We start from the raw sequence: 57,671 nt of genomic DNA, 5'->3' as shown, positions 1-57,671 counted from the left end.
TCCACCGCATTGACCGAGACCTGCCGCCAGGCTTTATCGGTGACTCCCACCGGGAGGTCATCACGGTCGCCGCTGCTGGTGGTCTCAGCCCATTCGCGCAGCATCACCACCTCTTTGCCGAGCTTGGAGGTGGGCTCAAAGGTGGTCACTCCGCCGGTGGGCTCCACGGCGGCGGCGAAGAGGGCCTCTTGATCCTCGTCGTCCTCCGGGAAGCCTCCGGCCAGCTTCTGCTTGCACAGATAGTTCGCCCGGCCTTTGACCAGGGCGACCTCTGCCGGGCGCGGCAGCTTGCTCTGGACGCTCTGCAGCAGTCGGGGAAGGTCCCGGCCCATGATCTGGGCCTGCAGGGCGAGAGTCGCCGTGGAGATCACCACCGGCTTATTGGCCGTCACCGCATAGTGCAGGGCGGGGATGAGATAGGCCAGGGACTTGCCGGTGCCGGTGCCGGCCTGGACCAGCAGGTGCTTTTCACCGCTCAGGGAGTCCGCCACCCGCCGGACCATCTCCACCTGGCCACTGCGCCGGCTGCCTCCGAGGGAGGCCACCGCGGTGTCCAGGAGCTGCTCAGCAGCCTGCCGGTGCGTGGTGGTACTCCCTTGGGTCACAAATCACGACTCTACCTGGAACTCAGCAAGGACCGGGGCAAGTGCGGGCCGGACTTTGACCGAGAGCCTGGTGCCCTCCTCCTGGTAGCTGGTGGTCAATATCTCCGCATCTTCGGCGTGCAGCCGTGAGACCACCTCGCCGTGCTCATAGGGCACCAGCAGCTCCAATCGCATAGTGGGACGCGGGATCGAGGCGCTGATCTGTTCCTTCAGCTCCGCGATCCCCTCCCCTGTGCGCGCGGAGACCACCGCCACATGGGGTTCGCGGCGCTTGATCCGGTCGATCACGTGAGCGGACGCGGCGTCGGCCTTGTTGAGCACAATGATCTCGTCGACCTGATGGGCCTCCACCTCGGCGAGGACTGCGCGCACCGCGGCGATCTGGCTCTCCGGCTCCGGGTGGGAGCCGTCCACCACATGCAGGATCAGATCAGCGTCGGCCACCTCCTCCAGTGTGGAGCGGAAGGCCTCCACCAGCTGGGTGGGCAGCTGCCGGACGAACCCGACGGTGTCTGAGAGCGTGTATCCGATGCCGTCCGGTGTCACGGCCTTCCGCGTGGTGGGGTCCAACGTGGCGAACAGGGCGTTCTCCACCAGCACGCCGGCATCAGTGAGCCGGTTGAGCAGGCTCGATTTGCCGGCATTGGTGTAGCCGGCGATGGCCACCGAAGGCACCGCATGGCGTTTGCGGTTGGCGCGCTTGGCCTCCCGGGCCGGCTTCATCGCGGCGATTTCTCTGCGCAGCTTGGCCATCCGCCGGTTGATGCGGCGGCGGTCCAGTTCGATTTTGGTCTCACCGGGTCCGCGGGACCCGATGCCCGCCCCGTCGGCGCCGACACGTCCGCCGGCCTGGCGGGAGAGCGACTCGCCCCAGCCGCGCAGGCGCGGCAGCATGTATTCCATCTGGGCCAGCTCCACCTGCGCCTTGCCCTCTCTGGACTTGGCGTGCTGAGCGAAGATGTCCAGGATCAGGCCGGTGCGGTCGATCACCTTGACCTTGACGATGTCCTCCAACCCACGCCGCTGGGAGGGCGCGAGCTCAGAGTCCACGATCACGGTGTCGGCCCCGAGTTCGGCCACCGCATCTTTGATCTCGACAGCCTTGCCGGAACCGAAGAAGGTGCCGGGGTCCGGGGTGGCGCGGCGCTGGATGAATCCGTCCAGCACCGTGGAGCCTGCGGTCTCGGCCAGGGCGGCAAGCTCGCGCAGCGAGTACTCGGCCTCGGCCACCGAGCCTCCGCTCCACAGTCCAGCCAGTACCACCCGCTCCAGGCGCAGCTGGCGGTATTCGACCTCGGTGACGTCCTCCAGCTCCGTGGAGAGGCCCTCCACCCGGCGCAGACTGCGGCGCTCGAACAGGTCGTACTGGTCGCCGTCGTGCTCGGTGTGGGACTCGGTGACAGCCAGTTCGCGGGCACGGCCGCCGAGGATGCTGGTGTGCTCTTGCGCGCTGGCCTCAGCCTCATCGGCTGCGAGGATGCGCGCGATCGTCTCATCGATGGTGGAGGAGGATTCGTGGGTTCTCTTCTGTTCAGTCATATGTTCCTTGCCCGCGCCGGCATGGTGGTCACTGCGACGTCGCACCGTGTCCGACGATGCCTGGATGCGGGACTTGTGTAGATGCTGGATTCATACATGCTCGACCGCCGACGCCGCTGAGGCGTGGGGGAGCTCATATATACGGCTCAGACCGCTGGAGATGGCGGTGCGTACTGTGTCAGGCGAATCCACATGGGTACTAGTCTAGCAACTGATGAACTCTTCGCACTATTTTGATGCTGCTGAGGGCCCGTTCGAGCGCCGCCGGGTCACTGTCCAACTGGCCGGGCGCGAGGTCCAGGTCAGCACTGCCGGCGGGATCTTCTCCCCCGACGCGGTGGACAAGGGCACCGAGGTGCTGCTGCGGGAGGTCCCGGAGCCGGCTGCCTCGGGGCACCTGCTGGACATCGGCTGCGGCTGGGGGCCGATGGCGCTGACCATGGCGATGCTCTCCCCGCAGGCCAAGGTCTGGGCAGTGGATGTCAGTGAGCGCGCCCGCATCCTCTGTGCGGAGAACGCAGAAGAGTTGGGCCTGGAGAATGTGCGGGTCTGCGCCCCGGAGGAGGTGCCCTCCGGCCATCTGTTTGCGACGATCTGGTCCAATCCGCCGATCCGCATCGGCAAACCCGCCCTGCACCAGCTGCTCCAGCTGTGGCTGCCTCGGCTCGATGCCGGGGGTGAGGCGCACCTGGTGGTCCAGAAGAACCTGGGGGCTGATTCGCTGCTGACCTGGCTGAAGTCGATGCTGGCGGCGGTCGGCGACGACTTCGCCGCTGAACGCACCGCCAGTTCCAAGGGCTTCCGCATCCTCCGGATCAGCCGCGGTCAGAGCGGATGAGCCTCGAGGCGCTGGAGGAAGCGGTCATCTTCTCCGAGTGGAGGGCCCTGCGGCATACCTCCTCCCGGTCGTTGCACCGGACTGCCCAGTTGATGCGGCAGCTGGGCTACCACCCGGATCAGCAGGAGCATGTGACCCTCGGGATCGTGGGATCCAAGGGCAAGGGTACGGCCAGCGCCTATGCCTCGGCGGCCCTGGCCGGACTCGGCCACCGGGTGGGAACGGTGATGAGCCCCGGTGTGCTCTCGAACGCTGACCGGATCCGGATCGACGGCGCGGTGGTCGATGAGCAGGTGCGGCGCCGCGTGCTGCTGCAGATCCAAGAGGCGAAGGACCAGCTGCCCACACCGACGGCTGAGACCGGCTACCTGGCGCCCACCGGCCTGTTTCTGCTGACGGGGTTTCTCCTGTTCGCCGAGGCGGGGGTGGGCGCCGTCGTGGCCGAGGCCGGGATCGGCGGAGCCTCAGATGACCTGTCCCATTGGCCGCTGGAGGTGGTGGCGGTTACCCGGATCTTCGGTGAGCACCTGGACATCCTGGGGCCGAGCGTCACCGATGTGGCCCGCGATAAGTCCGCGGTGATCACCAGTGGAACCCAGCTGGTGGTCTCCTACCCGCAGCGCCCTGAGGTGGCGGAGATCATTGAGCGGCGGTGCGCGCAGATGTCCAGCCGGCTGATCCTGGCAGGGCACGACGGCGCCCACCCCGGCGACCTCTGTGCACGCCTCACCGCGCATCTGCCGAAGGGTTTCCCGCGGCTCAACGCCGCCCTGGGCGTCACTGCGGCATTGGGGATCCCCGCTCCGATTGCACCTGGTGACTCCAACGCTCAAGCTCCGGTGGCCTCGCCTATTCGCCGTCTGCCATGCAACTCCGGTCAAAAGTGGCGAATCCGTGGGGTGGAAGGCGGAGAAAGTACCCTTTCATCACACGTATTCGCCAGGTTAGCCGGTGTAGTGCAGTCGGTGCAGTATCCGGGCCGGATGTCAGTGCATGAGGTGGCTGACAGCAGCAGACCTCGTTGTGTGGTGGACTCAGCAGTGTCGCGGGATGGCCTGCGGGCGGCGCTGGAGTTCGCCGGGACTGCAGTGGATTCCCTGGAGCAGGTGCTGGTGTGCCTGTCCCCGGGCAAAGATCTGGCCGGGTTCATCGCCGGACTTGAGCAGTTCGCCGGCCAGAAGGTGTTTGTGGAGATGCCGGGGGCCTATATCGGAACGCCAGAACGATCCGCCTGGCCCGTCGGCCCCGGTTGGGAGTGGATCACCCTGGCGGATCTCGGCGAACAGGGTGTGCATCAGGCGCCGGGATCGGCTCAGCTGCTGGAGCTGCTCGCCCGAGGCGAGTCGCTGGCCGTAGGGACCGTCCTGTTCACCTCCCTGGTGCTGCGGACCCTGGGGACCAGCGCCAAGAGGCTGTTCACCCCTCCAGGATGAGCTCGCCCGAATAGGTCAGCACCGCAGGGCCGGAGAGCTCCACATCCTCGGCGTTGTCGGTCCGGGCGGTGAAGCGGACGGTGACCTCCCCGCCGGGAACGCTGACCTGCCAGGTGTCGACCGCATCAGCTCCGGCCCAGACCCGTACAGCAGCCGCGGCTGCGCAGGTTCCAGTGCCGCAGGAAAGGGTCTCGCCGACTCCGCGTTCATGGACCCGCATGCTCACCCGGCCCACGCCTTCTGCGACCAGCGGGTCGGCTGGCACCACGAATTCCACATTGGTCCCGTTCGGCGGCACCGGCTCCACCTTGGGCGCATTATTCAGGTCCAGACCCTCCAGCGCGGAATGGTCCGGCAGGGCTACCACCGTATGAGGGTTTCCCATGGAGATGCTCAGCGCGGGGCGGGGGTCGGTCAGCCCTGTGGCCTGGACCAGCGAGTCGGAGGCAGACTCGGCGGCCATCTCTGGGTCGATGAAGGACCAGACACCCATCCCGACGGCGTAGCCCTCCCGGACCTTCCGCACTGTGCGCAGCCCGGCCCGGGTCAGCACCGGGAGGCTGTCCCCTTCATGCAGCTCAACAAGTCTTTCAGCGATGAGGAAATGGGCGAAGGCCCGGACGCCGTTGCCGCACATCTCTGCCTTTGTGCCATCGCCGTTGCGGTAATCCATGAACCACAGCGGGGCCTCCTGAGTGCTGGTCAGTCCGGTCTCAGAGAGCACCGCGGCGCCGTCGTCGCTCTGATGCGCAGCAACAGCCAGAATCAGGCCATCGGCGCCGATGCCGAAATGCCGGTCGCACAGCCGGGCTACTTCCGCTGAGCTGAGCTCCAGGGCTGCTCCGGGGTCGGAGATCATCACGAAGTCGTTGCCAGTGGCCTGGGCTTTGGTGAAGCGCATGTGGATATTCAATCAGACAGAGCTGGTCCCGCCGCTGTCTTTGTCCTCACCGGGTCGCTGAGCACGCCGTCGCGCATGGTCACCACCACGTCGGTCAACGGGACAAAGTCTGTGTCATGGGTCACCATCAGTGTGGCCAGCCCCATCTCATCGGTGAGTCTGCGCAGCAGGCGCACTATCGATTCGGACCGGTCATGGTCGAGCGCTGCGGTGGGCTCATCCACCAGCAGAACTGAGGGAGACCCCATCAGTGCCCGGGCGATATTGACCCGCTGCCGCTGTCCGCCGGAAAGCTGATGGGGTCGGCGCTGCCCAGCGTTTGACAGTCCTACCACCTCCAAGGCTTCGCGGGCACGCGAGACGGCATCCCTGCGTGAGACGCCCCGAAAGTCCTCAACCATCACCAGCTGCTCCTCCGCAGTCAATGAAGCCAGCAGATTCGGCTGCTGGAAGATCATGCCGATCTTCTCCCTGCGGATGTGGTCACGGCGGCGCCGGCGAAGGTCAGTGACCTCTTCACCGTCAATACGCACCGACCCGCGGGTAGGGGAAATCAAGGTGGCAGCGACCGCCAGCAGGCTGGACTTGCCAGACCCGGAGGGGCCGACCAGAGAGTGCATCTCGCCGGGGCCGATGGACAGGCTGACCGAGTCCAAGGCGGTCAGCACACCGTCTGAGCCGTCGGGATATTCCAGCGTGACCCCCTTCACCGACAGGACAGGTTCATTCAACGAACGGGGGCTGGCCGATGGCTTCGAGGTGATGGTCATGAAAAGGCTCCTTGTGATCGTAAAGGTGTCGATAACGGGCTTGCTTGACGGTGCGCAGAGGTTCAGCTGCCGCCAAGAGCGAGCAGAGAGTCGACTGTGCTCACCCGACGGACCGCGACTGCAGCCCCGGCGAGCCCGATGATGACGACCCCCACCGCGGGAAGCGCAGTGGTCGAGGCAGAGGTGACGAAAGGAACAGCCTGGGAGGCGAGCACTCCACCGGCCCAGCCGGCCAACCCTCCGGCGCCTGAGCCGGCCAGCAACACCACGAGCGCCTGACCCAGCGCGTCACCGACCACGTACCTGTTCGAAGCGCCCAGTGCCTTCAACACGGCGATGTCGCGGGTCCGCTGCACCGTCCATACCGTGAAGAAGGCAACGATCACCAATGCTGAGACCGCGTAGAGCAATGCTTGGATCATGGTCAGCGCCCCGTTTTCGGATGAGTAGGAGGACAGTGCGCTGAAGCTGCTCCCCGGGCTCATGCTCACGGTGCCGGCCTCGGCGTCGGCGCGGCTCCGTAGCTCCTCCGCATCGGCTGACTGCTCGTGAGAGGCACTGATGACGGTTCCGACCACATCGGTGTCCACCACGTGAGCCAAGCGCTGCCAGTCCTTCAGGCTGGTCCACAGCACTGGTGTGTGGCTGTACCAGTGATTCTCGATAAGTCCTGCGATGGTCAGCTCCACGCCTCCGATGAGCAGGGTGTCCCCGGCACCGGCTGCCAGCTCATCAGAAATCTCCTCACTGACCAGGGTTTCACCGCTCTTCAGCTCTGCGGCGGGCACTAGATCTCCGCCCAGCTCCACACCGAAGACGGCGGCGGAGGTCGCCGACGAAGAACCCGCCTGGGGCTCTACACGTGTTTGGGTAATGCCCAGCGGTTCTGCTGAAGCGACGCCGTGGGTCTGCTGCCAGGATTCCAGCTGCTGATGGGTCACTTGTGATTCCGTGAAGGATGCCTCTTGCTGATCGTCAGCGCTGAAGGCCAATGTGTCTGTCTCCAGGGATGCGATGGCTGAAGTGCTCTGGTTGGCCAAACCGGCAGTCAGCCCGGAGAGCATCACCAGCAGAAGGCTGATCAGCGCCACCACACTGCCCATCAGGGTGAAGCGTCCAGTGGCGAATCGAATATCTCGTAGGGCCAAAAACATGGGCTATCACGTCACTTCCTCACAGTGGTCAGCGGTACATCTCCACTGTCGGCCAGACCGTTCCCGAAGACATCGCCCCTCTGGTGGCATCTGGGCCGCTCAGCGGATGACCCCGGAATCAACTGATCGGTTGATCCCACGCCGCGGGTGAATCAGTAAGCTGGCTGGATGCCCTCTGAACCCGCGATGCCACCAGTTCTTACTGGTGAGCAGGTGCTCCGTGGCCTGCGCTGGGCTCTGCCGACCAGCGTGGTCGCGTTGCTGCTTATCGGCATCGCTCGGACTGTGGCATCGCAGCCGTCCGCATCACATCTGGCGGTGGTGATGACCGTCGCGCTGCTATTCATCGGGGTCTATGCTCTGGGCCTCCGCCTGGAAAGGCGCCGACCGGCTGTGTGGCTAGCGGCTGTGACCGCGTTGTGGGCAGTCTTGCTGGTCCTTGAGCTCACCTTCACCTGGTTGGCGTTTCCGCTGTTCTTTCTCCATATGCACCTACTGCGCATCCGCCATGCTCTGCTGAGCGTGGCGGTGCTGACCGGGGCAGTCGTACTGGCCCAATGGTTCTCGCTCGGAAGAGCCGAGCTGCCGGCGCTGCTGGGCCCGGTGCTGGGGGCAGGCTTCGCAGTGGTGGTCGCCCTGGCCTATCAAGGGCTTTATGCGGAGAACCGCGCCCAGCAGGCGGCGCTGGAGGAGCTGAGGAAGACACGCGAGCAGTTGTCTGTCTCCCAGCGGCGGGCCGGAGCGTTGGCCGAGCGGGAGCACATGGCCCGGGACATCCATGACACCTTGGCTCAGGGGTTCTCCAGTGTTGTGCTGCTTGCCCGGTCGGCGACAGCGAGTCTGACCAGCGCGGATTACAGGACTTCGGCGAAGCAGATCGACGTCATACGGTCCACCGCATCGGAGAATCTGGAGGAGGCCCGTCGCTTTGTCCGTGCGCTGCAGTCGGGACGCGAGGACGGTCAGCCGCTTGCCGACAGCCTGCGGCGGGCTTGCCATATGGTGGAGACTGACGCGGCGGCGCGCGGAGAAGCTCTGCGTTGCCGGCTGGTGATCAGCGGGAGCCCGGTATCCCTGGCTGTGCCTCATGGTGTGGCGCTGCTGCGGACGGCCCAGGCCAGCCTGTCCAACGTGGTCCAGCATGCTGAGGCCACCACCGCAGTCATTACCGTGAGCTATACAGAAGATCAGGTCATGCTGGATATTGTCGATGACGGCATAGGATTCGACAGGACAGCCGAGTCCGTCGCGTCCCCTCGCGCAGACGGCACCGGGTTCGGGCTTCGCTCCGCACGAGAGCGCCTTGAGGCCCTGGGAGGAGAGTTCCATGTCGAATCCGCCCACGGAGAAGGGACGGCCGTGTCCATCCGACTGCCGCTGAACGGGAATGCTGGTGAGTGACCACACAGAGCCTTCACCACTGGGCGTGCTTCTCGTGGATGATCACCCGGTAGTCCGTGCAGGTCTTGGTGCCATGCTCACTGAGTCAGGAGAGATTGCCGTCCTTGCAGAAGCACCCGACGGCGAAAGTGCCATAGAGACAGTCGAGAGGATCTTCCGGGCAGGAGGGCGGATTGACCTGGTGCTCATGGATCTCCAGCTGGGTGAGGGAATCGACGGCGTGAGGGCTATTCGTCGGATTAAGGAGATCCTCCCGGGGCTCCCGGTGCTGGTGCTGACCACTTATGACACCGAGGCCGACATTCTGGCTGCGGTAGAGGCAGGAGCCAGCGGGTATATGCTCAAGGACGCCCCTCCCGAACAGATCTATCAGGCTGTCCATGAGGCAGCAGCCGGTCAGACGGCGCTGGCGCCGAAAGTGGCCGCACGGCTGATGGGCAGAGTCCGGGAGCCCGTCCTCTCCTTGAGCGCCCGGGAGATTCAGCTGCTGGAGGTGTTGTCCACCGGACAGTCGAATCGGGAGATGGCCCGCTCGCTGTTCATCAGCGAAGCGACGGTTAAAACCCATCTGGTGCATATCTATCAGAAGCTTGGCGTCGACAATCGGGTGGCGGCAGTGTCCGAAGCCCGCCGGCGGCATCTCATTCGGCACTGATCCTCTATCCCCGTACTGCCTCCAGAGCCTGGTCGATAAGCTGCTCACATGCTGTGTCCAGCCAGGTGATTCGCGCATCGGCGCGGAACCAGGTTTCCTGACGGCGGGCGAATTTCCGGGTGGCGATGATGGTCTCCTCCACGGCCTGCTCTTCGGTGAGCACCCCGTCGATGACGCGTAGGAACTGCTGGTAGCCGATGGCGGCTGAGGCGGTGCGGCCCTTCCTCAGCCCCGCAGCGTCGAGTCTGCGGACCTCCTCGAGCAGTCCTGTGCTGTGCATCTGGTGGACACGGTCGGCGATCCGCTCGTGAAGCAGGCTGCGCTCGATTTTCATGCCCAGTTGGAGGACCGGCTCCAGGCTGGGCAGGTGATTGCGCTGGGGCAAGAAGGAGGTGAAGGTCCGCCCGGTCAGCCGGACCACTTCCAGCGCCCGGACCAGGCGGCGCGCGTCCTTGATGACCGCGGCGGACTCCGGGTCGGCCTCGCGCAGCTGCTCGCGCAGTACTGCGGTGCCCTCTGACTCGAGTTCTGCTTCGATCTGGGCGCGCAGGCCGGGATCGGTGGGCGGGAATTCGATGACGTCGGTGGCCGCCCGGAGGTAGAGCCCGGAGCCGCCCACCAGAATGGGAGTCTTGCCGCGTTCGCGGATGGCCGCGATGGTCTGCCGCGCCAGAGCCTGGTACTGAACCACTGAGGCCTCCTCGGTGACCTCAAGGATGTCGAAGAGGTGGTGGGGAACACCCTGGGTTTCATCAGCGGTGATCTTGGCGGTGCCGATGTCCATGCCGCGGTAGAGCTGCATGGAGTCGCCGTTGATCACCTCGCCGTCCAGGCGCTGGGCGAGCTCCACGCTGAGCCCGGTTTTTCCTGAGGCTGTGGCTCCTACCAGGACGACGAGCGGCTTCACGTGGCCGCGCGCAGGGTGGGCATGCCCAGGGAGACTGCCGCAGGCTTGCCGACGGTGACCTGGGTGGTGCCGACCCCGCAGGAGTCGGCCTGCCAGCGGTCCCAGGCATCACCGGCCCGGGAGCGGCGGAGGCGGAAGTCCTCTGCGGCGGGGTCGGAGAGCAGGTGAAAGCTGCCGGAGGCGGTGATGGGCACTGTCACGAAGTCTCCGGGGCGCGGGGTTTCCGCTCCAGCCGGGACGCTGAAGTGGACCAGGCGGTTGTCGGGGGCGCGTCCGGAGAGGCGGCCGGTCTGCTGGTTCTTGGCCCCGGTGTCTGCGGTGACCAGCAGTTCCTGGGTGGTGCCGATCAATGCGGCGTTCTCCTCGGCGGTGATGCGGTCCTGCAGCTGGATCAGCCGCTCGAACCGGGCCTGTACGACGTCTTTGGGCACCTGGTGGTCCATCTCCGCGGCGGGAGTGCCGGGCCGCTTCGAGTACTGGAAGGTGAATGCGCTGGCAAACCGGGAGGCCTCGACCACTTCCATGGTGTCCTCGAAGTCTTCCTCGGTCTCTCCGGGGAAGCCGACGATGATGTCGGTGGTCACCGCCGCATGCGGCATCCGCTCACGGACCTTGTGCAGGATGCCGAGGAACTTTTTGCCGCGGTAGGACCGGCGCATGGATTTCAGGATCCGGTCGGAGCCGGACTGCAGCGGCATGTGCAGCTGCGGCATCACGTTGGGGGTCTCCGCCATGGCGTCGATGACATCATCGGTGAAGCTGGCCGGATGCGGGGAGGTGAAGCGCACCCGTTCCAGGCCAGCAATCTCGCCGCAGGCACGCAGCAGTTTGGCGAAGGCCTGGCGGTCACCGAATTCCACCCCATAGGTGTTGACGTTCTGACCCAGGAGGGTGACCTCGACGGCACCGTCGTCCACCAGGGCCTGCACCTCAGCGAGGATCTCCCCTGGACGGCGGTCCCGTTCCTTACCGCGCAGCGAGGGCACAATGCAGAAGGTGCAGGTGTTGTTGCAGCCCACGGAGATCGAGACCCAGCCGGAGTGCACTGATTCGCGTTTGGTGGGCAGGGTGGAGGGGAAGGTCTCCAGGGCCTCGAGGATCTCGATGCTGGCCTCTTGGTTGTGCCGGGATCGCTCCAGCAGGGTCGGCAGCGAGCCGATGTTGTGGGTGCCGAAGACCACGTCGACCCAGGGCGCGCGTTCCAGGACGGTGTGCTGGTCCTTCTGCGCCAGGCAACCGCCCACTGCGATCTGCATCCCGTGCGCTTCCTTGACCGGCTTGAGCTGGCCGAGATTGCCGTAGAGCCTGTTGTCAGCGTTCTCTCGGACCGCGCAGGTGTTGAAGACCACCAGGTCCGGTGTGCCGTCCTCTGGTGCCCTGGCGTACCCGGCATCCTCCAGCAGCCCTGAGATGCGTTCGGAGTCGTGTACGTTCATCTGGCAGCCGAAGGTGCGCACTTCATAGGTGCGCTCGGCGGCATGTGTCTCAGTGCGGTCCAGGAGTGCTTCAATCATGTCAGCTCAGCGAAGGGTCGGGTGTAGAAAGGCGTACCGGGCCATTCTACCGGGGTTAATACGCGGCCCGGCTCTCCAGGGCCTCACGGACCAGTTGGAGGGCAGCTCCTGGGGCATGGCCGCGGCGGCCCAGCATTCCGACCAGTCGCCGGGTGATCTTCTCGCGTTCCTTGCGGTCTTCCACCCCGTTGCCCACTGGAATGGTCACTCCCCGCAGCCTGGCCTCGATGAGCGCCCGGGCCGCGGCGTTCTCATCCTCAACGCTCAGCTGCTCCAGAGCTGATTCGATGTGGGCGGCGGAGACGCCTTTGTCCTGGAGCTCGCGCCGCAGAGCCGCGGCCCCGAGTCCTTTGAGCTCATGGCGGGTGCGTACCCAGGTGCGGGCGAACTCGGCGTCGTCGATGAGCTGGACCTCCTCCATCCGGTCCAGAACGGAAGTGATCACCTGCTCATTGAACTCCCGCTCACGCAGCGCCTGGGCCAGTTGGTGCCGGGACTTGGCAGACCCGGTCAGCTTGCGCAGCACCGCCGCCCGGGCTTTGGCGTAGTCGTCCTCACCGCCGGAGTCACTGCCGGCCGATGGGGCCGAGGAGCCGTCAAAGAGATCCGAGTTCAGCTCCCCGGCTTCGTACTTCTGCAGTGTCTGCCGGAGTGCTTCAACCTTGGGGTCCGTCATGGTCATCACACCGCGTGAAGAGCAGGTTCCCCGCCGTCGTCCTCAGACTTGATGATGCCGAGCTTCTGTTTGATCCGCAGCTCGATCTCATCAGCCAGGTCCGGGTTGTCCTTGAGGAACTGGCGGGCCTTTTCCTTGCCCTGGCCCAGCTGATCACCGTCATAGGTGAACCAGGCCCCGGACTTCTTGACCAACCCGTTCTCCACGCCGACATCGATCAGGCCGCCTTCACGGGAGATGCCTTCGCCGTAGAGGATGTCGAACTCGGCCTGCTTGAAGGGCGGGGCCATTTTGTTCTTCACGATCTTGGCGCGAGTGCGGTTGCCCACGGCGTTGACCCCCTCCTTGAGGGTCTCGATGCGGCGCACGTCCACGCGGACCGAGGCGTAGAATTTCAAGGCTTTGCCGCCGGAGGTCGTCTCCGGGGAGCCGAAGAACACCCCGATTTTCTCACGCAGCTGGTTGATGAAGATCGCGGTGGTGTTCGTCTGGGCCAGGCGGCCGGCGATCTTACGCAGCGCCTGAGACATCAGCCGGGCCTGCAGGCCCACATGGGAGTCGCCCATCTCGCCTTCGATCTCAGCACGCGGGACCAGGGCCGCCACCGAGTCGATGACCACAATGTCCAGGGAGCCGGAGGAGACCAGCATGTCCATGATCTCCAGGGCCTGCTCACCGGTGTCTGGCTGGGAGACCAGCAGCGAGTCGGTGTCCACACCGAGTTTGCCCGCATAGCTGGGGTCCAGAGCGTGCTCTGCATCGATGAACGCAGCAATGCCGCCGTTCTTCTGCACATTGGCGACCGCATGCAGCGCCACAGTGGTCTTACCGGAGGACTCCGGCCCGTAGATCTCCACCACGCGCCCGCGGGGGAAGCCGCCGATGCCCAGGGCTGCGTCCATGGCGATCGATGAGGTGGGGATGGCCTCGACGGGGGCTCGGGTATCATCGCCGAGCCGCATCACCGAGCCCTTTCCGTACTGCTTGTCGATCTGGGCCAGTGCCGCCTCTAGCGCCTTCTGCCGATCCGGGCTGGTAGCCATGGTTCACCTCACGGAGATAGTTGTTCGTTGACATACCCGAGACTAAATGCAGCCCCGGACATGCCCTCGGTCGGTCCGCCGATCTGTGGAGAGCCCCGCGCGCCGTCTCCCACTGATCTCGTCTGGGGAAAACACTACGCGGTATCGAACACAGATTCGAGCAACACGCCGGTGAGCCGCGCCCTGAGCGATCTAATCCCTATCCGGCATGGTCGGTATGGTCGATGATCTCAGTGACGATCTGATCCCAGAGCGGCTCGGGCGGATATTGGTGCCCCATACCTGGCAGCGGGACCAGGCGCGCTCCGGGGATGGTCTTGGCCAAAGCTTCGCCGTGCGCCAGGGAGAACAGCGGATCATCGGTGCCGTGCAGGATCAATGCGGGAAGACGGAGCTGATCCAGCTGACCGCCTATCGAGGGCCCTTCTTCGGCGATCCAGTGGTTGGTCTGCATGGCGGCCATATCCACAGTGCGGTCGAAGGACCGGGCAGCGGTGCGGCGCATCCGTTCTGCGTCGAAGGGGATGGTGCCGGCGAAGGGTCTCTCCCCCTCGACGATGGCCTCGATGGCAGTCTCACGATCGGCCCAGTCCGCCTCCGGGCCGCCTGCAGAGGAGTATTCGGCAAGCCGCGGCTCCATGGAGGGCAGCTGCGTCCCATCTGCGGCAGTCCCGCTGATGGGGCTGGTTGCCATCAGGATCAGGCTGGTCACACGTCCTGGATGCTCTAGGGCCATACGCTGAGCGATGGCTCCGCCCATGGAGATGCCGACCACGTGAGCTGCTTCAACATCGAACCCGTCGAGAACTGCCAAGGAATCGCCGACCAGATCGGCACCCGTGTAACCAGGCTCGCCTGCCGGATAACTGGTTGAGCACCCGGTATCGCGGAGGTCGTAGCGGATCACGTACCGGCCTGCTCCAGCCAGCCGGGTGCAGAACTCAGCGTCCCAGAAGTCCATGGAGGTCGACGCTCCGCAGATCAGCAGCACCGCAGGGTTCTCTGATTCCCCAAAAGCCTCTGCGTATATCTGTGCATCACCGGAGAGCACCCACCGCGCCACCACGCTGCGTTCAGCGTGCATAGTTCACCGCTCCCCGGCCAGCTCGGGACTCATAGTGCTGACGCTACCAAGGTGGCGCCGAATTGCAACCCATCTCTTGACACGTGACTAAATAGTCACCTATTCTCAGGGTGTGACGGACGAGGACCTCATCTTCAAAGCACTTGCCGACCGCACGCGCAGGCTCATGCTGGATGCCCTGCACGAGAAGAGCGGACGGTCGCTGAGCGACTTGGAGAGAGTCGTCGCCGGGCATGCTGAGATGTCCAGGTTCGGCGTCGCCAAGCATCTGAAGGTCTTGGCGGCTGCCGATCTAGTCATCATGCGCAAAAAGGGCCGGGAGAAGCTGCACTATCTCAATCCGGTGCCCATCCGCCTGATCCACGACCGGTGGATCGACAAATACTCTGAGGCGCACGTCGTCTCACTCACTCACCTCAAGAACATATCGGAGAAACCCCATGACTGACCTGAGCACACAGGTTCACGGCATCTACATCGATGCACCGGCAGAGAAAGTCTGGGAGGCACTGACCTCCTCGGAGTACACCAATCGCTACGGCTACGGCGGTGATATCGAGATCGACCTGCGCCCCGGCGGGCAGATGCGGCACCTCACCACCGACCAGATGAAGACCATGGGAATGGGCGACGTCGCGGTGCTGGGCACTGTAGTGGAGGCCGAGCCGCCGAACAAGCTGGTCCTGGACTGGTCCGCCGCCTGGCACGACGAGCCACCCAGCCGCCTGACCTACGAAATCACCCAGGGACCATCGGGCCTCACCAGGGTCACACTGACCCACGAGCTGCCCGAGTCGCCGAAGACCGCCCAGGATGTGGCGGGCAACGGCAAGATCGAAGAAGGCGGCGGCGGATGGCCGTGGGAGCTGGCCAGCCTGAAGACGCTGCTGGAGACGGGGAAACCCATGACGACGGCGGGCGCCTGAGCCCGCAACGGTCACCTAACCCCTGGGCGGTGTGTCCTTGGGCGGAATATCTCTGCCCAGCCAGCGTGACTCCGGAACGTCCTGCTGCTGGCAGAGCGCCTCCCACACCTCGCGGGTGGCGATGCCGGAGGACAGAGCTTCCTTGGTGGTGAGCTGGTACTTGGTGATCACCAGCTGGTCAGCCAGCACATGGGCGTAGGCCTTGCCGAACTCATCCTCCATCAGGGCCCAGAAGCGGGACTCACGCACCGCTCTATGCCACCTTGGGCTGCTCGGCCGGTCCAGGGGCACTGCCGGGGCTGCCGGCGTCGTCGTACTCCGCATACGTCTGGTTCATCTTGGCGAGCAAACCGGAGAGCCCTATGATCTCCTCCTCGGTCCAGGGCTCGAGCATATGGAGGTAGCGCTCAGAGCGCTGGGCCTGGGCGGCCTCGAGCCGGGACTTGCCCTGCTCGGTCAGCGAGATCACCAGGGCACGCCCATCGGCGGGGTCGGCTCGCTTGGTGATGAAACCGCGCTCGGCCAGAGTGGTCAGCTGGCGGGACAGAGTGGGCTTGCCGACCCCCAAATGCTTGGAGATGTGGGTCATCCGCTGGGCGCCTTCGCGCTGCAGGGTGAAGAGGATGGAGTAGGCGGCCGGCTCGATCTCCGGATCGATGGTCTTGGCCAGCTGGATGGCGTTGTGCCGCCGGCGCAGGAAGAGGCGGTGCAACTCCTGCTGGAGCTCCTTGACGTGCGCGCGGCGATCCTCTGAAACCATGCGTGCAAGTCTAGCGGGAACGCAGCAGCGCGCCTCTTTCAGACGTGAAGGTCAGCAAGGGCCGGCCGAGAGCTGAGTGGGGCCTCCCCGCCAGCGGGACTAGCACCGTCGAACTCGCGCTGCAACTCGGTGGGCACCGTATCCGGCACCTGGAAGCCCTCGGCGGCGGCGATCCGCTCGGCGACCTGGAACAGCATGGCTGCCAGGGGCACGTTCAGCGCGGTGCAGATGCTGGCCAGCAGCTCTGAGGAGGCCTCTTTCTGACCGCGCTCCACCTCGGAGAGGTAGCCCAGGCTCACCCGGGCATCGTGACTGACATCACGCAGCGTGCGGCCCTCGGACTGCCGGATGTTACGTAGAACGTCGCCGATCTCCTGGCGCAGGACCACACCCTTGAGCTCGCCGGGCTCCTCGGGCATACCCTGAGAGTCAGTGTCCTTCCAACGGGTGACACCATTGACGGTGACTGGCTGTCGCACCATGAGAATCTCCCTCTAGCGTGTACTGCTTTCGACTAGGTCCAACCCTGCGTGCCGCTGTTTTGTTCCCCCAACTGTAGCGGGAAACCCTGAGCGGCGCCTTATGCCTCCGGCAGCCCGGCCGGCTCCGTGTGAAGGAGGTCACTGAGCAGCTTGAGCGCGCCCTCCACGCTGGCGCGGCGGATCGCTGCCCGGTCACCCTCGAGATCCAACAGCCGGTAACCGGCCAGATGCCCCTGGGCCGAGCCGAGATCGTGGGCACCGCAGTCCTCAGGCAGGCAGAAACCGAACCGTTCGACGACGCCGGCCGCCGCCGAGATGCCCAGATACACCGTACCCACCGGTTTGCCCTGGTGCGGCTCCGGACCAGCGACCCCGGTGGTGGAGATCCCGATCTCAGTGCCGCAGGCCTGCGCCGCGCCGAAGGCCATCTGAGCGGCAACGCCCCCGTCGACCGCCCCCCGGGTCTCCAGCAGCCCTGGATCCACCTTCAGGACATTCTCCTTGACCTGGTTGGAGTAGGCCACTACTCCCCCGAGCAGGGCGACCGACGCCCCGGGCACATCAGCGATCCGCGACGACAGCGCCCCGGCGCTCAGCGATTCTGCGGTGGCGATGGTCATTCCGCGGTGCCCCAGGCGCTGCAGGATCTCCACCGGGTCAGTGGCCCGCTCAGCCCGGCGAGCCACCCGCTGGGCATCACCTGCTGCGCTCATAAGGTGTTCCTCCTCACCGCCCGGCGGATGCGCGCCGCCTGGATGAGGTAGTCGATGCCGGTGATCACGGTGACCACCAGCGCGGCGATCATGATCCAGAAGGCCACATCCGCCAGCCAGCCCGCAATCACCACCAGGGGCAGCAGCATCAGCTGGAGTCCGGCAGTCTGCAGGACGGTCTTGAGCTTGCCTCCGCGGGAGGCCGGCATCACCTGGACGCGCAGCATGGCCATCCTCAGGGCGGTGATGCCGAGTTCGCGGACCAGGATCACGATGGTCACCCACCACGGCAGCTCGCCCAGCAGCGAGAGCATCACCAGAGCCGCACCGATGAGCAGCTTGTCGGCGATGGGGTCGGCGATCTTGCCGAAGTCGGTGATGAGATTGCGTTTGCGCGCCAGATCGCCGTCGACAGCATCGGTGACCATGGCCACGGCGAAGACTCCCGCGGCGGCCCAGCGCCATCCCCCGTTGCCGGCCTCCAGCGGCTGCAGCGCACCGGACCCGGAGGCTGATGCATCGATCACCAGCAGCGCGATGAACACCGGCACCAGCACGATGCGCACCAGTGTGAGCACATTGGCGATGTTCAGCAGCGGGGCCTGCGGGTTCGCTTTCATCAGGGTCTGACTCTACCCAATCCTGACGTGCCGTAGGGTTTTCGAGATGTCGTGGGGCGATAGCCGTACGAGAACTCGAAAGCGGCACGACAAGCGGCCCATCAGCGTCCGGTGAGCCCCCAGGCGTCCTCGGAGCCGGTGGAGCTGTCCGCGCCGTCGTGATAGTCGACCACCTCGGTGAGATCGCGGGTGCGCTCGGCCAGATCCCGGGCGATCAGATCGGCGGCCCAGTCGTTCTCCGCCGGAGGGGACGACGACGCCGCATCAGCCTGGGACTGCTCCTCATCGCCGAGGTCAGCATCAGGGGACGCCACGGTCTCCCCACCGTCGGGACCAATGTCGACCGCCTGCGCCGGCTCCACCTCAGCGGCGTCGTCGTAGGGGCGTGGGGCATCGTCGCTGCTTTCGCCGTTGATGGCGGCCAGCACCTCGCCCAGCTGCTCCGGGGCGACCAGCACATCACGGGCCTTGGAGCCCTCAGAGGGTCCCACCACACCGCGGGACTCCATGAGGTCCATGATGCGTCCGGCCTTGGCGAACCCCATCTTCAGCTTGCGCTGAAGCATGGAGGTGGAACCGAACTGGGTGGTGACCACCAGTTCGGTGGCCGCCAGCAGCAGCTCTAAGTCCTCGCCGATGTCCTCGTCGATCTGGCGTTTCTTGGGCTCCAGCGCCTTCACCGCGTCCTCACGGTACTGGGCCTTCAGCTGCGACTTCACGTGCGCGACCACGGCCTCGACCTCGGACTCGTTGACCCAGGCCCCCTGCACGCGCATCGGCTTGGACTTGCCCATCGGCAGGAACAGAGCGTCGCCCTGACCCAGCAGCTTCTCGGCTCCGACCTGGTCCAGCACCACGCGGGAGTCGGTGGCCGAGCTGGTGGCAAACGCCATCCGGGAGGGCACATTGGCCTTGATCAGGCCGGTGACCACATTCACACTCGGCCGCTGGGTGGCCAGCACCAGGTGGATGCCGGCCGCACGCGCCAGCTGGGTGATCCGCACAATGGAGTCCTCGACGTCGCGCGGGGCGACCATCATCAGATCGGCCAGCTCGTCGACGATCACCAACAGGTAGGGGTAGGGCCGCAGCACCCGTTGCGAGTCCGGCGGCAGAGTGATCTTCCCTGCGCGGACCGCGGCGTTGAACTCATCGATCTTCTTGTAGCCGAAGTGAGCGAGATCGTCGTAGCGGTTGTCCATCTCCTTGCAGACCCATTCCAAGGCCTCGGCGGCCTTCTTGGCATCGGTGATGATGGGTGTCACCAGGTGCGGGATGCCCTCGTAGGCGGTCAGCTCCACGCGCTTCGGGTCCACCATGACCATGCGGACCTCATCGGGAGTGGCGCGCATGAGGATGGAGGTGATCATCGAGTTGATGAACGCCGATTTGCCCGCCCCGGTGGCACCGGCCACCAGCAGGTGCGGCATCTTGGCCAGCGGTGCCATCACATAGCCGCCCTCGACGTCCTTGCCCACTCCCATGGCCAGCGGGTGCTCGACCTTGCGGGAGGCGTTGGAGCGCAGCACATCACCCAGGGCCACGACTTCCTTGTCCCGGTTGGGGATCTCGATGCCGATGGCCGACTTGCCGGGGATGGGGCTGAGGATGCGCACCTCGTTGGAGGCCACCGCGTAGGCGATGTTCTTCTCCAGGTTGGTGACCTTTTCCACCTTGGTGCCCGGAGCCAGCTCAATCTCGTAGCGGGTCACGGTGGGCCCCCGGGAGAAGCCGGTGACCTCTGCGTCGACCTTGAACTGCTCGAAAGTGCGGTCCAAGGCGGCGACGATCTCAGCATTGGCCTCAGAGCTCTGCTTGGGCGGCGGCCCGGCCGGCAGCAGCTGCTGGGCGGGCAGGGTGTAGGTGACGTCTCCGGAGAGCTCCAGCTGCTCACTGCGCACCGGGAGGTCTTTGGCGGGGGCAGGGGCTTCCGGGACAGATGTGGGTTTGGGGGTGGAGGCGGGCTTGGCAGCAGTCTCCGCCGAGGACACGCCTGCGGCGCGTTTGGCCGCGGCGATCTCCTGCTCCTGCTTGGTGGGCCGCTTCTGGCCTGGTTTCAGCGCAGACGTCTCATCGGCTGGCTCCACCTCCACCGGAGAGTCATAGGCGCCGCCAGCAGCCACATCGAAGACCTGGGTGGGGGCCGTCTCAGCCGGGGTGGCGTCGTGATCATCTCCGGCTGCGGAATCGGACAGGCGGGCGAAGAAGCTGGGCCGCCCGGACTTGTCGCGGTCCTTCTTGCCGCGCCCCGATGCCCCGGTGCGCGGGCGCGGAGCTTTGGGGGCACCGTCGTCGTAGTAGTCGGCATCCCCCTGCTGGGACGCGCCGCCGGAGGGCGCCTCGGCAGCGGACGGGCGCTCGCCGGGTTGGCCGATGATGTAGTCCCGGGCGACGGCGAGGCGGTCGGGGATGCGCCGGACCGGGGTGTCGGTGAGCACCAGCATGCCGATGAGAAGCACCGCGGAGAGGACGGCCCACACCGGGTACTGGGTCACCAGCGAGGCCATCGGGACTACCACCAGGTAGCCCAGGACGCCGCCGGAGTCGATCATCTGGTCGAAGCCGCCGGCCTCGCTCTGCTCGAAGATCTGGTTGATGGTCGGCATGCCCGCGGCCAGGTGTGCCAGGCCCGCGGAGGTGGCCAGCACGATGGTCAGGCCGATGGCGACGCGGCCGTTTGCCTCATGCTGCTGCGGGGTGCGGAAGTAGCGGATGGCGGTGACCAGCAGGACCAGCGGCAGGATCACCGTGGCCCAGCCGAAAGTGCCGGCGGTGACCCGGTGGACCACCTCGGATACCCAGTGGTCCCAGTTGCGGGCACCCCACCAGTCCACCACAGCGGTCAGTGCGGCCAACAGGAAGAACACCAGGCCGGCACCGTCACGGCGGTCATCGGGGTGGATCTTCACTTGCGTGCCGATGCTGCGGGCCGCACCGCCCACCGGTGTAGCCAGGGCAAGCCAGACCCCGCGGGCAGCGGTGAACAGCAGATTGCCGCGCTCCTCCTGCTGCTGGGGAGCCTTCTTCTTCGACGTCGTCGCGCGGGATGAGGCGGAAGAGGACTTCTTCTTTCCGGCCGACCGCGAGGGGGAAGTACGTGTCGCCATAGTCCCAACCTAGCCGCCGGCGCGCCGGAACACCCGCATTTACGCGCGGGGAGGAGAGGAAGGGGGTCGCCGAATCTGTAGATATCCCCTTTGCCGCGACGTCGGCGGGGGCGGTAACCTCCCGGTCCCGTGCGTCGCCCGCCTCGTCCGCCGCCCCGACCCCAGACACCGCAGGTGATGAACGTGTGCGCAGGTTATATCCCGCGCAGGTGTTCATCACGCGCGCACTTTGTGAGACAGAGGGCGGGCGCCGGCCTCAGGTCTCGACCACCAGAGGGACGATCATCGGCTTCCGGCGCAGCTTCCGGCTGACCCAGGAGCCGATGGTGCGGCGCACGATCTGCTGGAGCTGATGGGTGGTGTGCTCCTTGTTCTCCTGGATGGCCTCGGTGAGAGCCTTGGCGATCTTGGGCTTGATGCTCTTGAAGACCTCATCCTCCTCAGCCACACCGCGGGCGTGGATGTCCGGCCCGGAGATGATGGTGCCGGTCTGCCGGTTGACCACGGTGATCACCGAGATGAAGCCCTCCTCACCCAGAGTCCGCCGGTCCTTGAGCTCGGAGTCGGTGATCTCGCCCACCGAGGAGCCGTCCACGTAGACGTAGCCGGCCTCGATCTGGCCGACCTCGCGGGCCAGTCCGTCGCGGAGATCGACCACGGAACCGTCCTCGCACAGCAGCACGTTGCGCGGATCCACCCCGGTGGCCTCGGCCAGTTTGCCGTTGGCGATCAGGTGCCGGTGCTCACCGTGGACCGGCATGGCGTTGCCGGGCTTGAGGATGTTGTAGGAATAGAGCAGTTCGCCGGCGGAGGCGTGTCCGGAGACATGCACTTTGGCGTTGTCCTTGTGGATGACATCGGCGCCCAGCTTCATCAGCCCGTTGATCACCCGGTAGACCGAGTTCTCGTTGCCGGGAATCAACGACGACGCCAGGATGATCGTGTCGCCCTGACCCACCTGTACCTGGTGGTCGCCATTGGCCATCCGGGACAGCGCGGCCATCGGCTCGCCCTGAGAGCCGGTGGACATCAGCACCACCTTGTAGTCGGGCAGCTGGTCAACCTTCTTCAGGTCGATGAGGATGCCCTCAGGGATCTCCAGGTAGCCCAGCTGTTTGGCGATGGACATGTTCCGCACCATCGACCGGCCCACAAAGGCGACCCGGCGCCCGTGGGCGGCCGCGGCGTCGAGCACCTGCTGGACTCGGTGGATGTGGCTGGCGAAGCTGGCCACAATCACCCGCCGCTCGGCCTTGGAGATCACCTGGTCGATGGTGGGGCCGATCTCCTTCTCCGGGGTGGTGAACCCGGGGATATGCGCGTTGGTGGAATCCGAGAGGTAGAGGTCCACACCCTCCTCGCCGAGCCGGGCGAAGTGCCGCAGGTCGGTGATGCGCCCGTCCAGCGGCAGCTGGTCCATCTTGAAGTCGCCGGTGTGCAGCACGGTCCCGGCCTCGGTGCGCAGGAAGACCGCCAGTGAGTCGGGGATGGAGTGGTTGACGGCCACGAACTCGCACTCGAACGGTCCCAGCCGCTCCACATCGCCCTCGCGGACGGTGAGGGTATAGGCGTTGAGCCGGTGCTCGACCAGCTTGGCCTCCACCAGGGCCAAAGTCAGCTTGGACCCGATGATCGGGATGTCCTCCTTCTGCCGTAGCAGATAGGGCACTGCCCCGATGTGGTCCTCGTGGCCGTGGGTCAGCACCACGCCGACGACGTCGTCGAGCCGGTTCTCGATATAGCTGAAGTCGGGCAGGATCAGGTCGACGCCGGGTTGCTCCTCCTCAGGGAAGAGCACGCCGCAGTCGACGATCAGCAGTTTGCCGCCGATCTCGAAGACGGTCATATTCCGCCCGATCTCGCCGAGCCCGCCCAGCGGGACGATCCGCAGGGTGCCGTCGGTCAGCTTGGGCGGGGTGTGCAGTTTTTCAGGTGTCACGCTGTGACAGGTTCCTTTCTAGAGCTTCCAGCCTGCCTCTCGCAGGTCGGCGAGGACGAGCTCCTGCTCGGCCTCATTGGCCTGCACCAGGGGCAGGCGAACGTCTGTATTGATGGGGAATCCCATCCAGCTGAGCACCAGCTTGGAGGCCACCGCACCCTGCACGCGGGTCATGACGGCGCGGATGACCGGGCCCAGCTCGCCGTGAGCGATGCGTGCCTCTTTGAGGTCATAGTTCAGCACCGCGTCCACCATACGCCGGAAAGTCGGCGCGGCCACATGGGAGGTGACGGAGACGACGCCGGCAGCCCCCATGGCCATCCAGGCCAGGACATTCTGGTCGTCGCCGGAGTAGACCTCCAGGTCGGTCTTGGTCAGCACCTCGGTGGTGGCGGTGATGTCGTTCTTGGCATCCTTGAGGCTCATGATCCGCGGATGCTCGGCCAGCCGCAGGACGGTCTCCGTGGCCACCGGGATGCCGGTGCGTCCGGGGATGTCGTAGATCATCAGCGGCAGGTCTGCGGCATCGGCCACAGCCCGGTAATGCGCCAGCACGCCGTCCTGGGAGGGCTTGTTGTAGTAGGGGGTGACCACCAGCTGGCCGTCGGCCCCGGCGCGCTCGGCGCGGGCGGCCATCTCCAGGTCATGGCTGGTGTGGTTGGTGGAGGTCCCGGCGATGATCTTGGCGCGGTCGCCCACCGCTGATTTGGCCGCGCGCACCAGGTCGGCCTTCTCATAGTCCTCCAGGGTGGAGGTCTCGCCAGTGGTGCCGGAGACCACCAGGGAATCGTTGCCCTCGTCCACCAGCTTGGCCGCGAGCGCCTCGAAGGCTTTGAAGTCGACCCGGTCATCCTTGGTGAACGGGGTGACCATCGCGGTGGCGAGGTGGCCAAAATGGGGATCGGTCTGGTCAGGGTGCTTGACCTCGCCTTCAGCCAGGTAGGGGTCGAAGTCGTGACCGGTGGATGTGGGGTCTGCCTGCGCCGCGTCGTCGCCTGCGCGGGCCCTGTCAGGCACCATCTCTGAACTCATAGGCAGTAGCCTACCTGTGTGAGCCTACGCCCCCCTGCATTCTGGACCCGCTTCAGGCGTGAAGGCCGGCACAGGCCGGCCGAGAGGCGAGCGCGACAGGTGCGCGCCGCCGGAACCAACACGGTTCGCGGCGGACGCCTGTGGGGTGTCGACGCTGCCCGGGGCCTGGCCCTGCTGGGCATGATGACTGTGCATGTGCTGCCCACCACCGATCCGGGCACCGGTGAAGCCACCTGGGCCGGCATGCTGTTCTCCGGGCGTTCGGCGGCACTGTTCGCAGTGCTCGCCGGGGTGGGCCTGGCCCTGCTGACAGGTGGCAGCAGCACTGAGGCACGAGCGCAGCGACGTGCCGACTTGAGGCGCGAAGGCCGGCGCAAGCCGTCCGAGAGGCGAGCGGTACCTGCGCCCGCCGCCGGGACCAGCACTGTTGCTGTCCGGGCTGCGGTGATCATCGGCATCGGACTCGTAGTCTCCATGCTGGGTGCCGGTGTGGCGGTCATCCTGGTGCACTATGGGGTGCTGTTCCTGCTGGCCCTGCCGTTTCTGCGGCTGGGTGCCAGGGCTCTGTTTGGGCTGGCGGCCGCATGGGTGGCCGCAGCACCGCTGCTGTACTGGTGGGTGCAGAACCTGCTGCGGCCCAGCGCCGCTGAACCGCCGGAACGGCTGTGGCACTCGCCGATGATCTTCGACCTGGCGAATCCCGGGCTGCTGACCCTGGACCTGTTCGTCACCGGCTACTACCCGCTGATCCTGTGGCCTGCCTATCTCTTCGCGGGGATGGCGATGGGCCGGCTGGACCTGACACGCACCGCAACGGCGCTTCGGGTCTTCGGGGTCGGGCTCATCGGCGCGGTGCTCACCTACTGGATCGGGTGGTTCACCATTCAGCGTTCGGGCGTGGCCGAGCGGATGCGGCCCTATGCCGATTCTGAGGGCGCGCTGGCGGGAGCACTGGAGACCGGGGACCATCTCCTGCCGCTGGTGACCGATCCGTTGTGGTTCCTGATCCCGATGGCGCACCAGGGCAGTCATCTGGACCTGCTGCACACCATCAGCTGCGCAGCTGCCGTGCTGGGGCTCTGCCTGCTCAGCGCTCAGCTGCTGAACAGGCTGCGGCTGCAGTGGGTGCTCGCGCCCCTGGCCGGGGCCGGTGCGATGCCGCTGAGCCTGTACGTAGGGCACCTGATCGTCCTGGGCCCGTTCTGGCGGATGGAGGACGCCCCCCTGGCGTCGGTGGCGGAGGAGACCATGATCTTCTGGCTGGTGGTGGCCGCTCTGGCCGCCGGAACGGTGAAGGTGCTGCTGCGCCGTCGTGGTCCGCTGGAGGCTCTGACGCACATGCTCAGCACCGGCACCTCCTGAGAGGCCACATCAGGCGTGAAGGCCGCGGCAACCCGGCCACGAGCATGCCGGACTCCGCCCGCGGAACCAGCTGCAGGCGTGAAGGCCGCGGCAACCCGGCCGAGAGCGTGGCGGGGTTTCCCCGCCCGCAGAACCAACACAGCACAGTAGGCTGGTGGCCATGGCTGAAGAGATCAGAGTGGCGGTGCTGGGCGCCGGAGGGCGGATGGGTTCAGAGGCGGTCAAAGCGGTGGAGGCCGCCGGGGACATGGACCTGGTGGCGGCCCTGGGCCGTGGAGACTCCTTGGCGCGCCTGACGGAGTCCGGTGCCACCCACGTAGTGGATCTGACGGTGCCGGAGGCCACGGAGGTCAATGTGCACTTCGCCGTGGAGCGCGGGATCCATGCGGTGGTCGGTGCCACCGGGTGGAACGGCCAGCGCTTGGCGGCACTGGAGCAGAAGCTGACAGAGCACGACGATGCCACAGGTGTGCTGATCGCCCCGAATTTCGCACTGGGCTCGGTGCTCGCTTCCGCCTTCGCCGCGCAGGCGGCGAAGTACTTCGAGTCGGCCGAGATCATCGAGCTCCACCACCCGGAGAAAATGGATGCCCCCTCCGGGACGGCGGTGCGCACCGCTGAGCTGATGGCCGCCGCCCGGGGTGAGGCCGGCACCGGGCCCTCCCCCGATGCCACGCAGACACAGCTCGAGGGTGCCCGGGGGGCCGAGGTGGCCGGCATCCGGGTGCACTCGGTGCGGCTGCGCGGTCTGGTGGCCCATCAGGAGGTGCTGCTGGGCTCAGTCGGTGAGCAGCTGACCTTCCGGCACGACTCCTTCGACCGCGCCAGCTTCATGCCCGGAGTGCTGCTGGGGCTGCGCACAGTCGGCTCCCGCCCTGGGCTGACCCATGGGCTGGACGGCTACCTGGACCTGTGACTGCAACCCGCTGTGCGCCATACTGTGGCCCCTGGTCACCACGACTCAGCACTTTTCTGCCCCAGAATTATGGTCGTGAGAGGCCAACGACCGCGAAGGGATCATCATGAAGGACAAGGTGTGGACCTGGGTGATGATCGTTCTGGTGACGATCATCATGACCGGTGCGGCAACCTCGGCCATCCGGTTCCTGAGGGTCGACGACGCCGTCGCCCGTTCGCTGGGACTCGGCGCCCTGGTGCTGGTGGCCGTGGGGGTCTGGTTTTTGTGGAAGTCGATCAGCTTCGGTGTGCGTACTGAGCGGCTGGGCCGGATCCTGTCCCAGGAGGGTGGACTCCCTGAGGATACGGTGCAGCGCTCACCTGCTGGGCGGCCGAACCGCGAGCAGGCCGATGAGCAGTTCGCCCGCTTCAAGGCCGAGGCCGAGGCCACGCCTGAGGACTGGCGGGTGTGGTACCGGCTGGCCTATGCCTACGACGTCGCCGGCGACCGGCCCCGCGCCCGGCGCACCATGAAGCAGGCCATCGATCTGCACCGCGCAAACTGACTGAGCCCACAGGTTCCCCTCAGCCAATTCTGCGTTGAAGGATCGCCCTGCGTTGAGTGGCCGATTCTGCCCATAATTCGGCCGAGTTTAGGGGGAATTAGCGGCGCATTCGGCCAATCGATGGGGAGAGGGCGGCCAGGGGATCGCCCATCCGCGGGAGGCTCACCCCCAGTGGGCGTCGCGGATATCGGCCACCTGGTCGCAGAGGTGCGGCAGCAGCTCGACCAGCACTTCCATACCTTCGCGCACCGCTTTGGGCGAGCCGGGCAGGTTGACGATCACCGTGGAGTCCTTCACTCCGGCCACCCCGCGGCTGATCGCGGCCAGCGGCGTGAGCTTCCGGCCGTGGGCACGAATGGCCTCCATCACGCCGGGGATCTCCTTGTCCAGCATAGGTTTGGTGTATTCGGGGGTGAGGTCGTCCGGGGTGAGCCCGGTGCCGCCGGAGGTGATGATCACCGCAGGCTCAACCTGCACGATCAGCTCAGACAGTGCGGCCAGCACGCCTTCGCCGTCGGGGATAATGACCGGCGGACGAGTGACAAAGCCGATGGTCCCGGCGAACTCGGCGATGACCGGCGCCGATTTGTCCTCCCGTTCACCGGTGGCTGCCCGCGTGGAGACAATCACCGGCGCGACCACTCGAGCGTGGGGATCATAGTCAGTCATGGCGTTCACTCGCTTCCCATCTCACTGCTTCGCATTGAGCCGGGGCCCGACTCGCTCTCTTAGAGCCTACGCTGTGAGCTCCAAACGCTCGACTGATTGTCCGGTGACCTCGGCGATCAGCTCGAAATCTCTGTCATCGTGGAGCACAGTGTGTCCTAGGATCTCCCCTGCTGCCGCTAGCAAAAGGTCGTGGGGGCCGGGCGCGCGGTGCCAGCCATGATCGGCAAGCTGGGTCTGCACCTCATCCGCCCGATTCTCAATCCTCGGAGTCAGATACTCCACCGGCAATAGGGACAACGGCGGGATCATGAACAGTCGCCGCCGTTCTTTTCCGCTCTGGGCAAGGGTGCCGATCTCCAGCCGGGTAGGCGAGAGAATGAACACCAATCCCCTATCGATTCGTTCTTTCCATAAATCTGGCCGATATGCCTGCCCACGGTGCAGCCGATTGAACGCAGAGGTATCAATGATCCATGTAGGGCCCTTTACCACCGACCATCTCCTCGATCTCCTCGTGACTGAAGTCATCGGTCAGTTCCCGCAGATCATCCCAGCTCCAACGGGGAGCCACCCGGTGCTCTGCGTACACCACATCAGCACGAAGTTCCCTCAGCAACCTTCGCTTCACGTATTCGTTTCGCGACAGGCCAAGCTTTTCAGCCTCGGACGTGAACTCTTCGATTGCTTCCTTGGACAGTCCTCTGATCAGAATGTCGGGCACGGCAACCACCTCCACACCTATGATATCGCGATATCACTCAGGTTCTAGGGCGCAACGATGGTGGTGGCCAGCGGGCCGGTCAGCAGCCTGGAGGCCACCCGCTGCACATCGGCGGCGGTGACGGAATCCACTTCGGCCAGGGTCTCGGAGATGTCGACGAACTCCCCGCGCACCAGCTCGGCGGTGCCCAGCCTGTTCATCCGGGAGGAGGTCTCCTCCATGCCGAGCACCGTGCCTCCGCGCAGCTGACCTTTGGCGCGGGCGAGCTCCTCGGCGCTGACCGGCTCGGCGGCCATGCGCTGTAACTGCTCCTCCAGCACACCGATGACCTTGTCCACCTTGGAGGGCAGACAGCCGGCATAGAGTCCGTAGTAGCCGGCATCGGTGTAGCCGGCGGAGAAGGAGAAGGTCGAATAGGCCAGGCCACGCCTCTCCCGCACCTCCTGGAACAGCCGGGAAGACATCCCACCGCCGAGGATGGCGTGCAGCAGGCTCAGCGCGTACCGGTCCGGGTCGGAGGCGGCCAGGCCGCGCCCGCCCAGAATCACCTGGGCCTGCTCCACCGGTTTGCTGATCTGCTCCACGCCAGAACGCACCGGAATCTGCTGCTGGCGCGCAGAGCGCAGCGCAGCGGGCGACGACGCCGCGGAGACGTCCCAGCGGGAGCCATCCAGCGCCTGGGCAACCAGGCGACAGACGGCGTCGTGCTCCAGTCCCCCGGCGGCGGTGATGACCAGTTCCTCCGGGCGGTACCAGCGGTGGTAGTGGTCCACCACGTCGTCGCGGGTTGCCGCACTGATCTCCTCCGGGGTCCCGCCGATGGGCCGGCCCAGCGGATGGCCGTCCAGCACCTGCTCGGCGAAACGCTCCTGGACCACATCGGCGGGGTCGTCCTCAGCCATGGCCAGCTCCTCCAGGATCACCCCGCGCTCGACCTCCAGCTCCGCCGGGTCGATCACCGCGGAGGTGACCATATCGGTGAGCACCTCCACGGCCATCGGAAGATCGGCATCCAGCACCCGTGCGTAGTAGCAGGTGGACTCCTTGCCGGTGAGCGCGTTGGAATCGCCCCCGACGGCGTCGAAGGCCGCTGCGATGTCCAGGGCCGAGCGTTTGGCGGTGCCTTTGAACAGCAGATGCTCCAGAAAGTGGGTGGAGCCGTGCTGGTGGTCGGCCTCATGCCTGGAGCCCACAGCGATCCAGTAGCCGATGGTCGCTGAGCGGACGCCGGGCATCTGCTCGGTGAGCACTCGAACGCCACAGGGAAGCACGCTGCGGGTGACGGTGGTGCCGGTGTCGCTGTTGAGCACGCCGGCTGTGTCGGGACCGATGGAGACTCGCATACCGGAAAACGCTACCTGAGTTTCGGGCCTCGGGGCCTCTCTGATCTCAGCCAGGTTCTCAGGGGTGTGCGTTAGGGTAGCGATGGTATTGCATGCGCTGATTCACAAGGGAAGGATCTGGGGGACCTGGAAAAGCGAATCCTGACCACTCCATTGGGCGTGCTGGTCATCTGTGCTCGGGGCATCTACGCATTGATGAAGCAGCTGCCGGTGCAGCGCAAGGTCGTGCTGATCACCCGCGAGCCCAAACAGATCACTGTGGACTTCACCCTGCTGAAGGAGGCGATCCGCCGTAAGCATCCGGATCACCGGATCGTGGTGATCAAGCATAAGAAGCTCTCGGCCACCTATATCCCCAAGGCGTTCCGTGAGATGTACCACTTGGCCACATGTGCTGGCTGCCTGGTGGACGGTTACATCATCCCGGTGAGCATCCTCAATCACCGCAAGGAGCTGCGGATCGGTCAGATCTGGCACGCGCTGGGGGCCATCAAGAAGTTCGGGCATCTGGCCTCGGGCACCCGTGAGGGCCCGAATCCGCGGGTGGCGGCGACCATGCGCATGCACCAGAACTACACTTTCGTCTGCGCCTCCGGACAGGTCCCGGCCTCGATCTATACCGCAGCCTTCGGGATCCCCGCTGATGGAGTGCAGCCGCTGGGGATGCCACGGGTCGACTATCTGCTGGATGAGCAGACCATGACTGCCCGGCGGAAACGGATTCTTACCAGGTACCCCCGGCTGCGGCAGACAGTGGAAGCCGGTGGCAGAACAGTGCTCTACATCCCGACCTTCAGGCGTGGCAAGCACATCCCCTACACTCAGGTGGCCTCCGCCTTTGCTGACGACGACGCCGCCAATACCCTGGTACTTCTCCCCCACCCGATCGACAAGTCACCGCTGCCGGAGGGCGGGCCGACCATCCTCGGCACCGACTTCGGCGTACTGGACTGGCTCTCGGTGGCCGATGCGGTGATCACCGACTACTCGGCGGTGACCTACGAGGCAACCCTGCGGAACATTCCGCTGGTGTTCTGGCCCTATGACATAGAGGACTACACCGAGGCCCGAGGCTTGGCCCTGGACTATGCCTCAGAAGTTCCCGGGCCGATCGTAGACTCGGCTGCGCAGGCGGTGGATGTTGCCCTGTCGATCCCCGAGCCTGACTACCGGAGGTTCCGCTCCAAGCATCTGAACTATGTGACCGGACCTCACGGAGCACTGCCTGGGGAGCCACCCGCCTGCGCCGACCGGATCGTCGAAGCACTGGAGCTGCACTGAGCACTCCCGCCGGCGGGGAAACCCCGTCACGCTCTCAACCGCGTTGCCGCGGCCATCACACCTAAAGCACTCCCGCGGGCGGGGAGACCCCGCTCGCCTCTCGGCCAGCTGACGCTGGCCATCACGCCTAAAGGGCCGGCACGGCTTCGCTTGCCGGCGCTCCCTCCGCCGGCGGGACCACACGCCGCTCAGTAACTGTAGTTCCCGGTGTTCGACATTTCGAAGCCGAAGAGTTCGATGCTGTTGTAGCAGGTGACCCGGTCGCTCAGCTCGGTGCACACAAGGAAGCCGTCGGTGGCGCTGTCGTCCTCGGCCAGCGTCTCCCGATCCCCGGGCTCCAGGTGCGCATCGCAGTCGAGATCCACGCCGTCGACTGTCATGCGGTAGGTGGCCCCCTCATCGCACTGCTCCGGGTTGGTGTCATAGACCGTGCAGGTGAGCCCGTCGTTGAACTCGCACTCCACATTGCCGCCCTGGGCAGAGAAGCCGCTCATGGCCTCGGCCCCGCGCAGGCTCACCGACCGGTCAGCCCAGTCGGTGCCTACTGCGGTCAGTGCTTCGCCCATACCGTCCTCCGGCGCCTGGGAACCACTGCGTGCCGATTCGAAGACGCCTGCGGCATGCGTGGAGGAACATTCTGACTGAAGGGATTCGAAGGTGGATTCCAGCAGGGATGAGTCTTCTTCCCCGGGGAAGCCCTCCTGCGGCCCTGCTGCGGCGAGGAGAGAGGCGACGACACCGGCGTCCTCCTCGGTGTCACAGCTCGAATTCTCACTCAGCTCTGTCACAGCGGCCCGGGCCTCGACGATGGCTTCCTCGTCAACCTGTGGCTGCTCGTCCTCCGGCTCCTCCTCGTCGGTCTCTTCGTCTTCCTCCGGCGGGGTGGCGGTCGGCTCCGGATCAGTCGGTGGCCCGACGGTAGGGGCCTCGTCGTCGTCACCGCCCAGCAGTATGATCAGCAGGCCGATGAGCACGCCGACGGCACCGAGAACGACCGCAGACAGGGCAAGCACAGGAAGCCACCGGCGCTTCTGCTCAGGCGCGGGGGCGAGTGCGGGTGCCGGGGCGACATCGGCGGGCAGCAGGGTGCGCCGGTCCTCCGGGCCGGCTGGCTCGGCGCCGGGCACCGGGTGCGGGCCTGGCTCCTCATGGACAGCTGATGCGGCTCCTGCGTACTCATCTTCATGCCGGCTCGGCGGCGCGCCGGCGCTCTCTAACTCCTCGCTCTCAAGCTCATCGGTTTCACGCTCATCAGCCTCAAGCTTGCCGGTGTCAATCCCGTCAGTCCCAGGCTCATCCGGCACCAGGGCCGGAGCGTGCTCCTCCGGCTGAATCGGGGCGAAACTGGAGGTGTCCCACAGACCAGCGATCGGGTTCTCCGGCTCGGGCGCCGGATGCACGGAGACTCCGCCAGCTGCCTCACGCTCTGCGATGGCGGCATCGATCTCCGGGTTCCCCAAAGCACCGAGAGCATCCACCAGCTCCTGGTAGGTGCCGGGGTTGGCCGCGACAGCCGGACGCAGCTGGGGGTGGTTCTCTGCGATCCAGTGGAGAACGTCCCAGTCAGTCTGCGGATTGGAGGCCAGCGCCTCGAGATCGTGATTCTCGGTCATCGTCATCCAGGTTACGTTAAGCCGGGTACCTGGCGGGAATCCGCGCTTTCCAGGAGCTCATGCCAGCCCCGCCGCCGGAGCCGCTTCAGTTCTGCGCGGCGTAGTCGCTGAACCGTCCTTCGCGCATGGCCTCGCCTGCTTCTTCGAACGCCTCGAAGTCGGCGACGATGATCGATTCCGAGCCGGCAGTGCCCACGCCCTGGTTCGGCAGGGTGAACATGTCGATTCCGCCGCCGCGCACATCACGCAGTGACCATGCCAGGTCCGCCATGTAGCCGGCCTCGGCCAGCTGGGAGTCCACAGCCATATGCGGTGCGAAGTCTGAGACCATCCCGTGCACCCGCGCCGGGTTGGTCAGTGTGGAGGGAGTCAGCACCTGGTTCAGCACACCGCGCATGAAGGCCTGCTGGTTGGCCACCCGGGTGTAGTCGCCGTCGCTGAAGGCTCGGCGCTCGCGCACAAAGCTCATCGCCATCGTGGAGTCCATGTGCTGGGTTCCGGCATTGAACTGGTATCCGTCCCGGGAGGTGAAGGATGTGGGAACGTCGACGGAGACACCGTCCATAGTCTCCACCAGGCTCTGGAAGCCGGTCATATCCACTGTGGCCACGTGGTCGATCGGCACTCCGACCAGATTCTCCACCGTCTGCACGGCTAAGGCTGACCCCTCGCCCAGGGAGAGCGAGGCGTTGATCTTGGCCTCGCCGTGGCCGGGGATCGGCACCCAGGTATCCCGCATGATCGACATCAGCTGGATGGAGTCGCGCTCATGCGGAATGTGCATCCACATCATGGTGTCGGCTCGCCCGGAGTTGGGCAGCCAGGGCACGTTCTCCGACTCCCCGGAGCCGCCGCCGGAGTCCGAGCCAATGAGCAGAACGTTGAGCTGCTCGTCCTCGACCTCTTCACCGGACTCCTCATCTTCGCGGGTAGAACGCTCCGGCCGGTCCTCCGCCTCCGGGAAGGTGTTCTGCTCGTCGATGACGTTGACGGCTTCCTCGTATGCTCCGCTCAACGAGTTCAAATAGAGGGCCGCGGCGGCAGCAGCGCCCAGCAGAAGCACCACGGCACCGCACAGCACGCCGATGGCAACGTTCCTCCCCCGCTTGCTCCTGGGTGTGGTCTCAACATCTTCAGCCTGGTCGAATAAGTCCTGCGTCACAGGCTACAGGGTACGGGACGCGGCCCTGCCACCGGAAAACCGGGTACCACCCAGCCTCTACCCACGCTTGAAACATTCCCTTTTCCTGCGGGTTGGTATTATGCCGAAATAGTTGCCAGAAGAAATCAATGCCGTGACCGTGCGGCGTCAGTACGCTCGAAGGGATGGTTAGAAACACCGATGAAACGGGTTCTCACCTACGGCACCTTCGATCTGCTTCACTGGGGACACATCCGCCTGCTCAAGCGCGCCAGATCCTTGGGAGACTATCTGATCGTGGCCGCCAGCACGGATGACTTCGCAGTGGAGCATAAAGGTGGTCGCGCCCCCTACCACCAGTTCGAGACGCGCTGCGACATGCTCAAAGCCGTCCGGTTTGTTGATCTGGTGATCGGGGAGTCCACCTGGGAGCAGAAGGTCGATGACATTAGGCGCTACCACGTGGACACGGTGGTGATGGGCGGAAATTGGGAAGGCTCCCCACGATTCGAATACCTCAGGGACTACTGTGAGCTGATCTATCTGCCCCGCACCGAGGGAGTGTCCACTTCCCAGATTCGGCGTGACCTGCTGGCGGACGCGGTCGCCCTTCCCGGGCACGGGGGCCACGAGCCCGCCCCAGTGACCACCCGGTTGACCGCCCTACCCCGAACCGCTTAGGTCTCTCAGCGCCCGGCGGCCGACTGTCCAATCATGAAGCGGATTCTGACCTATGGCACATTCGATCTGCTCCACTGGGGGCATATCCGGCTGCTGAAACGTGCCAAGGCGCTAGGTGACTATCTGGTCGTCGGGCTCTCCACCGATGAGTTCAACGAGGCCAAGCCGGGCAAGCAGCCCAGCTACCACCCCTATGAGGTGCGCAAGATGATGCTCGAGTCTCTCCGGTATGTGGACCTGGTGATTCCGGAGGCCACCTGGGAGCAGAAGAGCGACGATGTGACTGAGCATGGTATCGACGTGGTGGTCATGGGCTCGGACTGGAAGAACTCCCCCCGGTTCGAGTATCTGCGCCCGGCCTGCGAGGTGGTTTACCTGGACCGCACTGAAGGCACCTCCACCTCAGACATCAGGCGCGACCTGCTGTTCGAGGCCATCGAGTACAGGCGCCAGGACCAGCAGCAGGCTCAGTTCGGACAGAGGGGTTCCCAGCACGATGACGCAGCCCCTCCCCCGCCGTCGACCGCCCGGCTGCGCGCCCTCGGCACCGACCCTGAGACCGCGCTCCCTCCCCCGCCGGACCGAGACTGATTCAGCCCAACCGAGCGGCGTGGAGCACCTCAGGTGAGAGGTTGTACATGCGCAGCTTTGCGTAGTCGCGGATCTGCTCATCGGTGAGGCTGCGGATGATCTCCGTCTCGGCCTCCGGGCCGCCGTCTATTTGCGCGCCGCCCTTGGGCAGAGAGGAACTCAGCGGGCCTCCGTGCAGCGGGACATCGACCACCGAGATCGCCGCGGCGGTCAGGGAGATCACATTCGACCGCTCGATGAGTCCCAGCCCTTCCAGCAGGGCTTTCGTGGAGGTGCCGTGGGAGACGATGACCGCGGTCCGCAGCGAGTAGTCGGTGTCCACCGACAAGGTCGGCTCGGCATCGGCCATGCTGCGGATGATCTCGCTGAAGGTGCTCACCATACGCTCGGTCACCGCCTCAGAGGCCTCGCCGTCGGGGGGTGTGGCCTCACCCTTCTTCCACGCTGTGTACTGCTCGGCGTGGTCGGACTTCGCAGCGGCGGTCTTCATTCCTTCCCAGGCACCTAGGCTCTGCTCGATGAGCCCCGGCTTCTCCACCGGATGGAACCCCAGCCCGAACTCCGCGAAGGTCGCATGAGTGCGCTTCAAGGGTGAGACGTAGCCGCGCACCGGGTGCTGCCCACGCACATAGAGTCCTGCTCCGCGGGCCTGTTCAATGCCTGAGGCCGCCAGCTCCACCTCAGACTGCCCCTGCAGCCGGTGGGTCTTGTTCCATTCGGTCTCCCCATGGCGGACCAATACGACGCGAATCAATGCTTCTCCTCTGATGTGGCGACTGCGAGCGCAGACCAGCCTATCGCTGAACGGCACCCTGCCCGAGCGGGCCGGCCTCCAGACGGCGGAGATACTGCTCAACACTGAGGCCCAATACCTCGGCGGCAGTGCCGTGGGCAGTGATCAGCCCTGACCGGCTCAGCTGCCTGGTCCAACGGAACTCGTAGGCCACATCGTGCATGGCCACCACATCATTGGTCTGGTTGTTCGGGCCGAAGGCAGAGTAGCTGGCCCGGTACCCCTCAGCCGCCAGGGACTGTCCGGCGTAGAAGTCGGCATTGAACACCGCGATCTCCGCCGGATGAAACTGCAGCAGGTCGTAGATGATCCGTTGGACGCCCTGGGCGGCACCGCGGAAGTACAGTCCGTGTTCGAACCGTGCGGCTCGCAGCCATTCGGGCCACTGCTCGAGCAGCGGCGCTTCCACGAAGAAAGGCCGGGTCACCGCTAGCTGGATCGTTCCGGATTCTGCCGTCTCGGAGACCTCCTGGTAGTCCCTCAGCAGATCACGCCCGGCGTAGTAGGCGATGTCGGTCCGGCTGCCGGCATGCTCCTTCTCTCCTGCCGGAGTGTGCCGGGTGCGCACGACGACGTCATAGGACTCGATCAGCTCCCCCAGTCCATCACCGCCGGCAGGCCCGACCACCGCAACTCGCCTGCCCGTCACCAGGCCGCTCATCAGATCATCCCCTGGGAGTTGGACCTGGGCACGGCGCTCGATGGCATGGGTACGGAGCGGTTCAGCGTCCCCGGCCATCAGCGCCGCGTCCGCGGCCAGCTTCTCAGCCTGGATCCGGGTTCTGGCATCGGTGAGGTCCACCGGGGGTTCAAGCGCTGTTGCTTCCAACCGGTGGTCCTCCTCCAGGTACGCATAGGCGCCGAGCAGGTGCTTAAGCCAGATTCCCGATTCCAGAGGAATCCCGACCAGCTCCCGCACCCGGTTGTGTGCCATGGCTTCGCGCAGGCGGGTTCCCGCGGAGAACTGGCCCAGGAAATGCAACCGTGCGGCGATGGCCTCCAGGAGCAGCTGATGCAGCAGCGGGAGTCGGTGTTGGTGCTCCTGGAGCTGACTGAGAGCCCGGTCTACGGCGTCGTCCCTTGGCGTTTGCTCAAAGATCCCGCCGATGGCCTGCCAAAGCTCCGTTCCCCTACGCAGCCGCCCGCGTCGGGGAATGAGCAGCTGCACCACATTCCAGATGCGAGGCCAGTCGAAGTGCGTTCGTGACCCGATGGTCAGCACGCCCTCGACGGCGCGCAGATCCTTGGGGTTGGCCCGGACTGCTCGTTCGTAGTACTCAGCGGCTGCGGCCAAATCCGAGACATAGGGCCTGCGGTGCGCGGAGGCGGCGGCCAGAAGATTCCCCGCAGAGGGCGAGCGCTCTGCCCTAGCTGAGAGTTCGGCGGCATCAGATGGAGGCTCAGGTGTTCCGCGGACCAATCCCGCCACCGAGTCATAGACGATGCCCTCTTCGGTCTCCTCCGCAGGCAAGGTTCGCCGCAGCAGACCGGCAGCGATGCCCCGGTAACTTCCGGTCACCTCCTGGTCCGCAGGCTCTAATCGGTTTGCTGTGGCACTGATCAATCTGGCCGCAATGGGGGCCCTCCCCACCCGCCGAGCCGTGCGGGTAAACACCGCAGCCGCTGCGATTTTCCACCGCAGTCCATGCAGACTCACTGCCATCGGATCACCATCGCTTGATCACCGCTCCTGGGCCCGCAGTGCTGGGGACTCTTCGAGCTTCTGCAGGTACTGCGCCTCGTTCAGAGCCAGCACCTCGCCTGCCACACCGTGACCCTGCAGCACACCAGTGGCCGCGATGGCTTTGGTGAGCCGGTGTTCGAACACCAGATCATGGGCGAGGATGATCTCGTTGACGATGGAGTAGGGGCCCAGGCCGGAATCCTTAGCCTCGCGGTAGCCGGCGCCGAAAGCCGTCTGGCCGGTGAAGAAGTCGATGTTGAACAGGCCGATCTCAGCCGGCTCGAACTGCAGCACGTCGTAGAGGATACGTCCGATTCCCATGGGCGGGCCGTGGAAGCCGAGCGAGTAGTCGTGCCGGTAGAACCGCAGCCAGGCGGGGCTCTCATGGCTGAAGCTGCTCATGCTCAGCCCCCGGCCTACGACCATTTGCAGTTCCCCGCGCTCGACTGCCGTGGTTGCCACTGGGATGAACTCCGTCAGGTCCCTCCCGGAAAAGTAACTGATATCAGTTCGGCTGCCGAGCCGGGCGATGTGGTCATCGGTGAATTCGGTCATCAGCCGAGGACGGATGATCACATCGTAGTCATCGATCGCTGCCCCAAGCCGGTCACCGGTGTCGGCAGGTCCCACCAGTGCCACGCGTTTGCCGCCCACCAGGGACCGGAACTTCTCCTCACCTGGCAGAGGGAGTTCCTCAGCGCGAGCGCGAGCATAGTCGACCAACGGAGTCGTACGGCCCCGGAGGAGATGGACGTCTGCGGCCATCTTCTCCAGGCGATGCCGCTCGGCTGCGCTGCTGGGTTCCCAGGGCATGGGGTCGATGAGCTGCTGCGCCTGCTGATAGCGCTCCAGATAGATGAGCGCTGAGAGCAGCTTCTGCCGGTGCCTGCTGTGACCAGCACTGGATGTTCCGAGCCAGGCGATGGTGCGTTCGGCCAACTGCCGCCGCAGGGCGAATCCCGCTTTCATCCGTTGGGCGAAGTGCAGGCGGTAAATGATCAGGCTGGTGGTGGGCCAGGACAGCCGCTGGCCCTTGACCAGCGTGATGTTCAGCTGAACGAGACTGGCGCTGACCTGAGCGTCAGTCGTATCAGCGGCGAACATGGGTCGCAGGAGGGACATCAGCCGCATACGTGCTCTCCGTCCGCGCCGTTTGCGAGCGGATTCGAAGAGTTCGGCGTTGCGCCAGAGCCGTGCCCAGTCTTGGTCTGCCCGGCAGCCCATCAGAAGCAGCCCGCGGAATGCCGTGGGACTCGAAGGCCGCAGCTCCAGAGCCTTTTCGTAGGCGTCGAGTGATTTGTCAAGGTCGGCCACATGGGGTTTCCGGTAGGCGGCAGCCAGATCGGTACACCACTGCGCCTTCGGCTCCAGTTGCACAGCTTGGCTCATCAGATCCAGCCCGGTCTGGCAGTCACCACGGGCGAACTCCAGCTTCCCCCGCTCATGGATCACATAGGCGTTGCTTGGGGCCAGTTCCTGCGCTGTGGCGAGTGCTTCGCGCGCGGCCTCAGTCTCGGAGACGGGGCCGTGACCGAGCCCGGCCACCGGATCATGGGAGACCGCACCCCAGGAAGCCCGCTGCAGCGAACGGGCCAGCGCCACCCACCGCAGGGGGTTCTCAGGCTCCAGGGCCACAGCATGTCTGCGCAGGGTGAGGGCTGCCTCATACTCGCGCAGCTTCATATAGCGCAGCGCCAGACGCTCCAGGGCGGCGGCGTCGTCGATACCCTGGATGTCCAGCTGATCGAGCAGCTTCATGGCACCGGCGCGGTTGGCTTCGAACAGTACCGTGGCAGCACGTTCCTGGAAACCGCCGATCGGGGTTCCCTTATGGCTTACGCTCGCCTCAATGCGCGGAGTCACCAGCCGCCCTGAGTTGACCACTCCTCGCGCGATCGCTATATCCGCTCCGGGGATTCTTCTAAGACCACGCACAGCATTCCGGGCAGCCTCAGCTCCCATCACCAATGGTTTAAGCATCGATGAGCAAGTCTAACCATTACGTCCTAGTAGGGCGGGAGGCTGGCCCAGTCGAGCTCTGCCCTGCGTACACTCTCCACTGTCCCGCTCTCTGCGGTCTCCTCTGCAGCACACCGGTAGAGGGTTTCACGCAGCTCGCGGATGTCTGAGTCGAAGAGTGAGATCCCGTGCTTGACCGCGGTGGAGGTCCAGGCCATCGCATAGCGGCAGTGGAACCCCTGGTGCTCCGGCATCCAGTTCCGGGGTGCCTGGGAGCCCTTGTCTTGCTGGCTCTCTGCCGTCACCGCCAGCAGGTTGGTGGGGTCATTGTAGAACTGCTTCCGCTCGTCCTCGCTCCGGTGCTGCATCTCGATCCAGGCATGCTCAACCGGCAGCAGATGGTCCAGCACTGTGTCGGGCGCGCTGTATTCGGCGTGGTCACCGGTGTAGGGGTCGTAGAAGTCCCCATCACGCACGCCAGTCTCAGCAGAGTTCCATTCCACCTCGGTCAGGTCCCGAGCGAGCACGCGGTGCCGCGTGTTGACCCCCTCATCGGCCGCCCAAAAGCCGAAGTAGTCCCGGCGTTGACCGGCGAGCGGACTCCCGTGGAAGAAGCTGTCATCATCTTCGGCTTGTTCGTCGAGCTCAGCGCGCAGGTCGTCGCCCTGCTCCCCTGCGCAGTATGAGTTCTCCGGAGAGATGATACGGGCATAGACAGTCTCTGCCCCAGTGCGCGGGTGACGAACTGTGTGGGTCTGGAGGTCACATTCCTCACGCTCCTCACGCTCCACGCTGCGGATCCTCGCGAGGTTCTCAAGATTCCAGAGGGCGTCGGTGTAATCACGTGATGTGTAATGCTCCCGTGGGCCGCCCCCAGGCTCTTCCTCCGCCTCCTGCGGCGAGGACTCCGGGGGAAGTGTCTGCCAGTCAAGGTCTGAGCTGCGCTGTTCCGGAAGGGCGTCGGCACCGTCGAGCTCCTCCTCCAAGCAGTCCCACAGCAGCTCGCGCAGGTGATCAACGTCGCGCTGGAACAGAGAGATCCGGTGCTTATTGGCGATATGTGTCCAGGTCATTCCATAGGCGCAATGGGCATCCTCGTTGTCCGGCATCCACTCAGACGGCGTCTGCCCGCTCTTCTCGCGGTTGGTCTCGCCGATGGTGCTGGTGAGGTTCATGTGGTCGTTGTAGTAGGCCACCCGGTCATCACGGCTGCGGTGCTGCATCTCCGGCCAGGTATGGCCTACCGGGATCATGTGTTCCCCGTGGGTCTCAGTCTCGCCGATGTTCACGTACTGCCCTGAGTAGTGGTCCCAGTAGGTGCCGGAGATGCTGAAGGTGCTGCTCCCGAGGTCACGGGCGTGAATCTCGGTGCGGGAGTTGACTCCGTTTCCGTTCACATCAGCCCAGGTGCCGAAGTAAGGCACCCGCTGGGTCACATTCTCGTAGGGGCGCCCATGGTAGAAGTTCTCATCAGAGTCCTCGAGTTCGTCAAACTCCTCGCGTAGCGCGTCACCTTCGGAGCCTGAGCACCACCAGTTGTCCTCATCGGCGATGTGGACATAGGAGCGGTCGGGCTCCGCCCCTAAAGGATGCATGACCTCATAGGTGAGCACATCGCAGTCCTCGTTGTTTTCGCGCTCGTGGCTGCGCACATAGGTGCTGGTCTCCAGGTTCCAGATGGCGTCTGCGTAGTCCCGGGCACTGTAGGCCTGGAAGGGATTAGGCACTTCGGACGGGTTAGAGTAGGTCGAGGCCGGAGATGCGGTGATGACGCCGAGCAGCGGGGCCGCGGCGGAGGCAGATAGTAGTGGAGACAGAGCACGACGCCGCGATACACCCCTCACGCGCTCCCCGTTAGGACTGGACTCGGCTGGCCTAGAGTTCACAGCGTAGGGCTTGAGCAGCAAGCTCCTATGACCATCGCCACAGAGCAGAGCGGCACTTCTGGGCCACATTGAGCCTTTTCCGCTAGATGCGTGTCTCCCATATGTGAGGCACGCCCTAGAAGGCGAAGAGTTACCTAAGTTCGAGAAGCCGCTCGACCTGACCCGTAAATTGCCTGGTCCTGGCCTCTACGAGGGCGTAGGGGGCCGCAGAAGGATCCCCATGCTCGCTGAGCGCACGCTCTGTCATTCTCACGACCTGACCATAGGCCTGGGTGTCTTCCTGGTCGGCGGGGATCTCGTGGTAAAAGCGTGAGAGGTCGAACATGTCGAAGAGAACTCTCTTCTTGAAGTCGCCGATGGTCCCCACCTGCCGGGTACTCTGTCGGCCGATCCCCACAACAGGGGTTCTGGACTGCATTGCATTGACCCCCACATGGTAGGTGTCGGTCACAACGAGCGAGGCACTGTCGATCCGGATCTTCAGCGCTTTGAAGGTTCCCTCCCATTTGCTGCGCGGCAGGGGGATCCAGTTCTTGAGCTCAACTCCTCTTAGACCAGTCGCTTCCTCTACCCTTCTGACAAGCGTTTCCCCATTGGCAAGCTTGGACCGGCGGAAAAAGTATGCGAATGTCCCGTCTCCTCCATTCGTCTTCCGGTGCCGAGGTTCTTGAAGGAATGCGCAGTCAAGACCCTGCTGGACTTGGTTGAGCGCACTAAACTCGACCATCCGCGATAGGTTCTGGAAGGAGAACGGGTCGCGCACAACGAGGGCCTCCAGAGTCTTCTCTAGGCGTCTGAACACCGGCCCGAAATCTGTCACCTTCTCAGTGAAGTCGTGCTGAAAATTCTGCCCGATGGCGTAGAGCTTCTGCTCGACGTATCGCGGCGTGAAGAGTTCCTTCCAAGTAGCGATGGCTTCACGTTTGCTTGTCTCAATCCCCCAACGGCGGCTCCGGTTCGGGAAGGACTTATAACCATAGAACGGGTTATTAAGAAAGTCCCCCCAATAGACCACGTGGGAGTAGGAATCCAGATCTTCCCACCGCTGGAAGGGTACATGATTGTACATACGGCCTTCGGCCTGCTGAGCGGAGAACAGGGTATAGTCGGCACCGCGAGCCGAGAGAAAATCCTCAGCTGCGCGGTCCACGCTGCACATACCGCTGTTGCCCTCATGCGCAGCACAAATGATCGCATAACGTTTGGACATTTCCCGCCTACCTCTTCCGAACCTTATCTGATACGTCAAAGAACTCTCTAGGCCGATGCCCCATGCTAGGAAATTCCACAGGGTCGACGTACACCTTGGGGGGTTCAGGTTCTGTATCAACGAAGAGAGCCAGCGAAGCCTTCCCATCACCCCAACGGAGCAGCTTGCGGAGGTCTTCAAGCGAACCTTCGAAGATGATCTCATAGACGAGGCGAACGTAGCCTCGCAGACTCCGCCTGATCTCTTCCTGGTGCTCGATGAGCCCTTCGCGCAGAATGCCGAAAGCGACCTCCGCCTTCCGGCGGTCCCGCGTCCTAGCAAGAGCGGAAATATGACGCATGATTCTCGCCCCAAACTGCATGCGGAAGGTCTTCGCCATCAGCCCAGGAACATTGCTCTCCCGAGCGACGCGAAGCGACTCGCCGGTCTGCACCAGACGACTGTTGATGTTGTGGGGGCGCAGGATATGGGCACCTGCGCTGACCGAATGAGGGTTCCGCTTGTAGGTGTACACGAAGTCCGAAACCAGGGAAATCTTTGGATCCTGCGCCACGGTCTGAAGCCAGTGGTGATAATCCTCGTAGGTGATACCCTCGAAGAAGCGAATACCTTGCTCCAACAGGAAAGAGCGACGAAACAGCTTGCCATGAGGTGCGTTGCGACTCAGGAGCTTATACTTCTCGTAATCCGCACCTCTGACGAGCGCCGTCTCCTTTTGGCCAGGGTACTTAGCGCCTGCGGTCCCATCACCACGGATGATGTAAGTGTTGCCCAGCGCCACGTCTGACCCATCACGCTCAATAACCCGGCTCAAGACCTCAACAAAGTCCGAGCTGATCTCATCATCAGCGTCGACAAAGGTCACAAACTCACCAACTGCCAGGTCGAAACCTACGTTACGTGCACTCGATGCCCCGCCGTTATTCTGCAGGATCAGCTTGATCCGGGCGTCCTCGGCGGCTGCATTCGCGACAACTCCCGCCGAACCGTCCTCAGATCCATCATCAACGCAGATCACTTCAAGATCTCCAAGGGTTTGCTGCGTGATGCTGGCGAGACATGCACCGATGTATTGCTCTGCGTTGTACACGGGAATCACGATCGACACGCGGGGCCACTCGCCCCCGTCGTCACACCAAGCGGACTCAGGGCGTCTCATAGTCACAAAAAATCCTCACACTCAGAAGCTTACGTTCTACTAACCACTGTCGAGCCCGCCACCACCATGTTGGCCAAAGATAACCCCGCGGACCCTCACGAAGCACAGCCCTAAGGAATCATCTGACACGGTCTTCACTGTGCGAATTTATTCTTCCAAGAGACGTCACACTGCTTGGTCTACGCCTCATGCGAAGAGCGGTTCACAGCCTTATCGTTAATTCAGCTCCGCAATGAATACATAATCCGCATGAACCACTGTCAAACGACCTAAATTAAATCATTAGATCAGAACTCTAGATGCTTGCTGATCCGCTCCTGCACTTTCTTCCGGTGCTGGCTCCGTTCCGTCTCCATCCAAATAGCGAGCTGAAGGCGCTCCAAAGGAGTGCTCGCCCTTTGGTTCGTGAAGTCCTCGAAGCCCTCGACGCGACTGGCCGCCGACAACCAGATGTCACGAAGATAAGGCATCAGCTTCATGCGAGTTACGTAGCGATAAAGCAAACGCGGCTCAAGCGGCTGCCACGGCTTTGGCTTGCCGAGGAAGTGAATCACTTCCATAGCTGAGACTTCTAACCGTGCATTCCACTCCCGAGCAAAGGAATTCATAGCATGGGGAAGATCAACGAAATCCGAGCCGAACCTATCGCACACATAGGCGAGTGCGACCTGCTCGATGGTCTTCGTCGCCGGCGCTTGGGTCATGATCTCGTCATAGATCGCCATAACCTCCGCAAAGAATCCCTCTTCAGAAACCTCTGCAATGGCTCGGTTGTCAAACAGAGCCACCCCCGCGTTAAGTTGCCTCACTGGCCGCTCCGGGTCGATTCGGTCCCAGCCTGTGCCTAACGAGGCCCGATCATTCACAACGGCGACTGAGCGAGCCGCCGCGGTCCGAAACGAGACCTTCATTCTGGAGTTGATGAGCCTGTCGAGCTCCGAAAAAGTCTGAACAGGAAGAGCATCATAGTCAAGCTTTAAGGAGTGCCCGTAACCCATAGAGCCCAAGTACTCCGGTACGGCCCAGTTCAGCATGACCTCTAAAGGCCAGTCACGATCAATCATCGCGCTGGACTTTGCAATGAGATCATAGGAAGAGACATCTCGCGCATCCAAGAACTTGATGCCTGCCTTCTCCATAAGATCAGCCTCATAGCCAATGGCAAGTGATCCGTCAAAGACTATAAACTTATCAAATCTTTCAGGATTATGATTTTCAAGCTCTTTAAGGGCGACTAAGGCAGGAAAGAATATCCTGTTATCTCCTGCGACGTAGGCGGCTATTCTCTTGTCATCGTTAACGTTCAACTCAATACTCCGGCTTTCTCAACATCGTGAAGGTAATCCAACGGATCACGGCTTAGAACTTTCTTGCTACGTCCATGCGCTGTCACTCGACCCGTCCTGAGCATAGCCTGTGTGAACTTGAAATCAGTCAAGAGATCATGTACGACAACGAGGTCGTTCATGAAAGAACCAGGTCCAAAGCTGCGCTTCTCGCGATATCCCTCAGCGAACTCTCCCGCACCTGTGTAGAAGTCTGAGTTGAAGATGGCGATCTCTTTAGGTCGGAACTGCAGAAGGTCATAGATCATCCGCTGGATACCAAGCGGCGACCCATGAAACGACAGCGACCAATCATGGCGGCAGAAGCGGAGCCACGAAATCTCACGCTGATGATGAGCATGAAAGCTGAAGGAACGTGTATTGACGATCTGCACTCCGGAAGTTGCTAGTAACGTCTCGACGTCGTCGATGAGCTTGTTCATGTCCTGGCCCGAGTAATAGGCGATATCTGTGCGGCTGCCCATAGACCTCGGGTGAGCCGCGACGAACTCTGGGTTGAAGTTCGGCCGCACCACGACGTCATAGCCGTCGATCATCTCCCCAAGCTCCTCGTTGGTAGCTGCCGGACCCACAAGTGCAATCCGTTGGCCCTTGACAAGGTTGACCATCTTCCGCTCGCCGGGAAGGTAGAACCCCTTGCGAGCATCCACCGAGTAGTTGAAATACGGATCGGGATTCCCGAGCATAAGCTCCGCATCTGCGTGGAGCTTCCTCACCGCAGCCCGTCGCGCATGGTCGCCCTGCGCCCAATACTCGCTGTCTTCTGACAGCCTGCTCGCAGTCTCTGCATCGTCAAGATAGATATACGCCTGCATCAGCTGGCGAAGGCCGCTGATGTTCTTGACACCAGACCGGCGAAGGCTATTGATCTTGTTGCGCGCGAGTCGCTGTCTGAGTGCAAAGCCTGCGGCGAGATGTCCAAGGAACTGAAGTCGGAGCACAACAAGTGCCAAGGTCTGAGGATGCAGATGGAGTCCCTCGTCGACAAAACCCCCAAGTCGCTCCAAGAAAGAGACGACGTCGCCCTTGTCGAATAGGTCACCCTCGTCGAAGAGAAGATCCACATACGCAGCGACCTCCGGCACACGATAGGGAGATTTCTTTCGGGAGGTCTCCAGCCCCTTGATATTGCGCCATACACGAGACCATTCCATGGGTCCTCGCACACCTGCATGCACCACGCCAGACTGTGCAGACGAATTCTTGGGATTGAGTCTGTATATCTGCTCATAGGTGTCCAGTGCCTCGGAGAACTTCGCAACATCGGGACGCCGGTACACCTGAGCCAGTGTCATAAGCCACGATTCCTCCGGATCCTTCAAGGCGGCTAACTCCAGAAGTGGCAGTCCCGCGTTGACCTCTCCTTTTTCCACCAGACGTCTCCCCAGCTCATAGGAGATCAGGGCGCTGCCCGGAGATAACGTGTTAGCCGTCTGCAGGAGCGAGACAATCTCTTCACCATGGGGCGTAGTCTTCCCACGGCTCAAACCAGTGAGCGGCTCATGAACAACACCTTCTTCGACGTCCTTGCCGAGACACAGCGCAAGCGCCACATACCGGTGAGCTTCCTGCTGCTCGAGCTCCACCGCCCAGCGGCGCAGACAAATGAGGTCACTGACAGATGCGGACTTGACGGTCCTCGAAGCCACACGCTCCATTAGTCCAGCAGAGGCGAGTCCTTCCTCGGCCGTCGCGAGGGCAAACACGACTTCCCCACCCGGCACATGCTCCAGGATAGCCTGCGCCAGACGGCTCGCCCTCGTCTGAGCACGTCTCTTCCGTCCCGTGATCAGCGTTTCGAACCTTGAAACGAAGTCGCTGCTGCCAATCGCAGCACGGCGCATCAGAATTTTCCTGCCCCTGGCGGTCTTGTAGGTCGCCCTGATAGCAGCAGGCGAAGTCATCGCTGCCAAATCCTTTACTGACTTACCTACCACCTGTACCACCTGGCGTATGCCCCTTCGCTATTGTCGCACTGATACCTCAGAAAGCTGCACATACACGCCTTCGATTGGAAATCCTTACTATATGAGAAACTTCACTGTAATCCAGCAGGCCCGCACTGTACCTCAGAGCAACTCGATTCCGCGACGCTGTTTCGCCAGAACGATGTCCTCCAGAAGGAGGAACTGATGCTCCCAGTCGATGTCCATTGCCACATCTTGGTCCATCTCGAAGATTCGCGGGTTGATTCCGACCCGGTCACCGACCTCACGCATCCGGGCGAACGGCATCAAATAGGCGGCGTGGTTGATCTCGAAAAGCGGATCGATGTCCTGGCTACGTGGCCAGCGTTCCGCGGTGGAATCGTAGTTGAAGGGCGTGGCATTGGCATCCCAGAGGAAGGTGTGGACGCGGGTGGCGGTCACAAGGGAATCATGTCCAGCCGCCTCAGCCTCCCGCCAGGCGTCGATCAATTCGGCGAAGACCTTCGCGGTCACCAGCGGGTGGGTCACATGCGTCATAAGCATGGTGCCCTCTTCCTCCAGTTCCGCTGCATACTGGATGAATTTGGACATCGGCGTCGAGGAGCCAGCCAGATGATCGGGCCGGTCATCGATCCGGACCGGTTTGGCCGTGATCTCTCGAAACTCATTGACGATCTTCGCAACCTGAGGGTCGTTCGTAGACACGATGATATCGTCAACTTCATCCACGAGTTCCAGCTGCTTCAGTTTGAGCTCGATAAGTCCGCCCCGGAAGCCAGCGAATGATCTGGTGTTCTTGTTCTTCACCCGTTCACTGCCCGCCCGACAGGGAACCACGGCAGTAATCTTGGACGAGGACCTTACCAACTCAGCTGTCGGCGCACTGTCCTGAATCGTTCCCCCCGACGCAGCGAGGTGCTTGTACTGGTCAAACAGCTTGTCGTCACGCATCTGCTGGACCATGTCGATAAGGTTCTCAGCCGTATCCACAGAGAAAGAGTCATGCTCCACCACGCCGATCTGCACCGTGTGGCCGTTCTCGAGGAAACGCAAGTGGTCATGGCCCTCGATCGCTTCTAGCGGCGTCTTGTCCAAGGACATGTACTCGGCGAGGGCACCCTTTCGGAAGGAGATCAGGTGGTAGGCCTTGAGGAACTTGGTGACTCCGGAACGCGAGGGCGAAGGGATATCCTCCCGGGAGAAGTACATGGCTTCCCCCTCGCGGTTAGCAACCACCTTAAAGTCCGAGGGCGAGTTCACCGTGGAGGACTCCGAAGCCAGCAGCGCAGTCGGTGCCTCCGAATTCAACAAGGTCTCCACTGAGGACTGAATATGGTCCGAGTTGAGTGCTGGCTCGTCCCCATTAATCAGACAGATGACGTCATAGTCCATGCCCTCCGAGGCTTCAGCTATTCGCTCAATACCGGTGGTGTGCCCTGAAGAGGTCATGATTGCTTTCCCCTCGTAAGACTCCACCAGAGACTTGATCTCCTCAGAGTCGGTGGCAACGTAGACCTCGTCCACGATCGGAGACATCTGCACTCGCTGCAGGACGTGGATCACCATGGGCAGACCGCAGATGTCCGCCAACGCCTTACGTTGTAGCCTCGTGGACCCAAGTCGGCTGGGCACCATCGCGATGACCTTGTGGCCTCGGAACGCCATCGGTTCTTCTCCTTCATCAATGCGGGTGATCCAGACTGCAGTGCCTCTCGGCGCCATCTGCGGTGACTACCGCAACACCCCGGCTTCTTCAATGGCGTGGACGTATTCATCGGGCGACTGAGCCAACACCTCGGCGGCCCTGCCCTGTGCCGTCACAATCCCGGTAGCCATCAGCGCCTTCATGAACTTAAACTCCGACTTCACGTCGTGGGAGACCACAATGTCGTTGATGTGCGAGTACGGCCCGAAGGCGTCACCCTGGCGCCAGCCTGCGGTGAACATCGAGCTTCCCGTGTAAAGGTCCGAGTTGAACACGCAGATTTCTTCGGGCTCGAACTGCAACAGATCGTAAGCCATGCGTTGGATACCCAGTGAACCGCCATGGAAGCACAGGGAGAAGTCTTGGCGGTAAAACCGCAGCCATGGCAATTGACGGTGGGCGTGGGCAGAATAGCTGAAAGGCCTCGCGTTGACCACCTTGACTTCGCCCCTTTCCACCGCTGCGGAGATCCCCTCGAATAGCGAGGTGAGGTCCTGTCCGGAGTAGTAGGTGATGTCCGTACGGCTGCCCTGAGCATGCTTGTTCTCTTCGATGAATTCTGGCTGGTAGCGAGGACGGACGACAACGTCGTATTCGTCGATGATGTGTCCGAGTCGATCACCGGTCTCGGCTGGCCCTACCAAAGCGACCCGATTGCCTCTGATCAGCTTTTCCATCCGGTAATCAGCGGTCAGCGGTGTGCGTGTGCGGGCTTCCTTGGAGTACTTGATGTATGGAGCAGCGTCGCCGACCCACAGTCGGGCATCAGCATGCAACTTCTGGATCTGCAGACTTTCGATTCTGTCCTTAGAAGGCCAGAACTTGACGTCCGCAAGGCTCGCTGCGGTCTCGGCCTCATCCAGGTAGACGTAGACCTTCATAAGGTTCCGCAGTGCAGTGGGAGAATCGATTGGTTTCTTACGAAGCGTGCGAAGACGCTCTTGGGCAACGCCTGTGCGCAACGCAAAACCGGCAGCGAAGTGACGTGCGAACTGCAGCCGAGTAATCACCAGCCCAAGAACCGCAGGATGCAGCCGTCGGTCACGATGGGACTCCGCCTCCAACGCCTGGATCAGAAGAGCCACATGCTCCTGGCTGGGATGATCAGCACCCCAGAAAAGCTTGTCCAATTGATATTGAATTACCGGGATGTCATAGGGAGTATCCCTCTTCTTATTGGTTTCTAACCTGCGTACACTTCGCCATATTCTAGGCCAATCCATGGAGCCGCGAGTTCCGGAATTAATGATTCCTGAGATCGCTTTCATATTCTTAGGATCGTCTTCAAAAACCCGCTCGTAATAGATCATCGCCTGTTCGAATTTGGCGATGTCGGGACGGCGGTAAATCTCCGCCAGCTCGAGGTACCACTCCTGGTCAGGACGTTTCAGGATCGCTATCTCCAACAAGGGCAAGGCTTGGCCCACCTCACCAGTGGCAATCAGAGCAGTACCGTACTCGTGCAACACATAGGGATTTCCCGGAGCAAGTTCGAAGCTACGTCTGAGCGCCTGAAGCACTTCTTCGCTTATAGGAGTTGTAGGGCCCTGAGCCAGACCTAGAATCCAATCATGGACCACCCCCTGCGCCGGAATCTCTAGAAGGCCCTGGGCCAACGCCAAATGACGGTGAGCGGTTTCGGGATCGAGCTCCACCGCACGGCGCCGCAGTCGGAGTGCAGTGACATAGTCACCTTCTAACGCAAGCCTGGCCGCGATCCTCTCTAAGAAATTGGGGTGGGCCGCACTATCTTCGTCAGCCAAATCCGCCAGTTCCACCTCAGAGCCCGGGTAGCTCTGCATGATAATCAACGGTAGACGTCGGGTTCGAGGGCGTTCCCTACCAGTCATCTGGACTTCTGCCCAGGGCATGAAGTCCGCGCTGGCCTGAGAAGCCCACTTGGCCAGTTTAACTTCTCCTCCCGGCATCCGGGCTACGGCATTAGCCGATACTGCGGCACCTTTGCGCTCAACCCTCCGCAGGGCGCGTACCGATTTAGCGACGATTCCCTGCGTCAGACCGCTGCTCGCATTCCCCCGTGTCATATCTAAAGCAGTCCTCAGTACTTGTGGTGCTCGGATGCGGTAATCTTCTTCTCCGTGGAGCCCACATGCACCTGTGCTTTGCGAACGTTTTCCACGTATTCCTTGAATGCTTCTGTCGCGAGGTCTACGGCCACGGCATCAAAGTGCGCCCACTCGGTGTTGCCGAGCTTCACGTGCTTCTCCACCATACCCGCACCTGCAGCGACGGCCAGTGCGGAGGCCATCCAGCCGAAGTCGTGGGATGAGTAGCCAGGCACAATCCGAGGACCCGGCTTGGCGGCTTGCTCCTCAGCTAACTGTGCGTAACGACGAACCACGCCAATATTGGTGTGCTCATCCGGGGTGGGATAGGCAGAGTTGCAGTGCAGCAGGTAGAGGGTGTCTTGGTTGGTGAAGGTATCCAACAGCCACTCCTCATAGTCCTTATCCGTCATTCCTGTGGAGATCACCAAGGAACCGGCATAGTTCTGTGCAACGTACTCCAGGTAGTCCTTCTTCCGGGAGATTGTCGAGGGGAGCTTGACCAGAGGAATGTCCAGTTCCTCAGCCATCCATTCGAAGGAGGGCTTGTCCAGCACAGAGGCAAACCATTTGATACCCAGATCCTTGGTGAGCTCATCTAAGAACTTGAAACCGTCCTTATCAAGCTCCAGCTGGTGACGGTAATCACCGAAGGTTGTGCCGAACGGGGACTTATAAGGGGCTGCCAGCTGCTCCGCAGTGTAGAAGTGCTCCACATCGCGCTTCTGAACCTTCACCCAGTCCGCACCTGCGGCGTGAGCCGCGCGAACCAGCTGCTCTAGACGATCAAGGTCGCCGAAGTGATTGGTGGTGATCTCCGCGGTGATCTCCACCGGGGGGACCTCCACCTCATGGTCAGGCTCCGTCAGAGCTGTCTGCTCCTTGACCGAAACCTGAAACTTCTCATTAAGAGCTTCTGCGGTGAGATTGGAGAACTCGTGGGTGCCCACATGATGAACTTCAAGATTGGAGTCCTCCAGGACATAGAGGGCATTGCGCAGGATGTACTGCTGGAGCTCGATCCCTGCCTTACGGTGAGAAGTTAACTGAGGGGTGAACTGCGTGTTAGCGGCGCGAGCGTTACCTTCTGCCGGGGTGAAGTCGAAGCCCACCATATAGACCGTCTGGGTCTTGCCCTTGTGGTCTGCAACTTTGCGGGCGACTTCTAGCCCTGTGAGGAACATCGCCTCTTCGATGACTATCTCGTCACGGTTCTGGAACCTACTGAGCATGATGTCTTCCTGGTCATTGCTCAGTGATTTGTATGGAAGGTTGACGACGGTGTGGCCCGGAGCCTCAAAGTCTATGGAGGTGATGTAGGCCTTGGAGCGCAGTCCATCATCCTTCAGCGAATCGGCCACCCAGTCCTCGTGGAAGATTGTCACGTCAGTTGCCTGGATGCGCTCGGCGTCATTGATGCCGATCACCAGACTGTGTTCGAACACGCGATGGGAAACAGAATCCGCAGACGGACCCTTGCCCAGAATGATGATCGTGTCGGACGTATAGTCCGCGGCAATCGAAGCCGTCAGATCTGCGATAGGTGCCGTCGTCGTACTGTTCATGAACTAAAAACCTCACAGTAATGTTTTGGGCCCGGTGGTAACGCCCCTCAAGGATTGTACACACGCGAGCGGTACGCTATTGGGTATGTCCCATCCCGCGCCGACTGCCCCCACGTTAGCCGGATTTCCTGACGTTTACTCCGCCGAAACGCTCTACATCAAGGGGCGAATCGAATCCGCGAATGCCGGGCGCAATACCTGGAACGAAGACGAGGTCTTTTCTCCCGGAAAGCTACTGTGGCGCTCAACACGCGGATTCAAAGTAGCGCCAAAGCGAATCAACAACACCAACATCCTGTTCTATCAATCCGGGAGACTAGTGGGCAGCTTCGACCGCGCAGTGACTTCACTAGTCAGCCATCAAGCTCGGAGAGCCTGCGCTTCTCGTTACACCCTGAGGAGCTACCTAAAAGCCTCAGACCTCCCTGTCCCCGAAAGCAAGGTTTTTTCGGTCGAGCAAGTGCAGAACGCTTTGGCATACCTAAGGCAGCTTGACGCCCCCGTGATGGTTCGCCCCATAGCAGGCAGAGCCCAACCTGGGTTCAGCGCCGGAATCTCCACAGACAATCAGTTGGCTCATGCCTGGGAAGATGCAGCGGCAACGTGTTCCTCACTGCCAGCGACACAGCGTCAGGTACTCGTGGAACAGCACAAGCCAGGGCTGGACCTACGACTGTACGTAGTGGGGGAGGAAGTACCTGCAGCTGTGGTGCGACTGCCCTTCTACGCCGTAGGCGACGGCCAGTCCACCCTGCTCGAACTCCACGAGAATCTCATGGACGAACTGGAGGCAGATGCCTACCTCACACCGCCATCAGCCGAGCAGACACAGAGCCTTCTTGCCCGATGGGATATCTCCGCCTCACATGTGCCGGGAGTCGGCGAAATAGTGCCACTGTCAGAAACCACCAGCGCTGCACCAGGTAGCGCCATCACCGTAGATGTCGCACAGCTCGTGGCACCGGAGCTTAAGCAGTTGGCCGTTGACGCAATGTGGGCCTTCCCCGGACTGAGCGCTGCCGGTGTGGATCTGCGTGTACACGATGTCTCGGAGCCAGAAGACTCGGTCATTACCGGGGTTGACCCTGCAGCTGACTTCAGCGAATTCCGCTACCCGACATATGGAAAGTATCGCCGCGTCAGCTTGGACATCATCAGACATATGGTGCTGAAGGCAGGGCAGTAGAGCGTGCAAGGGCTCAGCCGGAGGAGCGCAGGGCCTCCAAGCGGTGGGCGAACTCCCTCAGGTCTTTGCCATGTGTGTGCTTAATTGCGGTCGCTGCGGGCCCATGCGAAAAAACCTACGCCAGCAGCGCTCGCGGCACCGAAGTACCAGAACCACGCCCCGGAGTCCAGGCGAGCATCCGGCGGGAATGCCATAACCAGGCAGTGCGGTGAGTGATGTGCCGGCCGAGATCCCGCACCACGTCCACGGTGGTGCTGCAGGGTCCGCTCCGGCCCCGATGGCGACCCGTTGGGTCTGCCGTGGAAGAACTCTGGGAAGTCTCTTCAGTAATGCGAGTGCACATGAACCAGATCCTTGCCCCGAGGCGCCGCCCTCAAAACCCTCGGGGGGCAGGACCACCGCTGAACTGTGGATCCGCCAGAAGCTCCTGCACCTGTGCCGGTGCCTTGTCACGCTTGTCCTCCTCCTCCAACAGATGTGATTCGCCGGGTCCGGTGCCGCCGGAACTGGCATGGCGGTGCTGTTCCCGGCGGATGACCGGATTACCCGGACCGAGGTCCAGCTCGGCAAGCAGCGCCCGGTAAGCTTCCAGCTGGTTCCGGTCCGTCTGCTTTCTGGCCGCGGCCAGGTAGAGCAGAGTCGGACTGAAGTAGCCCTCCACCACTAGCCTGTGTTGCACCTCCAGTGCCGTGCCACCGCTACGGGCCGGTCAGGTATGTGGCCCGACACTGAGGACGTTCTTGACCGGAAACTCCTCAGACCCCCTGAATTATGCCGTGGCCCGGATCGACACCCAGGTGCACTGCGAATGGTGCGTGGATGATCACCGAAGCACCCCAGAGAACAGCGCTGCGCCGAGGATGAGTCCAGCCCCACCGGAGTCAAACACCACATGTATGAGCCACACTGTCCCGGCGAAAACCACCAGCCCAATCACCATGCCGTACCAGCGGAGAACGTGGTTGGGCCTCTGCAGAATCACCATCGCCGAAGACCACCGTATGACAGCATCCTGAACAGGTGCATACACCTCGCTGGTCAGCTCAGACTCGCCGGCAGTGTCAACCGCTGTGAGCTGCCGGTACTTCTGCCAAGGGTCCACTTTGTGAAATCTTCAGCCTCAATGTCTCGATCTGCGGCGTCGGTGGTTTAGGGTAAACGGCAGGTCTAAAGAAAGTACTGACCACTGCGACGGCGTGGAGCACCGACGACCTCGGCACCCACGGCAGCGCACAGCCGGAGCCTGATGTCCACCCAATGGTGCGTGGGCGCTCCCGTGCAACCCACGATGCACTGTGCGGACCTGAACAGTTACTTTCTCAAGGAGTCATCTACCCATGCCTGATCACCACTCGACCGCGCCCATTACCGACGAAGAGGTCTTCGCCGCCCATGAAGGCGGAAAACTCACCGTTGAGACCACCAAACCACTGGATTCGAAGCGGGCGCTGTCCATCGCCTACACACCCGGGGTGGCCCAAGTCTCCCGGGCGATCCACCACGACCTGGCCAAGCACGCCACCCACACCTGGGCCTCCCGGCTGGTCGTGGTGCTCTCCGACGGCACCGCCGTACTGGGACTGGGCAATATCGGCGCAGCCGCGTCCCTCCCCGTGATGGAGGGGAAGTCAGCCCTGTTCCGTGAATTCGGCGGCCTGAACTCGATCCCGCTGGTCATCGACACCACCGATGTTGATGAGATCGTCGAAACCATGGTGCGTCTGCGGCCCAGCTTCGGAGCGGTCAACCTCGAAGATGTGGTGGCCCCGCGCTGCTTCGAGCTGGAACAGAAGCTGATCGAAGCCCTGGACTGCCCGGTGATGCATGATGATCAGCACGGCACCGCGGTGGTGGTGCTGGCCGCGCTGACCAATGCAGCCCGGCTGACCGGCCGCAGCTTCGCCGACACTCGTGTAGTGATCGCCGGTGCCGGTGCTGCAGGCATCGCAGTCACAGACATTCTGCTTGAGGCCGGAGTCGAGGACATCATCCTCACTGATTCCCAAGGCACCATTCACCGCGACCGCGACGACCTCAACGAGGTCAAGGCCCGGGTGGCGAAGACCACCAACCGGAACAACATCATCGGCGGAATCACCGAGGCTCTCGACGGCGCAGATGTCTTCATCGGAGTCTCCTCCTCGAAAGTGCCCGAGGAGGCGGTTGCCAACATGGCGGAGAACGCCATCATCTTCGCCTTATCCAACCCGGATCCGGAGATCACTCCCGACGTCGCGGCCCGCCACGCCGCCGTGGTCGCCACAGGGCGCTCGGACTTCCCGAACCAGATCAACAATGTGCTGGCCTTCCCCGGGATCTTCCGCGGCGCCCTGGACTCCGGTGCGCGGCGGATCACCCCGTCCATGAAGGTCGCCGCCGCCACGGCGATCGCCGATGTGGTCGGTGAGGATCTTCGTGCTGACTACATCGTGCCCTCACCACTGGATGATCGCGTGGCCGCCGGAGTCGCTCAAGCGGTGATGAACGCCGCCGGCGAAGACGGTGCCACAGGCTAAGGGCACGGCGGCTTCTCCTGCGGCGTGATCATCGGCTCTGCGACGCATACAGGGCCCGATACTGGCATGTACGGTAATAGCACCAACTTCCCGGATCCCGAGGACCATCCATGACAGTCTCATCCACGCCGCAGAACTCCGTGACTCTACGTTTTCTTGCAGCACCCACTGATGCCGGCGCTTCAGGCTCCGTGGATGCGGGAACGGTGCTGAACTGGGTCGACAAGGCCGCATACGCGGCGGCCGTGGGGTGGGCGAAGAGCTACTGCGTGACAGCCTATGTGGGCAATATTCACTTCGCCGACCCCGTCGAAGTCGGTGAGATGGTCGAAGTGACGGCAACGATCGTCTACACCGGCAGCTCATCGATGCACATTCGCACCACGGTGACCTCCAGTAACCCGCAGGGCGGTCAGCCCCATGCCTCAACATCCTGCCTGGTGATCTTTGTGGCAGTCGATGCCCAAGGCAAACCCACACCAGTGCCCCCCTGGACTCCGCAGACCGAGTGGGAGCACCGTGAGTACGACCACGCCGAAGCCAGGATAGAGGTTCGCAAAGAGATCGTCCGGGCCATGAACGGGCAGGAGTACACCGATGAGGGTACTGCCGAGCGCATCATGCTGAGGTTCCTTGCCGCCCCCACAGACGTCAACTGGGGCGGCAAGGTCCATGGTGGAGTGGTGATGGAGTGGATCGATCAGGCTGCCACGGTGTGCGCCTCGCGCTATTGCGGTATGGACACAGTGGCAGTCTTCTCAGGAGGAATCCGGTTCTACCGGCCTCTGCGGATCGGAGACCTCGTCGAAGTCGAAGCCCGTCTGGTGTACACCGGCACCAAGGGTATGCACATCGCTGTTCACGTGCGGTCAGCAGACCCCAAGACCTCAGAGTTTCATTTCACCACGTACGGGCTCACCGTCATGGTCGCCCGCGATGACACCGGCACCTCAGTCCCTATACCCGCCTGGGACCCGGTCAGTGCTGAGGACAAAAGGCTTCATGCTCACGCCCGCGACCTGCTGGAGATCCGCGGCAAGGCACCCGGTAATCGTCTGCCCAATCACTTGCTGGACCCCACGTGCTGAAGGTGTGCACCTCCGCCCTCTGACGAAGTGAAGCGCCATCGACCAGGCATCCCTGCTGCGAGTCAGACCTCTTTGATCAGCTCGCCCTACAGTGAGTCGATGAGACCGCGCATGAGCTGAGAAGAAGTAGTGCCGCGCTCCCGGGCGACATTGCCGAGCTTGGCCCGGCTGGTGCGCGTCCAAACGCACAGTGAAAGGCCTGGCATCGGCTCCGACACTGACCGGACGCCGAGGGACGGCCGGGCCAAGGTGTCTGCCTGTGTAGCTCTGCTCGGACTCAGCCTCAGCGGCCCAGCGCTCGATGTCCTCGTCGGTGAACGCGGCACCGTTCACCGCCTTATACCTGCTCATCTGGACTATCTCCCTAGACCGACTTCGTTTGAGAACTTTGTTGGGGGCGATCATCGCGTGGAGCACCAGCCACCCATCCGGCTCATCCCTCAACCGCAACGAACTCCGAGAGCCGGCCATGCCTATCGATGCCAACACCGACCGACTGGATTGGGTCGGTATCCTTTGCACCGGATCGTATAGCCGATTCGAACGCCGCCTGCACATCATTAAGTGTCGCGCTCATCACGGCACCTTCCCCGCCGAACTCACACCCGGCGTGTCA

52 protein-coding genes (1 of these 52 running past the window's edge) are annotated in these 57,671 nt (G+C 63.3%); 15 read left to right on the top strand and 37 right to left on the bottom strand.

Annotated elements, in window-relative coordinates; genetic code table 11:
• A protein-coding gene (locus DVO78_RS08310) for an ATP-dependent DNA helicase (RefSeq protein WP_238385202.1) crosses the window boundary here: on the bottom strand, positions 1–605 show its 5' end (the start). The gene continues 1,435 nt to the left of window position 1, outside the view; only the first 605 of its 2,040 coding nucleotides appear in the window; its start codon is at positions 603–605; the stop codon falls past the left edge of the window.
• Between the two features lie 3 nt (positions 606–608).
• Entirely contained in the window at positions 609–2,144 is a 1,536-nt protein-coding gene (gene hflX, locus DVO78_RS08305) for a GTPase HflX (RefSeq protein WP_120004350.1), read from the bottom strand.
• A gap of 214 nt (positions 2,145–2,358) precedes the next feature.
• Here hflX and DVO78_RS08300 point away from each other — a divergent pair, with 214 nt between their 5' ends.
• Together DVO78_RS08300 and DVO78_RS08295 are read left to right on the top strand one after the other, a co-directional pair.
• A complete protein-coding gene (locus DVO78_RS08300) occupies positions 2,359–2,982 on the top strand; it encodes a class I SAM-dependent methyltransferase (RefSeq protein WP_120004349.1) in 624 nt (207 codons plus the stop codon).
• On the top strand, positions 2,979–4,415 hold the full coding sequence (locus DVO78_RS08295) for a folylpolyglutamate synthase/dihydrofolate synthase family protein (RefSeq protein ID WP_120004348.1): 1,437 nt from the start codon (positions 2,979–2,981) through the stop codon (positions 4,413–4,415). The genes DVO78_RS08300 and DVO78_RS08295 overlap by 4 nt, the downstream gene beginning before the upstream one ends.
• On the opposite strand, the gene dapF is transcribed toward DVO78_RS08295, so the two are convergent.
• From dapF to DVO78_RS08280, 3 genes are all read right to left on the bottom strand, one after another.
• Positions 4,399–5,316 carry a diaminopimelate epimerase gene (gene dapF, locus DVO78_RS08290; RefSeq protein ID WP_120004347.1) on the bottom strand — a complete coding sequence of 306 codons (918 nt, stop codon included), beginning with the start codon at positions 5,314–5,316 and terminating at the stop codon, positions 4,399–4,401. The two genes, DVO78_RS08295 and dapF, sit on opposite strands and share 17 nt — an antisense overlap.
• 8 nt (positions 5,317–5,324) lie before the next feature.
• Entirely contained in the window at positions 5,325–6,086 is a 762-nt protein-coding gene (locus tag DVO78_RS08285; protein ID WP_120004346.1) for an ABC transporter ATP-binding protein, read from the bottom strand.
• A gap of 62 nt (positions 6,087–6,148) precedes the next feature.
• Positions 6,149–7,240, bottom strand: a complete 1,092-nt coding sequence (locus DVO78_RS08280) for an ABC transporter permease (RefSeq protein WP_120004345.1) — start codon at positions 7,238–7,240, stop codon at positions 6,149–6,151.
• Between the two features lie 168 nt (positions 7,241–7,408).
• Here DVO78_RS08280 and DVO78_RS08275 point away from each other — a divergent pair, with 168 nt between their 5' ends.
• A complete protein-coding gene (locus tag DVO78_RS08275) occupies positions 7,409–8,641 on the top strand; it encodes a sensor histidine kinase (protein ID WP_238385201.1) in 1,233 nt (410 codons plus the stop codon).
• Positions 8,628–9,296, top strand: a complete 669-nt coding sequence (locus DVO78_RS08270; protein ID WP_120004344.1) for a response regulator — start codon at positions 8,628–8,630, stop codon at positions 9,294–9,296. The genes DVO78_RS08275 and DVO78_RS08270 overlap by 14 nt, the downstream gene beginning before the upstream one ends.
• Positions 9,297–9,300: 4 nt before the next feature.
• Here the strand turns inward: DVO78_RS08270 and miaA are convergent, their stop codons facing one another.
• The 5 genes from miaA to DVO78_RS08245 all read right to left on the bottom strand — a co-directional run bounded on the left by miaA (position 9,301) and on the right by DVO78_RS08245 (position 14,520).
• Positions 9,301–10,203, bottom strand: a complete 903-nt coding sequence (gene miaA / locus DVO78_RS08265) for a tRNA (adenosine(37)-N6)-dimethylallyltransferase MiaA (protein ID WP_120004343.1) — start codon at positions 10,201–10,203, stop codon at positions 9,301–9,303.
• Entirely contained in the window at positions 10,200–11,717 is a 1,518-nt protein-coding gene (gene miaB / locus DVO78_RS08260; protein WP_120004342.1) for a tRNA (N6-isopentenyl adenosine(37)-C2)-methylthiotransferase MiaB, read from the bottom strand. The genes miaA and miaB overlap by 4 nt, the downstream gene beginning before the upstream one ends.
• Before the next feature lie 55 nt (positions 11,718–11,772).
• Complete coding sequence (locus DVO78_RS08255; protein WP_120004376.1) at positions 11,773–12,393, bottom strand: regulatory protein RecX; 621 nt, start codon at positions 12,391–12,393, stop codon at positions 11,773–11,775.
• 5 nt (positions 12,394–12,398) lie between these two features.
• Positions 12,399–13,436, bottom strand: coding sequence for a recombinase RecA (gene recA / locus DVO78_RS08250; RefSeq protein ID WP_120004341.1), 1,038 nt, complete (start codon positions 13,434–13,436; stop codon positions 12,399–12,401).
• A gap of 199 nt (positions 13,437–13,635) precedes the next feature.
• Positions 13,636–14,520, bottom strand: a complete 885-nt coding sequence (locus tag DVO78_RS08245; protein WP_120004340.1) for an alpha/beta fold hydrolase — start codon at positions 14,518–14,520, stop codon at positions 13,636–13,638.
• A 112-nt stretch (positions 14,521–14,632) separates the two neighbouring features.
• Here DVO78_RS08245 and DVO78_RS08240 point away from each other — a divergent pair, with 112 nt between their 5' ends.
• A complete protein-coding gene (locus DVO78_RS08240; protein WP_120004339.1) occupies positions 14,633–14,968 on the top strand; it encodes an ArsR/SmtB family transcription factor in 336 nt (111 codons plus the stop codon).
• Positions 14,961–15,446 carry an SRPBCC domain-containing protein gene (locus DVO78_RS08235; protein WP_120004338.1) on the top strand — a complete coding sequence of 162 codons (486 nt, stop codon included), beginning with the start codon at positions 14,961–14,963 and terminating at the stop codon, positions 15,444–15,446. The genes DVO78_RS08240 and DVO78_RS08235 overlap by 8 nt, the downstream gene beginning before the upstream one ends.
• Before the next feature lie 15 nt (positions 15,447–15,461).
• Here the strand turns inward: DVO78_RS08235 and DVO78_RS08230 are convergent, their stop codons facing one another.
• The 8 genes from DVO78_RS08230 to dapA all read right to left on the bottom strand — a co-directional run bounded on the left by DVO78_RS08230 (position 15,462) and on the right by dapA (position 24,099).
• On the bottom strand, positions 15,462–15,695 hold the full coding sequence (locus tag DVO78_RS08230; RefSeq protein ID WP_120004337.1) for a DUF3046 domain-containing protein: 234 nt from the start codon (positions 15,693–15,695) through the stop codon (positions 15,462–15,464).
• A 4-nt stretch (positions 15,696–15,699) separates the two neighbouring features.
• Positions 15,700–16,206: a MarR family winged helix-turn-helix transcriptional regulator gene (locus DVO78_RS08225; protein ID WP_120004336.1), complete on the bottom strand. Its 507-nt coding sequence runs from the start codon at positions 16,204–16,206 to the stop codon at positions 15,700–15,702.
• 38 nt (positions 16,207–16,244) lie between these two features.
• Entirely contained in the window at positions 16,245–16,688 is a 444-nt protein-coding gene (locus DVO78_RS08220; protein WP_120004335.1) for a helix-turn-helix domain-containing protein, read from the bottom strand.
• 98 nt (positions 16,689–16,786) lie between these two features.
• Positions 16,787–17,401, bottom strand: coding sequence for a CinA family protein (locus tag DVO78_RS08215; protein WP_120004334.1), 615 nt, complete (start codon positions 17,399–17,401; stop codon positions 16,787–16,789).
• The gene (gene pgsA, locus DVO78_RS08210; RefSeq protein WP_120004333.1) at positions 17,398–18,021 is read right to left on the bottom strand and encodes a CDP-diacylglycerol--glycerol-3-phosphate 3-phosphatidyltransferase; all 624 of its coding nucleotides are present in this window, start codon (positions 18,019–18,021) and stop codon (positions 17,398–17,400) included. Before pgsA ends, DVO78_RS08215 begins: the two co-directional genes overlap by 4 nt.
• Before the next feature lie 101 nt (positions 18,022–18,122).
• Entirely contained in the window at positions 18,123–21,128 is a 3,006-nt protein-coding gene (locus tag DVO78_RS08205) for an FtsK/SpoIIIE family DNA translocase (protein WP_120004332.1), read from the bottom strand.
• Positions 21,129–21,384: 256 nt separating this feature from the next.
• Complete coding sequence (locus tag DVO78_RS08200) at positions 21,385–23,067, bottom strand: ribonuclease J (protein ID WP_120004331.1); 1,683 nt, start codon at positions 23,065–23,067, stop codon at positions 21,385–21,387.
• Between the two features lie 18 nt (positions 23,068–23,085).
• Complete coding sequence (gene dapA / locus DVO78_RS08195; protein ID WP_274380749.1) at positions 23,086–24,099, bottom strand: 4-hydroxy-tetrahydrodipicolinate synthase; 1,014 nt, start codon at positions 24,097–24,099, stop codon at positions 23,086–23,088.
• A gap of 99 nt (positions 24,100–24,198) precedes the next feature.
• Between dapA and DVO78_RS08190 the strand changes: the two genes are divergently transcribed.
• From DVO78_RS08190 to DVO78_RS08180, 3 genes are all read left to right on the top strand, one after another.
• On the top strand, positions 24,199–25,461 hold the full coding sequence (locus DVO78_RS08190; protein ID WP_120004329.1) for a heparan-alpha-glucosaminide N-acetyltransferase domain-containing protein: 1,263 nt from the start codon (positions 24,199–24,201) through the stop codon (positions 25,459–25,461).
• 160 nt (positions 25,462–25,621) lie between these two features.
• On the top strand, positions 25,622–26,377 hold the full coding sequence (dapB, locus tag DVO78_RS08185) for a 4-hydroxy-tetrahydrodipicolinate reductase (protein ID WP_120004328.1): 756 nt from the start codon (positions 25,622–25,624) through the stop codon (positions 26,375–26,377).
• Between the two features lie 106 nt (positions 26,378–26,483).
• Positions 26,484–26,924, top strand: a complete 441-nt coding sequence (locus tag DVO78_RS08180) for a hypothetical protein (RefSeq protein ID WP_120004327.1) — start codon at positions 26,484–26,486, stop codon at positions 26,922–26,924.
• Between the two features lie 162 nt (positions 26,925–27,086).
• Here DVO78_RS08180 and DVO78_RS08175 read toward each other — a convergent pair whose 3' ends face one another.
• The 4 genes from DVO78_RS08175 to DVO78_RS08160 all read right to left on the bottom strand — a co-directional run bounded on the left by DVO78_RS08175 (position 27,087) and on the right by DVO78_RS08160 (position 29,657).
• Positions 27,087–27,593 (bottom strand): MogA/MoaB family molybdenum cofactor biosynthesis protein, encoded by a 507-nt coding sequence (locus DVO78_RS08175; protein ID WP_120004326.1) that lies wholly within the window; start codon positions 27,591–27,593, stop codon positions 27,087–27,089.
• A gap of 66 nt (positions 27,594–27,659) precedes the next feature.
• A complete protein-coding gene (locus tag DVO78_RS08170) occupies positions 27,660–28,121 on the bottom strand; it encodes a PIN domain-containing protein (RefSeq protein WP_120004325.1) in 462 nt (153 codons plus the stop codon).
• The gene (locus DVO78_RS17525) at positions 28,057–28,329 is read right to left on the bottom strand and encodes a hypothetical protein (protein WP_157983948.1); all 273 of its coding nucleotides are present in this window, start codon (positions 28,327–28,329) and stop codon (positions 28,057–28,059) included. Before DVO78_RS17525 ends, DVO78_RS08170 begins: the two co-directional genes overlap by 65 nt.
• A 29-nt stretch (positions 28,330–28,358) precedes the next feature.
• Positions 28,359–29,657: a M16 family metallopeptidase gene (locus tag DVO78_RS08160; protein ID WP_120004323.1), complete on the bottom strand. Its 1,299-nt coding sequence runs from the start codon at positions 29,655–29,657 to the stop codon at positions 28,359–28,361.
• Between the two features lie 159 nt (positions 29,658–29,816).
• Here DVO78_RS08160 and DVO78_RS08155 point away from each other — a divergent pair, with 159 nt between their 5' ends.
• Positions 29,817–30,938, top strand: coding sequence for a CDP-glycerol glycerophosphotransferase family protein (locus DVO78_RS08155; RefSeq protein WP_120004322.1), 1,122 nt, complete (start codon positions 29,817–29,819; stop codon positions 30,936–30,938).
• A gap of 188 nt (positions 30,939–31,126) precedes the next feature.
• On the opposite strand, the gene DVO78_RS08150 is transcribed toward DVO78_RS08155, so the two are convergent.
• On the bottom strand, positions 31,127–32,551 hold the full coding sequence (locus tag DVO78_RS08150) for a variant leucine-rich repeat-containing protein (protein WP_120004321.1): 1,425 nt from the start codon (positions 32,549–32,551) through the stop codon (positions 31,127–31,129).
• Positions 32,552–32,636: 85 nt separating this feature from the next.
• Positions 32,637–33,713 (bottom strand): LCP family protein, encoded by a 1,077-nt coding sequence (locus DVO78_RS08145; RefSeq protein ID WP_157983947.1) that lies wholly within the window; start codon positions 33,711–33,713, stop codon positions 32,637–32,639.
• Between the two features lie 180 nt (positions 33,714–33,893).
• Here DVO78_RS08145 and DVO78_RS08140 point away from each other — a divergent pair, with 180 nt between their 5' ends.
• Complete coding sequence (locus DVO78_RS08140) at positions 33,894–34,373, top strand: adenylyltransferase/cytidyltransferase family protein (protein ID WP_120004319.1); 480 nt, start codon at positions 33,894–33,896, stop codon at positions 34,371–34,373.
• A gap of 33 nt (positions 34,374–34,406) precedes the next feature.
• Positions 34,407–34,964 (top strand): adenylyltransferase/cytidyltransferase family protein, encoded by a 558-nt coding sequence (locus DVO78_RS08135; RefSeq protein WP_120004318.1) that lies wholly within the window; start codon positions 34,407–34,409, stop codon positions 34,962–34,964.
• 1 nt (position 34,965) lies between these two features.
• Here DVO78_RS08135 and DVO78_RS08130 read toward each other — a convergent pair whose 3' ends face one another.
• From DVO78_RS08130 to DVO78_RS08080, 11 genes are all read right to left on the bottom strand, one after another.
• Positions 34,966–35,718 (bottom strand): histidine phosphatase family protein, encoded by a 753-nt coding sequence (locus DVO78_RS08130; protein ID WP_157983946.1) that lies wholly within the window; start codon positions 35,716–35,718, stop codon positions 34,966–34,968.
• 40 nt (positions 35,719–35,758) lie between these two features.
• Positions 35,759–37,276: a hypothetical protein gene (locus DVO78_RS08125; protein ID WP_157983945.1), complete on the bottom strand. Its 1,518-nt coding sequence runs from the start codon at positions 37,274–37,276 to the stop codon at positions 35,759–35,761.
• A gap of 162 nt (positions 37,277–37,438) precedes the next feature.
• Positions 37,439–39,421: a tetratricopeptide repeat protein gene (locus DVO78_RS08120; RefSeq protein WP_157983944.1), complete on the bottom strand. Its 1,983-nt coding sequence runs from the start codon at positions 39,419–39,421 to the stop codon at positions 37,439–37,441.
• Between the two features lie 26 nt (positions 39,422–39,447).
• The gene (locus tag DVO78_RS08115) at positions 39,448–41,127 is read right to left on the bottom strand and encodes a hypothetical protein (RefSeq protein WP_120004314.1); all 1,680 of its coding nucleotides are present in this window, start codon (positions 41,125–41,127) and stop codon (positions 39,448–39,450) included.
• Between the two features lie 289 nt (positions 41,128–41,416).
• A complete protein-coding gene (locus DVO78_RS08110) occupies positions 41,417–42,436 on the bottom strand; it encodes a polysaccharide pyruvyl transferase family protein (protein WP_157983943.1) in 1,020 nt (339 codons plus the stop codon).
• A 67-nt stretch (positions 42,437–42,503) separates the two neighbouring features.
• Positions 42,504–43,604, bottom strand: a complete 1,101-nt coding sequence (locus DVO78_RS08105; RefSeq protein ID WP_157983942.1) for a glycosyltransferase family 2 protein — start codon at positions 43,602–43,604, stop codon at positions 42,504–42,506.
• Between the two features lie 338 nt (positions 43,605–43,942).
• Positions 43,943–44,962, bottom strand: a complete 1,020-nt coding sequence (locus tag DVO78_RS08100) for a hypothetical protein (protein WP_157983941.1) — start codon at positions 44,960–44,962, stop codon at positions 43,943–43,945.
• A complete protein-coding gene (locus tag DVO78_RS08095; RefSeq protein WP_120004310.1) occupies positions 44,959–46,905 on the bottom strand; it encodes a hypothetical protein in 1,947 nt (648 codons plus the stop codon). Before DVO78_RS08095 ends, DVO78_RS08100 begins: the two co-directional genes overlap by 4 nt.
• Before the next feature lie 165 nt (positions 46,906–47,070).
• A complete protein-coding gene (gene kdsB, locus DVO78_RS08090; RefSeq protein WP_162301577.1) occupies positions 47,071–48,594 on the bottom strand; it encodes a 3-deoxy-manno-octulosonate cytidylyltransferase in 1,524 nt (507 codons plus the stop codon).
• Positions 48,595–48,660: 66 nt separating this feature from the next.
• A complete protein-coding gene (locus DVO78_RS08085) occupies positions 48,661–50,436 on the bottom strand; it encodes a tetratricopeptide repeat protein (protein WP_157983940.1) in 1,776 nt (591 codons plus the stop codon).
• A 257-nt stretch (positions 50,437–50,693) separates the two neighbouring features.
• A complete protein-coding gene (locus DVO78_RS08080; RefSeq protein ID WP_120004307.1) occupies positions 50,694–52,265 on the bottom strand; it encodes an N-acetylneuraminate synthase family protein in 1,572 nt (523 codons plus the stop codon).
• A gap of 640 nt (positions 52,266–52,905) precedes the next feature.
• Here DVO78_RS08080 and DVO78_RS08075 point away from each other — a divergent pair.
• Entirely contained in the window at positions 52,906–53,451 is a 546-nt protein-coding gene (locus tag DVO78_RS08075) for a hypothetical protein (protein ID WP_157983939.1), read from the top strand.
• A 373-nt stretch (positions 53,452–53,824) separates the two neighbouring features.
• Here DVO78_RS08075 and DVO78_RS08070 read toward each other — a convergent pair whose 3' ends face one another.
• Positions 53,825–54,130 (bottom strand): hypothetical protein, encoded by a 306-nt coding sequence (locus DVO78_RS08070; protein WP_157983938.1) that lies wholly within the window; start codon positions 54,128–54,130, stop codon positions 53,825–53,827.
• Between the two features lie 144 nt (positions 54,131–54,274).
• Positions 54,275–54,553, bottom strand: a complete 279-nt coding sequence (locus tag DVO78_RS08065) for a hypothetical protein (RefSeq protein ID WP_120004304.1) — start codon at positions 54,551–54,553, stop codon at positions 54,275–54,277.
• A 235-nt stretch (positions 54,554–54,788) separates the two neighbouring features.
• On the opposite strand from DVO78_RS08065, the gene DVO78_RS08060 reads away from it, so the two are divergent.
• Positions 54,789–55,967, top strand: coding sequence for an NAD(P)-dependent malic enzyme (locus DVO78_RS08060; RefSeq protein ID WP_120004303.1), 1,179 nt, complete (start codon positions 54,789–54,791; stop codon positions 55,965–55,967).
• 110 nt (positions 55,968–56,077) lie between these two features.
• Positions 56,078–57,055 (top strand): acyl-CoA thioesterase, encoded by a 978-nt coding sequence (locus DVO78_RS08055; RefSeq protein WP_120004302.1) that lies wholly within the window; start codon positions 56,078–56,080, stop codon positions 57,053–57,055.
• Positions 57,056–57,671 lie beyond the last annotated feature (616 nt).

Origin of the sequence: Nesterenkonia muleiensis, assembly GCF_003600155.1 — a bacterium.
Taxonomy (GTDB): domain Bacteria; phylum Actinomycetota; class Actinomycetes; order Actinomycetales; family Micrococcaceae; genus Nesterenkonia; species Nesterenkonia muleiensis.
The sequence above is the reverse complement of the archived record's forward strand: the minus strand, read 5'-3'. Positions and strand labels throughout refer to the sequence as shown.

Bases quoted from the DNA above. Each gene is read 5' to 3' on its own strand.
- DVO78_RS08180 (WP_120004327.1), top strand. From the start codon at position 26,484: ATGAAGGACAAGGTGTGGACCTGGGTGATGATCGTTCTGGTGACGATC.
- DVO78_RS08275 (WP_238385201.1), top strand. From the start codon at position 7,409: ATGCCCTCTGAACCCGCGATGCCACCAGTTCTTACTGGTGAGCAGGTG.
- miaB (WP_120004342.1), bottom strand. From the start codon at position 11,717: ATGATTGAAGCACTCCTGGACCGCACTGAGACACATGCCGCCGAGCGC.
- dapB (WP_120004328.1), top strand. From the start codon at position 25,622: ATGGCTGAAGAGATCAGAGTGGCGGTGCTGGGCGCCGGAGGGCGGATG.
- DVO78_RS08215 (WP_120004334.1), bottom strand. From the start codon at position 17,401: ATGAGCGCAGCAGGTGATGCCCAGCGGGTGGCTCGCCGGGCTGAGCGG.
- DVO78_RS08295 (WP_120004348.1), top strand. From the start codon at position 2,979: ATGAGCCTCGAGGCGCTGGAGGAAGCGGTCATCTTCTCCGAGTGGAGG.
- pgsA (WP_120004333.1), bottom strand. From the start codon at position 18,021: ATGAAAGCGAACCCGCAGGCCCCGCTGCTGAACATCGCCAATGTGCTC.
- DVO78_RS08170 (WP_120004325.1), bottom strand. From the start codon at position 28,121: ATGACTTCAGTCACGAGGAGATCGAGGAGATGGTCGGTGGTAAAGGGC.
- hflX (WP_120004350.1), bottom strand. From the start codon at position 2,144: ATGACTGAACAGAAGAGAACCCACGAATCCTCCTCCACCATCGATGAG.
- DVO78_RS08160 (WP_120004323.1), bottom strand. From the start codon at position 29,657: ATGCGAGTCTCCATCGGTCCCGACACAGCCGGCGTGCTCAACAGCGAC.
- recA (WP_120004341.1), bottom strand. From the start codon at position 13,436: ATGGCTACCAGCCCGGATCGGCAGAAGGCGCTAGAGGCGGCACTGGCC.
- dapA (WP_274380749.1), bottom strand. From the start codon at position 24,099: ATGAGTTCAGAGATGGTGCCTGACAGGGCCCGCGCAGGCGACGACGCG.
- kdsB (WP_162301577.1), bottom strand. From the start codon at position 48,594: ATGGCGTTCCGAGGCCACAAGGTCATCGCGATGGTGCCCAGCCGACTT.
- DVO78_RS08300 (WP_120004349.1), top strand. From the start codon at position 2,359: ATGAACTCTTCGCACTATTTTGATGCTGCTGAGGGCCCGTTCGAGCGC.
- DVO78_RS08140 (WP_120004319.1), top strand. From the start codon at position 33,894: ATGAAACGGGTTCTCACCTACGGCACCTTCGATCTGCTTCACTGGGGA.
- DVO78_RS08245 (WP_120004340.1), bottom strand. From the start codon at position 14,520: ATGCACGCTGAACGCAGCGTGGTGGCGCGGTGGGTGCTCTCCGGTGAT.
- DVO78_RS08280 (WP_120004345.1), bottom strand. From the start codon at position 7,240: ATGTTTTTGGCCCTACGAGATATTCGATTCGCCACTGGACGCTTCACC.
- DVO78_RS08255 (WP_120004376.1), bottom strand. From the start codon at position 12,393: ATGACGGACCCCAAGGTTGAAGCACTCCGGCAGACACTGCAGAAGTAC.
- DVO78_RS08095 (WP_120004310.1), bottom strand. From the start codon at position 46,905: ATGACTTCGCCTGCTGCTATCAGGGCGACCTACAAGACCGCCAGGGGC.
- DVO78_RS08235 (WP_120004338.1), top strand. From the start codon at position 14,961: ATGACTGACCTGAGCACACAGGTTCACGGCATCTACATCGATGCACCG.
- DVO78_RS08120 (WP_157983944.1), bottom strand. From the start codon at position 39,421: ATGCTTAAACCATTGGTGATGGGAGCTGAGGCTGCCCGGAATGCTGTG.
- DVO78_RS08225 (WP_120004336.1), bottom strand. From the start codon at position 16,206: ATGGTTTCAGAGGATCGCCGCGCGCACGTCAAGGAGCTCCAGCAGGAG.
- DVO78_RS08135 (WP_120004318.1), top strand. From the start codon at position 34,407: ATGAAGCGGATTCTGACCTATGGCACATTCGATCTGCTCCACTGGGGG.
- DVO78_RS08085 (WP_157983940.1), bottom strand. From the start codon at position 50,436: ATGCAGAGCTACCCGGGCTCTGAGGTGGAACTGGCGGATTTGGCTGAC.
- DVO78_RS08055 (WP_120004302.1), top strand. From the start codon at position 56,078: ATGACAGTCTCATCCACGCCGCAGAACTCCGTGACTCTACGTTTTCTT.
- DVO78_RS08060 (WP_120004303.1), top strand. From the start codon at position 54,789: ATGCCTGATCACCACTCGACCGCGCCCATTACCGACGAAGAGGTCTTC.
- DVO78_RS08175 (WP_120004326.1), bottom strand. From the start codon at position 27,593: ATGACTGACTATGATCCCCACGCTCGAGTGGTCGCGCCGGTGATTGTC.
- DVO78_RS08270 (WP_120004344.1), top strand. From the start codon at position 8,628: ATGCTGGTGAGTGACCACACAGAGCCTTCACCACTGGGCGTGCTTCTC.
- DVO78_RS08205 (WP_120004332.1), bottom strand. From the start codon at position 21,128: ATGGCGACACGTACTTCCCCCTCGCGGTCGGCCGGAAAGAAGAAGTCC.
- DVO78_RS08285 (WP_120004346.1), bottom strand. From the start codon at position 6,086: ATGACCATCACCTCGAAGCCATCGGCCAGCCCCCGTTCGTTGAATGAA.
- DVO78_RS08150 (WP_120004321.1), bottom strand. From the start codon at position 32,551: ATGACCGAGAATCACGATCTCGAGGCGCTGGCCTCCAATCCGCAGACT.
- DVO78_RS08220 (WP_120004335.1), bottom strand. From the start codon at position 16,688: ATGGTGCGACAGCCAGTCACCGTCAATGGTGTCACCCGTTGGAAGGAC.
- DVO78_RS08080 (WP_120004307.1), bottom strand. From the start codon at position 52,265: ATGAACAGTACGACGACGGCACCTATCGCAGATCTGACGGCTTCGATT.
- dapF (WP_120004347.1), bottom strand. From the start codon at position 5,316: ATGCGCTTCACCAAAGCCCAGGCCACTGGCAACGACTTCGTGATGATC.